This window comes from Microbulbifer thermotolerans, from assembly GCF_001617625.1.
GTDB lineage: Bacteria > Pseudomonadota > Gammaproteobacteria > Pseudomonadales > Cellvibrionaceae > Microbulbifer > Microbulbifer thermotolerans.
Genome location: NZ_CP014864.1, coordinates 3,395,587 through 3,452,809, shown reverse-complemented (window position 1 = coordinate 3,452,809; position 57,223 = coordinate 3,395,587). Strand labels below are relative to the sequence as shown.

55 protein-coding genes and 1 other RNA gene (2 of these 56 running past the window's edge) are annotated in these 57,223 nt (G+C 57.8%); 27 read left to right on the top strand and 29 right to left on the bottom strand.

The window, feature by feature from the left end; all coding sequences use genetic code 11:
• The 7 genes from A3224_RS14250 to A3224_RS14220 all read right to left on the bottom strand — a co-directional run.
• A protein-coding gene (locus tag A3224_RS14250; protein WP_067156041.1) for an efflux RND transporter permease subunit crosses the window boundary here: on the bottom strand, nt 1–1,755 show its 5' portion. It extends 1,371 nt beyond the left edge of the window; 1,755 of the gene's 3,126 nt are visible here — the first part of the coding sequence; its start codon is at nt 1,753–1,755; its stop codon lies off the left edge, out of view.
• Between the two features lie 12 nt (nt 1,756–1,767).
• Nucleotides 1,768–2,943, bottom strand: coding sequence for an efflux RND transporter periplasmic adaptor subunit (locus tag A3224_RS14245; RefSeq protein ID WP_067156037.1), 1,176 nt, complete (start codon nt 2,941–2,943; stop codon nt 1,768–1,770).
• Nucleotides 2,944–3,191: 248 nt separating this feature from the next.
• Complete coding sequence (gene pepN, locus A3224_RS14240; protein ID WP_067156034.1) at nt 3,192–5,873, bottom strand: aminopeptidase N; 2,682 nt, start codon at nt 5,871–5,873, stop codon at nt 3,192–3,194.
• A 498-nt stretch (nt 5,874–6,371) separates the two neighbouring features.
• Entirely contained in the window at nt 6,372–7,400 is a 1,029-nt protein-coding gene (locus A3224_RS14235) for a hypothetical protein (RefSeq protein ID WP_067156031.1), read from the bottom strand.
• 16 nt (nt 7,401–7,416) lie between these two features.
• Nucleotides 7,417–8,376 carry a hypothetical protein gene (locus tag A3224_RS17015; RefSeq protein WP_156481503.1) on the bottom strand — a complete coding sequence of 320 codons (960 nt, stop codon included), beginning with the start codon at nt 8,374–8,376 and terminating at the stop codon, nt 7,417–7,419.
• A 450-nt stretch (nt 8,377–8,826) separates the two neighbouring features.
• Nucleotides 8,827–9,390 carry a phosphoribosyltransferase gene (locus A3224_RS14225; protein WP_067156025.1) on the bottom strand — a complete coding sequence of 188 codons (564 nt, stop codon included), beginning with the start codon at nt 9,388–9,390 and terminating at the stop codon, nt 8,827–8,829.
• A 10-nt stretch (nt 9,391–9,400) separates the two neighbouring features.
• Nucleotides 9,401–10,747 carry an NCS2 family permease gene (locus A3224_RS14220; protein WP_197463001.1) on the bottom strand — a complete coding sequence of 449 codons (1,347 nt, stop codon included), beginning with the start codon at nt 10,745–10,747 and terminating at the stop codon, nt 9,401–9,403.
• Nucleotides 10,748–11,150: 403 nt separating this feature from the next.
• Between A3224_RS14220 and A3224_RS14215 the strand changes: the two genes are divergently transcribed.
• Nucleotides 11,151–11,564: a cupin domain-containing protein gene (locus A3224_RS14215; protein ID WP_197463000.1), complete on the top strand. Its 414-nt coding sequence runs from the start codon at nt 11,151–11,153 to the stop codon at nt 11,562–11,564.
• 33 nt (nt 11,565–11,597) lie between these two features.
• Complete coding sequence (locus tag A3224_RS14210) at nt 11,598–12,287, top strand: glutathione S-transferase (RefSeq protein WP_067156019.1); 690 nt, start codon at nt 11,598–11,600, stop codon at nt 12,285–12,287.
• A 100-nt stretch (nt 12,288–12,387) separates the two neighbouring features.
• On the opposite strand, the gene A3224_RS14205 is transcribed toward A3224_RS14210, so the two are convergent.
• From A3224_RS14205 to A3224_RS14195, 4 genes are all read right to left on the bottom strand, one after another.
• Nucleotides 12,388–13,296 (bottom strand): linear amide C-N hydrolase, encoded by a 909-nt coding sequence (locus A3224_RS14205; RefSeq protein WP_231902402.1) that lies wholly within the window; start codon nt 13,294–13,296, stop codon nt 12,388–12,390.
• Nucleotides 13,297–13,661: 365 nt separating this feature from the next.
• The gene (locus tag A3224_RS14200; protein ID WP_067156014.1) at nt 13,662–14,180 is read right to left on the bottom strand and encodes a DUF1993 family protein; all 519 of its coding nucleotides are present in this window, start codon (nt 14,178–14,180) and stop codon (nt 13,662–13,664) included.
• Nucleotides 14,167–14,298, bottom strand: coding sequence for a hypothetical protein (locus A3224_RS17445; protein ID WP_269454575.1), 132 nt, complete (start codon nt 14,296–14,298; stop codon nt 14,167–14,169). The genes A3224_RS14200 and A3224_RS17445 overlap by 14 nt, the downstream gene beginning before the upstream one ends.
• Nucleotides 14,299–14,315: 17 nt before the next feature.
• The gene (locus A3224_RS14195; protein ID WP_067156009.1) at nt 14,316–15,458 is read right to left on the bottom strand and encodes an acyl-CoA dehydrogenase family protein; all 1,143 of its coding nucleotides are present in this window, start codon (nt 15,456–15,458) and stop codon (nt 14,316–14,318) included.
• A gap of 299 nt (nt 15,459–15,757) precedes the next feature.
• On the opposite strand from A3224_RS14195, the gene A3224_RS14190 reads away from it, so the two are divergent.
• Nucleotides 15,758–16,960, top strand: a complete 1,203-nt coding sequence (locus A3224_RS14190) for an OmpA family protein (RefSeq protein ID WP_067156005.1) — start codon at nt 15,758–15,760, stop codon at nt 16,958–16,960.
• 74 nt (nt 16,961–17,034) lie between these two features.
• Here the strand turns inward: A3224_RS14190 and A3224_RS14185 are convergent, their stop codons facing one another.
• Nucleotides 17,035–18,096 carry an AraC family transcriptional regulator gene (locus tag A3224_RS14185; protein ID WP_067156002.1) on the bottom strand — a complete coding sequence of 354 codons (1,062 nt, stop codon included), beginning with the start codon at nt 18,094–18,096 and terminating at the stop codon, nt 17,035–17,037.
• A 316-nt stretch (nt 18,097–18,412) separates the two neighbouring features.
• Between A3224_RS14185 and A3224_RS14180 the strand changes: the two genes are divergently transcribed.
• The gene (locus tag A3224_RS14180; protein WP_067155999.1) at nt 18,413–18,739 is read left to right on the top strand and encodes a helix-turn-helix domain-containing protein; all 327 of its coding nucleotides are present in this window, start codon (nt 18,413–18,415) and stop codon (nt 18,737–18,739) included.
• Between the two features lie 152 nt (nt 18,740–18,891).
• Here A3224_RS14180 and A3224_RS14175 read toward each other — a convergent pair whose 3' ends face one another.
• From A3224_RS14175 to rpiA, 3 genes are all read right to left on the bottom strand, one after another.
• Nucleotides 18,892–19,260 (bottom strand): DUF4168 domain-containing protein, encoded by a 369-nt coding sequence (locus tag A3224_RS14175; RefSeq protein ID WP_067155996.1) that lies wholly within the window; start codon nt 19,258–19,260, stop codon nt 18,892–18,894.
• Between the two features lie 204 nt (nt 19,261–19,464).
• Nucleotides 19,465–20,094: a transglycosylase SLT domain-containing protein gene (locus tag A3224_RS14170; protein ID WP_067155994.1), complete on the bottom strand. Its 630-nt coding sequence runs from the start codon at nt 20,092–20,094 to the stop codon at nt 19,465–19,467.
• A gap of 8 nt (nt 20,095–20,102) precedes the next feature.
• On the bottom strand, nt 20,103–20,777 hold the full coding sequence (gene rpiA, locus A3224_RS14165; RefSeq protein ID WP_067155991.1) for a ribose-5-phosphate isomerase RpiA: 675 nt from the start codon (nt 20,775–20,777) through the stop codon (nt 20,103–20,105).
• Between the two features lie 203 nt (nt 20,778–20,980).
• On the opposite strand from rpiA, the gene ilvA reads away from it, so the two are divergent.
• Both ilvA and A3224_RS17175 read left to right on the top strand, forming a co-directional pair.
• Nucleotides 20,981–22,495 carry a threonine ammonia-lyase, biosynthetic gene (ilvA, locus tag A3224_RS14160; protein WP_067155988.1) on the top strand — a complete coding sequence of 505 codons (1,515 nt, stop codon included), beginning with the start codon at nt 20,981–20,983 and terminating at the stop codon, nt 22,493–22,495.
• 238 nt (nt 22,496–22,733) lie between these two features.
• Entirely contained in the window at nt 22,734–22,871 is a 138-nt protein-coding gene (locus tag A3224_RS17175; RefSeq protein WP_175487808.1) for a hypothetical protein, read from the top strand.
• Between the two features lie 71 nt (nt 22,872–22,942).
• On the opposite strand, the gene A3224_RS14155 is transcribed toward A3224_RS17175, so the two are convergent.
• From A3224_RS14155 to A3224_RS14140, 4 genes are all read right to left on the bottom strand, one after another.
• Nucleotides 22,943–23,536, bottom strand: coding sequence for a 5-formyltetrahydrofolate cyclo-ligase (locus tag A3224_RS14155; RefSeq protein ID WP_067155985.1), 594 nt, complete (start codon nt 23,534–23,536; stop codon nt 22,943–22,945).
• Between the two features lie 21 nt (nt 23,537–23,557).
• Nucleotides 23,558–23,738, bottom strand: a non-coding RNA gene (ssrS, locus tag A3224_RS14150) — 6S RNA.
• Nucleotides 23,739–24,042: 304 nt separating this feature from the next.
• A complete protein-coding gene (locus A3224_RS14145; RefSeq protein WP_067155981.1) occupies nt 24,043–24,363 on the bottom strand; it encodes a cell division protein ZapA in 321 nt (106 codons plus the stop codon).
• A complete protein-coding gene (locus A3224_RS14140) occupies nt 24,363–24,566 on the bottom strand; it encodes a TIGR02449 family protein (RefSeq protein ID WP_067155979.1) in 204 nt (67 codons plus the stop codon). The genes A3224_RS14145 and A3224_RS14140 overlap by 1 nt, the downstream gene beginning before the upstream one ends.
• A 182-nt stretch (nt 24,567–24,748) precedes the next feature.
• Between A3224_RS14140 and A3224_RS14135 the strand changes: the two genes are divergently transcribed.
• From A3224_RS14135 to gcvH, 9 genes are all read left to right on the top strand, one after another.
• Nucleotides 24,749–25,297: a UPF0149 family protein gene (locus A3224_RS14135; protein WP_067155975.1), complete on the top strand. Its 549-nt coding sequence runs from the start codon at nt 24,749–24,751 to the stop codon at nt 25,295–25,297.
• Nucleotides 25,297–26,658, top strand: a complete 1,362-nt coding sequence (gene pepP, locus A3224_RS14130; protein WP_067155972.1) for a Xaa-Pro aminopeptidase — start codon at nt 25,297–25,299, stop codon at nt 26,656–26,658. Before A3224_RS14135 ends, pepP begins: the two co-directional genes overlap by 1 nt.
• The gene (locus A3224_RS14125; protein WP_067158080.1) at nt 26,655–27,899 is read left to right on the top strand and encodes an FAD-dependent monooxygenase; all 1,245 of its coding nucleotides are present in this window, start codon (nt 26,655–26,657) and stop codon (nt 27,897–27,899) included. The genes pepP and A3224_RS14125 overlap by 4 nt, the downstream gene beginning before the upstream one ends.
• A gap of 36 nt (nt 27,900–27,935) precedes the next feature.
• Complete coding sequence (locus A3224_RS14120) at nt 27,936–29,168, top strand: UbiH/UbiF/VisC/COQ6 family ubiquinone biosynthesis hydroxylase (RefSeq protein WP_067155969.1); 1,233 nt, start codon at nt 27,936–27,938, stop codon at nt 29,166–29,168.
• Nucleotides 29,169–29,339: 171 nt separating this feature from the next.
• Nucleotides 29,340–30,284, top strand: coding sequence for a rhomboid family intramembrane serine protease (locus tag A3224_RS14115; protein WP_067155966.1), 945 nt, complete (start codon nt 29,340–29,342; stop codon nt 30,282–30,284).
• A 5-nt stretch (nt 30,285–30,289) separates the two neighbouring features.
• Nucleotides 30,290–31,417: a hemolysin family protein gene (locus A3224_RS14110; RefSeq protein WP_067155963.1), complete on the top strand. Its 1,128-nt coding sequence runs from the start codon at nt 30,290–30,292 to the stop codon at nt 31,415–31,417.
• Nucleotides 31,418–31,870: 453 nt separating this feature from the next.
• Nucleotides 31,871–32,437: a CBS domain-containing protein gene (locus tag A3224_RS14105; protein WP_067155959.1), complete on the top strand. Its 567-nt coding sequence runs from the start codon at nt 31,871–31,873 to the stop codon at nt 32,435–32,437.
• 310 nt (nt 32,438–32,747) lie between these two features.
• Complete coding sequence (gcvT, locus tag A3224_RS14100) at nt 32,748–33,836, top strand: glycine cleavage system aminomethyltransferase GcvT (protein ID WP_067155956.1); 1,089 nt, start codon at nt 32,748–32,750, stop codon at nt 33,834–33,836.
• Nucleotides 33,837–33,900: 64 nt separating this feature from the next.
• Nucleotides 33,901–34,290: a glycine cleavage system protein GcvH gene (gcvH, locus tag A3224_RS14095; protein WP_067155953.1), complete on the top strand. Its 390-nt coding sequence runs from the start codon at nt 33,901–33,903 to the stop codon at nt 34,288–34,290.
• A gap of 90 nt (nt 34,291–34,380) precedes the next feature.
• Here gcvH and ptsP read toward each other — a convergent pair whose 3' ends face one another.
• A complete protein-coding gene (gene ptsP / locus A3224_RS14090; protein ID WP_067155950.1) occupies nt 34,381–36,675 on the bottom strand; it encodes a phosphoenolpyruvate--protein phosphotransferase in 2,295 nt (764 codons plus the stop codon).
• A gap of 78 nt (nt 36,676–36,753) precedes the next feature.
• Nucleotides 36,754–37,257, bottom strand: coding sequence for an RNA pyrophosphohydrolase (locus A3224_RS14085; protein WP_082817633.1), 504 nt, complete (start codon nt 37,255–37,257; stop codon nt 36,754–36,756).
• A 309-nt stretch (nt 37,258–37,566) separates the two neighbouring features.
• On the opposite strand from A3224_RS14085, the gene A3224_RS14080 reads away from it, so the two are divergent.
• Together A3224_RS14080 and A3224_RS14075 are read left to right on the top strand one after the other, a co-directional pair.
• Complete coding sequence (locus A3224_RS14080) at nt 37,567–38,232, top strand: histidinol-phosphatase (protein WP_067155947.1); 666 nt, start codon at nt 37,567–37,569, stop codon at nt 38,230–38,232.
• A gap of 44 nt (nt 38,233–38,276) precedes the next feature.
• Entirely contained in the window at nt 38,277–39,452 is a 1,176-nt protein-coding gene (locus tag A3224_RS14075) for an imelysin family protein (RefSeq protein WP_231902401.1), read from the top strand.
• Nucleotides 39,453–39,602: 150 nt separating this feature from the next.
• Here A3224_RS14075 and A3224_RS14070 read toward each other — a convergent pair whose 3' ends face one another.
• From A3224_RS14070 to A3224_RS14040, 7 genes are all read right to left on the bottom strand, one after another.
• Complete coding sequence (locus tag A3224_RS14070) at nt 39,603–40,619, bottom strand: GlxA family transcriptional regulator (protein ID WP_074903923.1); 1,017 nt, start codon at nt 40,617–40,619, stop codon at nt 39,603–39,605.
• Nucleotides 40,573–41,124 (bottom strand): isochorismatase family protein, encoded by a 552-nt coding sequence (locus tag A3224_RS14065; protein WP_067155936.1) that lies wholly within the window; start codon nt 41,122–41,124, stop codon nt 40,573–40,575. Before A3224_RS14065 ends, A3224_RS14070 begins: the two co-directional genes overlap by 47 nt.
• Before the next feature lie 164 nt (nt 41,125–41,288).
• Nucleotides 41,289–41,822 (bottom strand): DUF882 domain-containing protein, encoded by a 534-nt coding sequence (locus tag A3224_RS14060; RefSeq protein WP_067155933.1) that lies wholly within the window; start codon nt 41,820–41,822, stop codon nt 41,289–41,291.
• A 384-nt stretch (nt 41,823–42,206) separates the two neighbouring features.
• Entirely contained in the window at nt 42,207–43,379 is a 1,173-nt protein-coding gene (locus A3224_RS14055; protein ID WP_067155929.1) for a L,D-transpeptidase family protein, read from the bottom strand.
• Nucleotides 43,380–43,382: 3 nt separating this feature from the next.
• Nucleotides 43,383–44,636: a L,D-transpeptidase family protein gene (locus A3224_RS14050; RefSeq protein WP_082817549.1), complete on the bottom strand. Its 1,254-nt coding sequence runs from the start codon at nt 44,634–44,636 to the stop codon at nt 43,383–43,385.
• 133 nt (nt 44,637–44,769) lie between these two features.
• Complete coding sequence (locus tag A3224_RS14045; protein WP_067155926.1) at nt 44,770–46,689, bottom strand: L,D-transpeptidase family protein; 1,920 nt, start codon at nt 46,687–46,689, stop codon at nt 44,770–44,772.
• A 260-nt stretch (nt 46,690–46,949) separates the two neighbouring features.
• Nucleotides 46,950–47,774 carry an NRDE family protein gene (locus tag A3224_RS14040; RefSeq protein ID WP_067155924.1) on the bottom strand — a complete coding sequence of 275 codons (825 nt, stop codon included), beginning with the start codon at nt 47,772–47,774 and terminating at the stop codon, nt 46,950–46,952.
• A gap of 193 nt (nt 47,775–47,967) precedes the next feature.
• Between A3224_RS14040 and lgt the strand changes: the two genes are divergently transcribed.
• From lgt to A3224_RS13990, 10 genes are all read left to right on the top strand, one after another.
• Complete coding sequence (lgt, locus tag A3224_RS14035) at nt 47,968–48,807, top strand: prolipoprotein diacylglyceryl transferase (RefSeq protein ID WP_067155923.1); 840 nt, start codon at nt 47,968–47,970, stop codon at nt 48,805–48,807.
• Between the two features lie 3 nt (nt 48,808–48,810).
• A complete protein-coding gene (locus A3224_RS14030; RefSeq protein WP_067155922.1) occupies nt 48,811–49,644 on the top strand; it encodes a thymidylate synthase in 834 nt (277 codons plus the stop codon).
• A 10-nt stretch (nt 49,645–49,654) separates the two neighbouring features.
• Nucleotides 49,655–50,167, top strand: coding sequence for a dihydrofolate reductase (locus A3224_RS14025; protein WP_067155920.1), 513 nt, complete (start codon nt 49,655–49,657; stop codon nt 50,165–50,167).
• A gap of 287 nt (nt 50,168–50,454) precedes the next feature.
• Nucleotides 50,455–51,237 carry a DUF3450 domain-containing protein gene (locus A3224_RS14020; protein ID WP_067155917.1) on the top strand — a complete coding sequence of 261 codons (783 nt, stop codon included), beginning with the start codon at nt 50,455–50,457 and terminating at the stop codon, nt 51,235–51,237.
• Nucleotides 51,234–52,604: a MotA/TolQ/ExbB proton channel family protein gene (locus A3224_RS14015; protein WP_067155915.1), complete on the top strand. Its 1,371-nt coding sequence runs from the start codon at nt 51,234–51,236 to the stop codon at nt 52,602–52,604. Before A3224_RS14020 ends, A3224_RS14015 begins: the two co-directional genes overlap by 4 nt.
• A 14-nt stretch (nt 52,605–52,618) precedes the next feature.
• Nucleotides 52,619–53,146 carry a MotA/TolQ/ExbB proton channel family protein gene (locus A3224_RS14010; RefSeq protein WP_067155914.1) on the top strand — a complete coding sequence of 176 codons (528 nt, stop codon included), beginning with the start codon at nt 52,619–52,621 and terminating at the stop codon, nt 53,144–53,146.
• Between the two features lie 126 nt (nt 53,147–53,272).
• Entirely contained in the window at nt 53,273–53,674 is a 402-nt protein-coding gene (locus A3224_RS14005) for an ExbD/TolR family protein (protein ID WP_067155911.1), read from the top strand.
• A gap of 5 nt (nt 53,675–53,679) precedes the next feature.
• Nucleotides 53,680–54,303: an energy transducer TonB gene (locus A3224_RS14000; protein ID WP_067155908.1), complete on the top strand. Its 624-nt coding sequence runs from the start codon at nt 53,680–53,682 to the stop codon at nt 54,301–54,303.
• Between the two features lie 11 nt (nt 54,304–54,314).
• Nucleotides 54,315–55,652: a tetratricopeptide repeat protein gene (locus tag A3224_RS13995; protein WP_067155905.1), complete on the top strand. Its 1,338-nt coding sequence runs from the start codon at nt 54,315–54,317 to the stop codon at nt 55,650–55,652.
• 415 nt (nt 55,653–56,067) lie between these two features.
• On the top strand, nt 56,068–56,511 hold the full coding sequence (locus A3224_RS13990; RefSeq protein WP_175487812.1) for an energy transducer TonB: 444 nt from the start codon (nt 56,068–56,070) through the stop codon (nt 56,509–56,511).
• Nucleotides 56,512–56,553: 42 nt separating this feature from the next.
• Here the strand turns inward: A3224_RS13990 and ilvD are convergent, their stop codons facing one another.
• A protein-coding gene (gene ilvD, locus A3224_RS13985; RefSeq protein WP_067155899.1) for a dihydroxy-acid dehydratase crosses the window boundary here: on the bottom strand, nt 56,554–57,223 show its 3' portion. Its footprint extends 1,166 nt past the window's final position; 670 of the gene's 1,836 nt are visible here — the last part of the coding sequence; its start codon lies beyond the right edge, outside the window; the stop codon is at nt 56,554–56,556.

Here is a 57,223-nt window from a genome sequence, read left to right as displayed (position 1 = left end):
CGCATCCTGTAACTGTGCCAGTACTTCCAGGGCGCGGCTGTAGGGGGCGCCTTCGGGCATAACCACATTGACAATGATCTCGTCGGATTCGATTTCCGGCATAAAGCTCTTTTTCACCCAGCCACTACTGAACATGCCGAAACCAATCATCAATACCGCGATAAAAATGCTCAGTGTCAGATAGCGGCGCTCCACTGCCCAACTGCCGATGCGGCGGTAGTGGTGCTGCGCAAAATACACGATGCCGTCGGCGATGCGTTTTTGCATGCGTCCAAAGCGCCCCAGTTTTTTCCGTGGTTTCAGGTTGCTGAGGTGTGCCGGCAGTATCAACAGGGATTCAATCAGTGAGAACAGCAGGGCCAGTATCACCACCCAGGTGATATGGCGGGTGAACTCGCTGGTGGAGCCGGAGAGGAACAGCCATGGCAGGAAGGCGAAAATAGTGGTGACCACAGCGAAAATCACCGGCTTGGCCACCAGCTGCGTGCCCAGGACCGCGGCACTGAGTCCGCCACCGCTCTTATGGGACTCGGTGTGAATACTCTCGCCGACGACGATGGCGTCGTCCACCACAATACCCAGTACCAGCAGGAAGGCGAAGGTGGAGAGCATATTCAGGGATACGCCCACACTGGGTAGCAGTACAAAGGCGCCGGCATATGCAGTGGCGATGCCCATCGCCACCCAGAAAGCCACCTTGGGGCGCAGCGTGAACAGCAGTACCAGCAGTACCAGAATCAGACCCTGCACTGCGGAGTTGCCGATGGTATTTAGGCGTCCTTTGAAGTCTTCGGCGTTGTCGGTCCAGAGGGTGAGATTGGCACCGGCGGGCAGCGTCTTGCGGCGCTCGGCAATCCAATTGCGGATCGACTCCGAGGCTGTGACGATGTCCATGGTTTCGGTGGTCATCACCTGAATCAGTACCGCTGGTTCGCCGTTGAGAGTAGCGAGTATCTCGTTGTCCTCGAAGCCATCGACTACGGTGGCCACATCGCCCACGCGGATGGTGCCGCCGTCCGCAGTTTGACGCACGATAATGTCCGCAAATTCCTGCTCGGTGTCCGCCTGGTTGCGTACTTTGAGTTGATAACTGCCCACTTCTGTGCGCACTGTGCCGGCGGATTGATTGAGGGAATTGGCTCGAATGGCGTCGGCCACGTCTTGAAAACTGAGGCCGTAGCGGCGCATAGCCGATTCGCTGACTTCAATGGATACCTCTTCCGGGCGGATGCCGAAGAGTTCCACCACAGAAATGGCCGGCAGACTCGCGGCTTCACGCCGCAGTTGTTCCGCCAGGCGTTTAAGTTTGCGCTCCCCCAAATCGCCGTGTACCGCCACGCGGATAAATTCGTTGCGGTTGACCCACTGTTGCACCCGAGGGGGTTCTATATCCCGCGGCAGAGAGGAAATACTGTCCACACGGATCTTCACGTCGTTCATAAAGCGGGAAAAATCGACGCTCTGCTCTGCGAGGATATACACCTCGCCGACCCCTTCCGCCGACATGGAGCGGACCCATTCGATATTGTCCAGATCGCTGACTGCCTCCTCGATACGGGAGACTATCTGTTCTTCCACTTCCTGGGGGGCGGCGCCGGGCCAGGAAACCACTATTTGCAGACCGGGAAAGCGCACCTGGGGGTCCATTTCCCGCTCCATGGCAGCAAAGCCAAAGAGGCCGGCCACAAAAATCCCCACCATGGCGAGGTTGGCGGCAACGCTGTTGCGGGCCCACCATTCGATTAGTCTGTTCATCGGTGCGCTCCGCTATTTCCGGGCCAATTGGGCAATGGGTTGAACTTCCATACCGTCCACAGCATTGGCAATGGCTGAGGTCACTACCCGCTCACCGTCTGTCAGTCCGGAGGCGATCACCACTCGGTCTTTAGAGGTGGACAGCACTTCCACGGTGCGGATATTCAGGCGATTGCTTTCGTCCACTACATAAACCTTGTCGGCGCTGCGCAGCGCTTCTCTCGGTAGCACCAGGGCGGGGCGCTCACGTACACCCTGCGCCTCGGCGGAAACAAAGAGCCCCACCGCCAGGGGTACACCGTTGCTGGCGCCAGCTCCATAAGGATCGGCAACCTCGGCCACGGCGTAGATCAGTCGGGTTTGCTGATCCACAGCGGCCTGGGTGCGCACTATGCGCCCCTGCCACTGGTGCGCATCCCGCCCCACCTGGGCCGACAGAGTCACCGGTGGGCCGGGGTTTCTCTCTGTGGCTACAAAGCCCATAGGCAGATCCAACTCTTGCAGTTGAGCATCGGTGAGGGGCAAGCGCACCTCGACGCGGTCGGTGGCAAAAACCCGGCCCAGGACTGTACCGGCGGTGACATACTGGCCCACGCCTATATCTCTGCGAATAACGCGACCGCGGAAAGGGAGTTTGATTTGTGTGCGCGCCAGGTTCAGCTGCGCGTCCGCGAGTTCTGCTTTGGCGGAGCGCAGCTGGGCCTCTGCCTCAGCTACCTGGGGCTGATTAACTTGTAGTGGTGTGGGTTCGCGCCCGGGGTTGGCCGTCTCCCACTGCTGGCGTTTAATGGCAGCGGTTGCCCGCGCCTGCAACAGCACCACTTCGGCGGCGGCAACGCCAGCCTCGGCGCGGGCCAGGGCCAGGCGGTAATCGGCGTCGTCCAATTGGACCAGAGTTTCGCCGGGAGTAAACCCGGCGCCTTCGGCGAAGTTTTCAGAGATAGCGATAATACGCCCGGATACCTGTGGTGTAAGATCGATCTCAGTGTGTGGTCGCACCTCCCCCTGGGTGGCTACTGTTAGGCGTACGGCCTCTTCCCGCGCTTCGTTGTAGACCAGCGATATCGGGCGAGGGTTCTCCGCTTTCTTTTCCGGTGCCGGCTTGGCGGCACTCATCAGTTGTACCACTCCATACCCCAATGCCAGCACCAGGATGGGGGCGGTGGCTTTAAAATATTTTTTCTTCATCTTTCTATGCTTTGTGGAATGCGACTCTCGCCAGGGCGGTCCACTGGCGCCTATTGAGATTTATAAAATCACGAAGCCCGGGAATTGCTCATGGTCCGGTAGCTAGACAGAGCGAATTCAGCGGTGAATCTCCAAATTGACGACGTGGGGATAGAGATTAGATGCAGGTGGATAAAAAAAAGGCCCCGCGGGGCCTTGGGAGTATGGTGTGACCACCCCGGTGGCGCTGGGGTGGTGACTGGGCTGGTTTAGCCTTCGTGGCCGTTGCTCAGCATCGCAGCCATATTCAGGCAGCGCTGATTCTCATAGCGGCGGTTCTTCAGTGCTTTTTCCAACAGCGGATTCAGTTGCTTGCCGCTGTGCAAAATCTCACTCAGTTGCTGCACCCCTTTCTCGCTGCAATTCAGTGGGAAGAGTCTTGCGTAGGTGCCGACGAATTCCGGGGCGTCGCTGCGGTTCACTTCGTCCAAGGCGGCGACGATACGCTCCACATTGGCTTCGAAGAATTCGCTCTGCTCGGAGGGGAACAGGGAATAGGCCGCGTATTTCAGCTGGCTCAGCTTGAAGTTATCGCGGTGTTGCAGGATGTTCTCCAGCCACTTGGTTTTGCTCTCTGCCTGAGGCCGCACGGCTTCTGCAGCGATGGCGTTGAGCTGGGAGCGGTCGGAGTTATCTTTGGCCAGTTCCCGGGTTATTGCTTGCTCGTAATCGCCGTACAGGTACTGGTTCTGCAGTGTAATCAGGCTCCAGCGCATATCCGGGTCCAGGGGCAGACCTTCGATGGTCATTTCTCCCTGCAGCAATTGCTTGGCATGGGCCAGGGCCGCATCGGTGTGTGCCACTGCGGTGAAGGTGGAGAACCAAGTCTTCTGCGCGTCGCTGCCGGGGGCCGCCTGCTGGAGTTGCGTCCAGGCAAAATTTTCGATCGCCAGCTGCAGTTCATCCCGTTTGGCGTTGTCGATAGCGACTTGATTCAGGTAGCTGTAGGCGCGGCCCAAATGGCTGGAAACCAAGCGCACTACATTGATATCGCGCTCGCTGCCAGCGTTGGAAAGTGCAAAGCTGATGTACTCATCCAGTGGCAGTTTGGCATCGTAGACACTGTCGTAAAGGCTTTGCCACAGCATCAGACGGGTAAAGGGCTTCTCGATATCGTTGATGTGCTTGGACATATTCTCAACGGATACCGGGTCCAGATTGACCTTGGCGAAGGCCCAATCCCCCTCGTTGGGGTAAACAATCTGCGGGCAGGGTAGGCCGACGGCGTCGGTCACTTGGGTTTTCTCACCCTTATACAGCACCGGGATTGCCTTGTTCAGCACCATGCTGCCGTTTTTCATATTGTAGAAACCGATCTGTGTGCGTTGCTCGCGTAGTGTCGGATATTCTTCCGGCGCAGACTGGGTCAGAGTCAGGCTGGTGACCTTGTTGTTCTCACACTGGAAACTGGCTTGAATGGTGTTAAGACCCGCCTGGTAGAGCCACTGCTGTTGCCACTGGTCCAGGTTCTTGCCGGCAGCTTTGCCCAGGTGCCCCATAAAATCACTCAGGGTGGAGTTTTGGTAGGACAAGTCCTTCAGATAATTACTTACCCCTTTGCGGAACTCTTCCTTACCCAGATAGTAGGGCAGCTGCTTGAGAATGGAGCCGCCCTTACCGTAGGTGATGCCATCGAAGTTGGCGAAGGCTTCATCGGTATTTTTTACCGGCAGCTGGATGGCGTGAGTGGTGGGCAGCTGGTCGGAATGGTAGGCCCATTGCTTGGTACCCAGATAAAAGTTTTCCCAGGCGTTGTCGAATTCACTGTTCTCCGCCAGGGAGAGGTTGGCCATATAAGTGGCGAAACTCTCGTTCAGCCAGAGATCGTCCCACCAGTTCATGGTTACCAGATCGCCGAACCACATATGGGCCATTTCGTGGGCGATCACGTTGGCCAGGCGCATGCGCTGGGCCTGAGTTTTTTTACCCCGGGAGACATATGTCTCGTTAAAGGTAACCGCGGCCACATTTTCCATGGCGCCGGCATTAAAGTCCGGCACGATCACTTGGTCGTACTTTTTGAACGGATAGTCAATTTCAAAATAAGGCTGGAAGAAGGCGAAGGACTGCTTGGTAAAGGTGAACCAGTCTTCCGGCTTCACATATTGCGCCAGTGTCTTGCGGGCCATCAGGCGCAGGGGGATGCCATCGGCGTCATCTTCCCACACATGGAAGGGGCCGGCGTGCAGGGAGAAAATATAGGAGGAGAATTTGGCTGACTGCGGGAAGTGCCAGTGGTTCACCGCGCCGTCCTTCTCGATTTTGTTCTCGCGCACGGAGCTGACGACGATCCAATCCTGCGGCGCGGTCACATTCAGCGTGTAGTGGGCCTTCAGGTTCGGCTGGTCGAAGTGGGGAAAGAGTCGGTTGGCATCGTAGGGTTCGAAGTCGGTGTACATATAGACGTTGCCGTCTTCCGGATCTTCGAAGCGGTGCAGGCCGGAGCCATCAGTGGAATAGGGGTGTTGATAGTTCACCGCAATGGCGTGCTCGCCGCCTTGCAGGTGCTCAGGCTGAATGGTGATGAAGTGGCCATTGTATTTAAATGGTACCTCTGCACCATCCACGCTCACGGATTCCACACTGCCACCGGCAAAATCGATCGTCAGCGGTTGCTTCAGCGCACCGTTAAACTTGGTATTGGCGACGACTAGCCCGGAAAACTGCTTGCCGTTCTTGTCGAGGGTGACTGACAGCTCATAGTCCACCGCGGCAATTTGCTGCTTGCGAAGCTTGGCGTAGGCCTCGGATAATCCCGGCGCATCGGCACGGCTAATGGCCACCGCCGCGGCAGACGACTCGGTGACTGGCTGGTTACTGGACTCCTGACTACAGGCCGTAAGAATGGCGCTGCAAAGCAGCGCCGCGGCGAATTTTCCGGTTTTGATCATGCTTACCCCGCAGGATTGCTAGCTAAAAGATTCGGCGTTAGCCGGGATGAGTTGTGGAAAAATCAATCGTCCCTTATACCACGATGGAAGGGCAGTAGTGGGCGCTTTATCGCACCTGGAAGTCAGGTTATCGAGAACTAGTTGACACTGCTGAAATATAAGGAAAGAAAAAAATTTTTAACTGCTTGTCTTTGCTTGTATGGATACGGATGTTGTTTGTGCTGACGGTATGCGAGACGAAAATTTTCACCGGCCGATGTACTTCTACCATATCGAGCGTAAGTGGGCCCTGATTAATGCACATGAGTGCTGCAGTTGGTTTCGAGGCACTCGGACAATGGGGTGAACATTACGAAAACACACGAGTTTTTCCATAACCCACCGGATAACTCCCTGTATCTGACGATTTCTAAATATTCATCCCATCATCTGAGTTTCTCATCTGGCCTCGAAGCTTCTTTGCTGACAGGAGGTTAATTAGTGGATGCTTACTAATCTCTAGGTCGGCTGTTGTTCCAGCTTTAACAGCTCGCCTGGGGGATAGCTGTTTGGCAGCGGACGGGGTTTGATTCGCTCTTCAATAAAGGCCGCTACATCCTCGGGGTTTGCGCGGTGGTCGTCGTCCCTGCTTTTACCCGGTTCCTCATATCCGCGTCCGCTCCACATATAGAGCACATGCTTGGCCTCTTCCACCTGCTCAGGTGTACAGGTCAATATGGGTTTATCACTGGCGCCCGGCTGGGCCTGGACCTGGGCGCGGCGTGCCGCGGCCTTCGGGTTCAGATCCAGAGTCAGGGAGTCCATAATTTTGTGCATTAGTGCTAGGAAGTTATCTCTTGGTACGCGTTGTTCGATGCGGTAGGCATTGCCTGCATTTCTTGCCGAGCGAGATATGACAAAACTACAGCTCAAATAGTAGTTGTCATCGATGGCAGTGTGCCATGTGACTGTCTCACTATCGCTAATTAGAGGCTGATCTTCAAAATAGAGCCAGTCTCGTTTGTTTTTGGCCAGCCATTGACTGTTTATTGGCCCCAAATAAGTGGGCCATCGGTAAGGAGTAAAATCTAAAGGATCATCGGAGTGTCCTCTATGTAAATCATTTAGTTTGACAAATTCAAACGTACGATATGCCTCCTTTGCCAGTACTCGATTATCGAAAAGGCTCTCATTGATTGGCAAACCTTCCACTTTGACAATATCTATGAGGAAAATTATATGACCGCAGTAGCCTTGTAATATAGGGAGGCCGCGGAATTCCCATATATTGGAATAGGCTCGAGCTACATGGTGAGACGCAAATGTGCGTTTTTCCCCTGTCTTGTCACAAGTTTCTAATATTTGGAATAAATTAGAATCGTAGATATCCAGGAAGTCAGATTCTTTTTCCCAATTTTTTAAGCTGGAGAATGGATCTTTGGTCTTTGGAGCGACAAAAAGTAATTTTGTCTCCGATAAATTTTTTTCAATAATTCTGCCCGTTTTAATTTTAGGGCCTTTGGGTTTTTTTTCTGTTCCAATCAACACAAGTTTGTCCTATTCTTCAAGAACTGACTTTTTTAATTAGCTGTTTAAGTGGTTCAGTCGAGCTCTTGTGGTAACCCTCGTTTAAACTTGGCACACTTGCTAAAATTGTTGATCCCAAGGCTTTAACCAAGGCAGAGGCAAATGCAACGCTTAGTCCATATGTCGATGCTAATGTAATAGCAATACTTCCAGTTGATGCAGCTTTTTTATATGATTTTTTTCCTTTCGCAATTATATCGATAATTTTTTCTATTCGTTGATCGCTTGGTGTATGGTGGATTAGTTCATTTATTGAGCATTTTAATTCTGCACTTCCAAATGCTTTTCCGGCTATTAATTGAGCAGCGCCAGGCGTAGCATTGTGCCACTTGGCATCACTAGTATTCATCTCTACTGCGCGACGTGCAATATCTGCATCAAAATGGCTAGAAGTATGATCACTCAAAAAGATCTTTTGTCTCCCTCCAAGTTTGACTTGACGTTGTGCAAGTAGCTTCATAGCGTGAGTCAGAAATTTAGAGCCACCGCGATGACTTGTCCATTCTACATAGAGGCCTTGTTCGTGAGCTTCTTTCATATGATGGGCAAGTATCCGGGCTGCTTCTAAATTATTGGGGGAAATTGAACGTCCTAGGTCACGTATGAAGCTCCAGCCCGCTTTGATATTGGAACCACTTTGAGGTACGTAGAACAAATGATAACCAGTGTCTTTAAGTTCGGTTAGAGTAGAATTATTTCCTCGAGCGATATGTATTGGCAGCATATTGGCCGCGCGCTCCAGCTTATCGCAGTGTCCATTGATTCCTACTTTTATTGGCTTATCCGAATTGCCAGGAATTTTAGAGCTGGGGGCCAATACCGATTCAGGCTGTTCTTTGGTCCGCCAATCCCCAGCTTTAGTAGCATTGACTTGCCAAAGAGCTGCCCGCCGCTCGTCTTTGGCCCTATCATTGGTAAGGCGGATATCAACAATCACTACGTCGGTTTGCGGGCCCCCGTACTAACTGCCTGTTTCGTATTCAATCTCAAACCCTGAGAAGACAATGCAATGGCGATTGGGTTTGCCATTTTTTATAAAGGAATTTACTGGCGCGGTACATCCCCGCAAGCTTTCAACAGCTTTAGTAATTGACTGGGCGTAATAGCCTTCACTGCTTGGAATTTCCGCTTATTTTTTTAAACCCATCAAGCAGCTGGTGGTGCTGTGCAGTGACAAGCAGTGAAAAAATCGGGTCAGAATACATTTTGTATCGCAGTAATGCCGTAGAAAAATGCTGTTTTGTGCAACAATCATATTCCCCTAATATCGACTTCTGGATGGTTTTGGTGAGATTGCGTTAATGAGGAGGCTTAAAGTGGAGGCGGGGCTAGTGGGTGAGTGTTGTTATTCGGGGGCAATCTAAATTGCCCCCAGCGTGGCAGGAGGTCAGACCGCGGTCGCAATTCGGTCCAGATAGGGTTCAAGCTCGGGCTTGTGTTCGAGGATTTCTTCGCGCGACAGGCCGTCGATCTCGTGCGGAAATACCAGCCACTTATCCGTTATGTGGATGAAATAATCCGGTTCGCGATCGGTTTTGTTGTTGGCGGGTTTATAGTAGGGCGTCGCCACACGGATCTCCGGTGTGTTTTTTTTGCAGGCCGCGCGCAGATCCTTGATTGTTTGGTCGATACTGAGGCCGGAGTCGTGCACGTCATCGACGATCAGTAGACTGTCGTGGGATTCCAGGCGTTTAATCAGATATGTCAGGCCGTGTACGCGCACGTGTTTGTCGCGCTCGCCGATACCCGTGTATGAGGAGGTGCGAATCGCGATATGGTCGGCGTCAACGCCCATTACATGTAGTAATTCCTGCACCGCGATACCCACCGGTGCGCCGCCCCGCCAGACACCGACGATATAGTTGGGGCGGAAACCGCTTTGAAAAACTTTCTCTGCAAGCGCATAGGAGTCGGTTAGAAGCTGCTGTGCACTGATAAAGTGTTTTTTCACGAATGTACCTCTAGAAGAAAACAAACTTGGCGGCGAACATGGCGGCCAGCAGATACACGCTGACGCTGACATCCCGGCGGCGCCCGCTCAGTGTTTTGATTACTGCATACGAGATAAAGCCGAGCGCAATGCCGTTGGCGATGGAAAAGGAAAGCGGCATCATAACCGCCGCGATTACTGCCGGAGCGGCTTCGGTAATGTCATCCCAGTCGATGGATGAAAGCCCGGAAGTCATCAGCACTGCCACATAGAGCAATGCGCCGGCAGTGGCGCAGGCGGGAATCATACTCACCAGTGGCGAGAAGAACAGCGCCAGCAGGAAGAGTCCGGCGCATGTTACTGCGGTCAAGCCGGTGCGGCCACCGGCGGCGACACCCGCCGTACTCTCCACGTAGGTAGTGGTGGTCGAGGACCCTAGTAGAGAACCGAGCGCGGATGCCGAGCTGTCGGCCATCAGCGCTTTGCCCATACCGGACAGTTTGCCGTTTTTGTCCAGCAGTTTCGCGCGGTCCGCGGTGCTGAGCAGGGTACCGGCGGTGTCGAACAGGTCCACGAACAGAAAGGCGAAGATCACGCTGACCATACCCACTTCAAAAGCGCCGGCAATATCCAGCTGCAGAAGTGTGGGGGCCAGGTTCGGCGGCGCGGAGACGAGACCGCTGTACGACACTTTGCCCATCAGCAGCGCGATTGCGGTGACGGCGAGAATGCCGATCATCACCGCGCCCAGCACCTGCCGGAAAGCCAGTGCCGCGATTAGGAAAAAGCCTGATGCGGCGAGGACCGCGTCGCTGGATGTGAGGTCGCCGAGGGTTACCAGTGTGGCCGGACTGGCGGTCACAATTCCCGCACTCTTCAGCGCTATGATCGCAAGGAACAGGCCCACGCCCGCGCCCAGCGCCTGGCGCAGTGATAGGGGAATACTGTCGATAATCCACTCGCGCACGCGGAAAATACTGAGCAGTAAAAACAGCATTCCGGAGATAAACACCGCCCCCAGGGCAATCTGCCAGCTGTAACCCATTTCTCCGACGACCACATAGCTGAAAAAGGCATTCAGCCCCATTCCCGGCGCCAATGCGAAAGGGTAATTGGCGTAGAGCCCCATAATCAGACAACCGGCAGCCGCCGACAGACAGGTTGCCGTGAACACTGCGCCCTTATCCATGCCCGCGGCGGCCATCACGTTCGGGTTGACGAAGATGATGTAGGCCATGGCCAGGAAGGTGGTTACTCCGGCGATCAATTCCCGGCGTACAGTGGTATCGCGCTGCGAAAGCTTAAACAGTCGCTCCAACAGTGGAGGGTACCGAACTTCTACGGTGGTGGCGGTAGTGGAAGGCGAGTTTTCGGTCATGAGGGCCCCGTACAGGCAGCGAGTAAATGAGTTGTCAGCGGTTAAAAAATGAGCGCGAATGTACCGGATTGGCCGATGGTTTTCCACTGTTGCACTGGCGGTGGCCGCCCGTTGTGAAATTTTGATGCGCCAAGGGATGTAATTTTGAAAAAAATGGCTCTTGCGCCGTGACGGGCTGGGGAGGCGAAGCCGCATGTCTATGATTCGAAAGAGCGCACTTTGACCCGTGGGTGCTGTTATCCGGATGTGGAGTCCCGGAAGCTATAGTTGCTTTTTGTAGCGGTTGGATGCCCCGGTATTCAGCTTTTTCCGGCCGACCGATGCTCGATTGAATTCGCGGAATAGATGGGAGGTTAATGTGAGGCTTTGCAACTGGTTCCTGCTTCCTCTGGTCGCGATGACTGTGTCAACAAGTCCGAGTGCGGAGGAAATCAAAGGTAAAGAAGGCTATCTCGTCAATATCGAAGAGCGGACCGTATCGAACTCCAACTTTCGGGAAGTACTGTTCACAGGCCCCCGCAGCCAGCTTGTGGTGATGTCCCTGAAGCCGGGCGAGGAAATAGGGGAAGAAGTCCACGATCACATCGACCAGTTCATTCGTTTTGAGGCGGGCGAAGCGAAATTGATTCTCAATGGCAGGGAGCACAGCATCAAGGCCGACGACGCAGTGGTGATACCGGCGGGTGTGCGGCACAACATAATCAATACTTCCGCGAGCCGGGATTTGAAACTCTACACTATTTACAGTCCGCCGGAACACAAGGATGGAACCATTCACAAGACCAGGGCGGAGGGGATGGCAGACCATCACGAATAATCAGCGACAAAGGCTGCAATCGGGAGGCAGAAAATGTTGGACTATAAGCTGTATTATTGGGATCTGCCCTTTCGGGGTAACTTTATTCAGCTCTTCCTTGAGGAAGTGGGAGCCAGGTACGAAAGGTGTGAAGCTGGGGACTTATATCCCAAGCAGCGCTTAACAATCAGAAATCCCGGCATGGCCCCGCCCTATCTGTACGAGTGTAAAAGTAAAACCTATTACGCCCAAATGCCGGCGATACTGATGCACTTGGCCAGGGAGTACGACTATCTGCCTCAAAAGGCGGAAACGCATACCTTGGCCCTTAAAAGCATTCTCGACTGTAACGATGTGCTGATGGAAATTACCAATTTCTACGGCATGACAATGTGGGATAGGGAAAGTTGGAAACAGTTCCGCAGCTCCCGACTGGCGGATTGGATGCAGATCTTCGAAAAAACCGGATCGAAGCACGGCCTAAAAGGTGACAGCGGTTTTCTGCTCGGCGATACCATTTCTGTGGCGGATATTGCCGTCACCGCACTTTTTGGCACGCTGACACACGCCTTCCCCACATTGGGCCGCGACCTGCGGACGCATGCTCCACAGGTCGCCGGCCTCTGCCAGCGTGTGGAGTCGCGCAAGTCGATAAAGGCCTTTCTAGACAAGCAGAGAAGTACACTGGGAAATACTTATTGCGGAGGGCAGATAGAGGCGTCGCTAAGACAGATGATGGATTAGATAGCCTGGCTAGATAATACCTGAATAGACCGACTGTCAATAGCAGTACACCTCTTCAGCAATCTAGATGTTCCGTAGCTCCCTGTGCAAGGGGCGGCTGTCAAGCAGATAGAAATTGAAATGGTTCCGCTGCGACAAACCTACCGCTGACATCACCAACTAAACTGTCTTGAGAGAGATCAAGTTTTTGACACTGATGTAAGTTAACCCTGTCCAGGTGAATCCAGACGATATCCGGGCTAAATGAAGATTCAAACGCGTATATCCGTCGCTGAAGGTCGATGAGTGTCCGCCATATTGTCATTGAAATATTGGGTCGCGCCGGATCAGCGGTACCAAAAGGCTGGGCGGCATTGCGCATAACGCTCAGCAGTGCGGCATAGGCGATTTTTGGTGAATCTAGCGGAGGCAATTTGGACAGGTAATAGCTTGCCCGTACGAAGCGGTCGGCGGCATCTGTGGTTCCCGGTAGTGGGAGTTGGCCGCCGAAACCCTGGTATTGGGAGAGATGTTTTAGCTGTTCGTCGAATGGGGGCGAATTGGTCATTACAGTGTATTGCCGACCGTGGTGGATATGGGCTTTTCCGTCAATGTATTCGATCACTGCGGAATTTCCCGAAGCATCACTGAGGGCCAGGTGTACAGTGGACCAACGGCCGGATACGGGGTCATTTTGTGGGCAGATCTGAATCTGGTTCGCATGAGAGAAATTTACGCATTCTTCTACACTGGAAAATTGATCGAGGTAAAACTGCGCCCACATAGATACCGACAGGCCGGGCATAGCGGGGTCTCGGGTTCCGTAGTCAGACTCGGCCAGCCAAAGAAGGTGTGCAGCCAAACCATTTGCATTGATGCCATCCACAGTGGCGAGATCATAGGCGGTGGCGACCAGGCTGGCATACTTCGACTTCCACTTTAACGGATTCTTATCGTTGTCGATTCCCTTCCGTTCGATGCCTGCAGGGATGACCCAGAGATTGGTATCGAGGCTCTGTGCCCAATCCATATTACGTCCCGCGATGACACCTTGGCCGCTGTTTAGCCATAGCGCTCTAGTACACATAGGCTCTGCTCGTAAGTTAGTAGTATGTTGAATTCCGGTGAGCTTGTACTGATGAAGTCACACTTAATATTAGGGGATATCCGATTTATTCGCTTCCTGGTGGTAAAGAAACTTTGCGCTATATGAGCCATGATGCTAATGGGGTCGAAGATGCGCCCACCGGAAATAAAGGCGGGCGTTGTGAAGAAAGACTCGCGCGATTTCTTAATGTCCGCTCCATTGCCTGAGGTTCTGTAATCAGCTATCGCGAGGAATTCAGAGAGTGTGAAATATTCCGCGCCCGATCGTGAGTATGGAAGTAAGCCTGTTCAGGTTTCTTTCATCGTGACATAGGGGCTTAGATGGAATGTAAAATCCGCCCTGCCAATGGGTGCACCGAGCTTGCGCAGAATCGCGTAGGCCACGGTGATGTGAAAGTACAGATTGGGAATTAGGAAGTCGTTTACATACCGGTGGGCCGGTAATTCACAGTAAGTGTCAGGCCCCAGATTGATGCACTTGATATCGTCGAGGCGGCTATCGTCCGCGGTAATACTGGCAACAAGATCGCAGGTTTGTGTAATCAGTGCGCGGGCTTTATCCGGCGAGTCCACATCGGTATTGAGATTTTCTATGGGATCGCCCGCGCACCACTGGGCAAAGCCGCGGGGTTGGTTGCAGGCAAGTGCGATCTGGGCACCGAATGGGAACATATCCTCCGCGAGGCGCTCGTGCATAATCGCCCTCATGTCGGAAAAATGCGCCTCTCCTACGGAAAGAATGTGCTCGAGCACTTTGATCCTGGAGGTGAAGATGCGTTTGACTTCACAGATTTCACTGCCGGCCATTACGGTGTATCTCCTTGTCGTTGAACCCCAAGCGCTCAGACAGCGGGTTGGGGTGCTCATCTGGGCGTGAAAAGCCTTTGCCGTCAGGTGGCGGATTCACCAGAAGTTTTCGAGCCATCAATGCCTGCTCCCGGTTTACTGTAAAAGTTCCCTTGAAATGATTAATTTCATGATCTCGTTGGTTCCAGCGTAAATGCGTTGCACGCGCGCGTCTGCCCAGGCGCGGGCAATGGGATATTCCCACATGTAGCCGTAGCCGCCGTGCAATTGCACACACTCGTCCAGCAGCTTGCACTGAAAGTCGGTGGCGAGCAGTTTGGCCTTGGCTGCGGTGGCGACGTCGAGCTTATGCGCATAGTGTAGTTCCAGGCAGCGGTCGACAAAGACGCGCATCGCTGCAAGTTCAGCGGCGAGCTCCGCCAGTTTAAACTGGGTGTTCTGGAAGGCGGAGACGGGCTTACCGAAGGCCTTGCGTTCGCGCACATAGTCGACGGTCCACGAAAGGGCGGCTTCGGCGTTGGCGGTCGCACCGATGGCGACGCTGAGGCGCTCTTGGGGCAGTTCTTGCATTAGGTAGATAAAGCCCTGCCCCTCGGCGCCCAGCAGGTTTTCCGCCGGCACTTTGACATCGTCAAAAAATAATTCGGAAGTGTCTTGGGCCTTCATGCCAACTTTTTCCAGGTTGGTGCCCTTTTTGAATCCCGGACTGTCCGCCTCCACCAGCAACAGGCTGACACCGGAGGCGCCTTCGCCCGGATTGGTTTTGGCAACCACTATCACCAAGTTGGCGTGCTGGCCGTTGGTGATAAAGGTTTTGGAGCCGTTCAGTACATAATGGTCGCCGTTTTTGATCGCGGTGGTGCGCACGCCCTGCAAATCGGAGCCGGCACCCGGTTCGGTCATTGCGATGGCGGTAACCATGTCGCCGCTGATGCATTGGGGCAGATATTTGCGCTTCTGTGCCTCACTGCCGTAGTTGATAATGTAGGGAACGGCGATATCGGAATGCAGGCCCCAACCGATGCCGGTAAGATTGAAGCGGGATATTTCTTCATCGATAACGGCGTTGTAACCAAAATCCAGGTTCAGGCCACCATACTCTTCCGGTACCTGAGGGCAAAGGAAGCCTATTTCTCCGGCTTTTTTCCACAGGCCCCGATCCACCTGACCGTCCTTTTCCCACTGGGCGTGGAAGGGTAGGGCTTCTTTCTCCAGAAATTTACGTACCGTATCGCGGAACTGTTCGTGCTCTTCGTTGAAGACCGTTCTGGGAATCATGGTTGCTCTCCTGTGTTTTTATTGGACGATATCGAGGTGCTTGCTAGTGCCCCGTGGTGAGCGGACACTGCAATCCGATGGAAGCATTGACGGGCGCCTTGTGGTTGTGAGGCTATAAACATAGTTGTACCAGCGGGGGGTGCAATGATGGGAGCGATGTGGATGATGGATCCAGTGACAGTGCTGGACCATAAATACAGCGAATTTAACCCGCCGCCATTTATTCGGAAACAAACTAATCTGCCGGTTTGACTGCCATACACTCAGTGGAGATGTGCAGTGGTATTTAAGGTTTTGTTATGGCGGACAATTTACTGAAAATGGCGCTAGACCATATGGGAGGCGATGGCGTAGGCGCCTTGAGCAATGCGCTCGGTATCCCGGAAGAGAAAGGTGAGTCCGCCGTCGAGACCGGATTGGCCACTGTGATTGCGGGCATGCTTAATAAGGGCAGTAACAAAACGGGGATGGCCGGTCTGTTCAATATGGTGACGGACAGCGCCGGGTTGGATCTTTCCTCCATCACTCGTGTCATCGGTGATCCGGAGCAGATGGAAAGCCTGCAGAAGCGCGGTGGCAATATGCTGGCGGGGCTGTTCGGTGGCAAGGTGGATGAAGTCAGTGACCTGATGTCATCGGCACTGGGCGCCTCCGGCAAGGGAGGCAGCCTGTTGAAGATCGCAGCGCCGGTGATGATGGCATTGCTCGCTCGTCTGGAGAAAAGCAAAGGGTTGGATATTTCCGGGATGGCCGCGTTGCTGGCGGGACAGCGGCAGTTTATCAAGGGCAAGTTGCCCAGTGGCTTGCTGCAGGCGTTGAACTTGGGCAGTTTCGACGAGCTGGGAGAGGCACTGGAGACCCGCGGTCACGCGCAGCCGCAAGAGGCGCGTGCACAGGCGGTACACTCTGCGGGAAAAAAACGCGCTGGCATGGCCAAGTGGTTCTGGCCGCTGTTGATTGCGCTGGCCGCCCTCTATGCGCTGAATATGTGTGCGAAGCGGGAGAAGATGGACGATCAACCCGGCGAAGTAATACTCGACGAGGAGTCGGTATTGATCGAGGAGACGCCGGATGCGACAGCGGTGCCGCCAAGCGGCCAGCCAATGGATTTCGCCGCCAGCTTCCGCGCTTATCTCGCCAGTACCGGTCGCGATCCCAACCGAGAGTTTCCTCTGGATATTCAATTTGCCAAGGGCAGTGCTCAGGTGACCAGTCGGGCGCTGCCCGATTTGGAAGCGCTGGTGAGCATTATGCGGGAAAACCCGGGGCTGACTATCGCCATTGAAGGGCACACATCCGGCGAGGGAGACGAAGCCACCAATCAGCAGCTCTCCCAGGAGCGAGCCGATGTGGTGACGCAGATGCTGGTGGCCCGGGGCATTGATGCCAACCGGGTTACCGCCACCGGTATGGGGTCGGCCAAGCCACTTGCCGGCGAGGACACTGAAAAGGGTAAGCAGCAGAACCGCCGCATCAGTGTGCGGGTGGTGACTTTTGAGTGAAGACTTAATGCGAGGAGCGGGCTGTCGCAACGACAGCCCCCCAAAGGCATCAGTGGACGCTGTGATCCACGGCGCTAGCCCCGATATTTTTCCCGGTAGGCCCCCGGCGCCAGGCCGGTCCACTTCTTGAACGCGCGGTTGAAGGCGCTCGGCTCGGAAAAGCCAAGGCGCTCCGCGATCTCCGCCACCGCCGTCTCGTGCTTTTTCAGCTGGTAGACCGCGATGTCCCGTCGCACCGAATCTTTGATGTCCTGCCAACTGTTACCCTCTTCCTTCAGGCGTCTCCGCAGTGTCTGTGGCGAGGTGTACAGGCGTGCGGCAACATCATCCAGAGAGAGATTCTCAATACCGTTTTGACCGGCGAGCATCCGGCGCACACGACCGGTGTAACTGTTGTCGGATTTGTATTGGGTCAGCAGGCACTCGGGGGCGCGGGCGAGGAATTCGGCCAGCTGTTGTTCATCGCGTACCAGCGGCATTTGCAGGTAGCGGGTGCTAAATACCAGGCAGGTCTCGCGCTGGTGAAAATAGTGCCGGCAGGGAAACATATCGCTGTAATCTTCGTTGTAGTCCGGGGGCGGGAAGGCGAGGTGTACCCGCTCGAGAAGAATGGTGCGGTCGATCAGCCAGCTGAAAAAACGCAGCCAGATGACGGCCAGTGACTCCACGAAGATCTGGTTCGGCAGCTGCTTGAGATTGCCGTGATGGATCAGCAAACGCGCCTCCTCACCGTCTTCCACCAGCTTGATTTGCAGGTCGTCACTGACCATGGACACAAAGCGGCTGGAGCGCAGCAGTGCGCGGCGCAGGTTGGGACAACTCAGGCAGGCGTGGCCCATCATGGCGAAAGTGCCGGGTATCCAGGGGCGGGATAGGAAACCGCCGGACTCATCGCCGAGCAGGTCCCACTCGCGGCGCAGCAGCTTCGCCACCTGTTCACGGCCGACACGGCTGTCGGGAATGTCCAATAGTGTGGGGTCAATGCCGCTGTCTAGTAATAGTTGGTCGCAGTCCAGTCCCGCGGCGCGGGCACCGGCCAGCTGGGCCCGCACCGCGGCGGCGAGCAGGCCTGGATCTGTGTCGAGGAACTCCACTGTTCTGTGTTCCTGGCCGGTTTCCAGATTGTCGCTTTGCACTGTCTCGGCCCTCTGTGTATCCGGAGTTCGGCACTTGAACGGAGCGCCATGGGGTTTGCATCGCGCGCTTATCCCCGCGCACGCCAATGGCGGCGCGCGGCCCGTTCTACCGTCTGTGTGCCGTCATCGAAAGACTCCATTGCGGAAATCGTGGCGCCTCGATCTGTGCCGGTCTGTTTCCGCTGGTGTGAATACGGGATTATGCGGCGGAATCAGCAGTCTGTGCAAAGCTGCCGCGACAGTCAGATCTGGAGGCGTGGGGTGAGCGGCGCGGCGGCTTGTGGTAAAAGGGGGCAACGGGAGAGAGAAGAGTTCAATGACATCGACGCTAGAACAGCAACTGAATCACACCGTGTGCAGGCGGATGTTGATCGCCTACCTAATGGAAACCATGCCCAAACCCAACAACCCCGCTCTGGAAGCGGTCACCGGCTGGCCGCGGCGCACGGTGCAGGACATCATTGCCAAGGGGCTACCGGGCCACGGTGTGCGGGTGGAGTTTGTGCAGGAGGGGGTGCGCAACAACGACGGCTATTACCGTTTGCTGGACTGGGGCTCCTTTGACCGCGCCTGGGTGCGTCAGCACCTGGAGGCAATTTGCACGGTACTCGAGGTTCCCCTGTCGGGCCTGCCGCAGCCTTAGGGGACCCCGATACATCCTCCCCGTTTGCAAACAAGTACTTCGGGACTTGGCAAGAAGCCCAAAGAATTAGATGGCCACTGCCTGACCGCCGAAGCGACAGCAGCGCCTGCGCGATTGAACCAGAGGGGGCTGGCCCGGCAGCGGCCTCTGCGCTATCGCTGATCTTTTTGCAGCATTTTGTTGACCTTCTCCACCAGTGCCGGGTCAGACTTGAGACTGCCCGCTATCTGCTGATATTCCTCCTTGGTCAGCCCCGCGCTTCTGATCGCTTCGATCATCTTTCCCTGGGCTTCCCGGTTGATCGCCTCGGCTTCCTCGATATCCGCCGCGGCCTTGAGCTTGGGCGCGTACTCGCGACTGAGCTCAACGATGGCGCGATAGGCATTGGCAAACTGCTGCAGCTTGGGTTCGCTGTAAGAAACTTCCCGGGCAGCCGGTTGAGCGGTATCGGTTTGCGCCTGTGCCAGCGGCAGGGACAGCAACAGAGCGAGGATTGAGAGACAAATGGCTAGTGTTTTCATCGAGCACCTCGATAGATCGGGGGACGCTTTCGCTTCGGTGGAGGAGGATCCAGCGTCGCATTGGGGCGGTCCGGATTGTGACAAATACCGGGGCTACAACTTCTGACTTTCAGCGCTGCAAAAGTGAGGGGTTGTCCGCTCAGCGTAGACGTTTTGAGCGGCGTGTTGTGTGAATGCACGCCACCCTGTGAATTTTTCCGGTCGTCAAAACAGGCCGAGAAACTTCCTGCGCCTTTTCAGTGAGCTTTCGCAGCTGGCCAGCTGCCGCCGGTAGGTCTGCGCGCGGGCGGAGACCTTGTGTGATACCGACTTGAGCCAGCCTTTGCTGCGAAACGTCCGCCGGTTAAATCCGCCGTGGCCTTCGTGGTAGGCGAGATACAAGTGGTAAGTGTCGTCGGGCCGTATGCTGCACTGGCGGGCACTGGTGTTGTTGTACCAGCCGACGAAGTCGATGGCATCGCCGAAGTCGTCCCGGTCGGCGCCGTAGTTGAAGGTGGCGCGTTGGTAGGTGCGCCAGGTTGAGTTCAGCGCCTGCGGATAGCCGTAGGCGTCGGAGGGGCGGGGGCCGGGAATAAAACCGAGAATCTTGGTGCGCGGCGGCCGGGCGTCGTGCACGAAGCGGGATTCCTGGTACAGGATCGCCATCATCGTGGGCACTGGAGAGTTCCACTTCTCCTCGGCCTCTTTGGCTTCGCGATACCAGCTCTTCTTCTCGCGGAAGATGGAGCAGATATCGTCGGGATTGCTGGGCGGGCTGGTGGCACAACCCGCGGCCAGTAGTGCGTGGAAAGTCAGCACAAGTAACGAGGTGCGTTTGTTATTGTTTTTTCCCATGGCGGTACTTAGTCGGCGGTAAACGTTTTGACTCCGGAAGCGGTGCCGAGCAGAAGCCTATCGGCGGGGCGCAGGGCGAAGATACCGTTGGTGACAACGCCGGTAATATTGTTTATCGCCTCTTCCAGGGCCTTGGGCTCGGTGATCTGCAGATTGTGCACATCGAGGATCACATTGCCATTGTCGGTGGTGACGCCCTGTCGGTAGACGGGATCTCCGCCGAGCTTGACCAGCTCCCGGGCCACCAGAGAGCGCGCCATGGGAATGACCTCCACCGGCAGCGGGAAGTTGCCGAGCACCGGCACCCATTTGCTTTCGTCGGCGATGCAGATGAACTCGTCGGCGCAGGTGGCGACGATTTTTTCCCGCGTCAGCGCCGCACCGCCGCCCTTGATCAGTTGCAGGGCGGGGTTGGTCTCGTCCGCGCCGTCCACATAGAACTGGATTGCATCGACACTGTTGAGATCGTAGACCGGAATACCGTGAGACTTGAGGCGTTCCGCGGAGGCCTCGGAGCTGGCCACGGTGCCGTCGAAGCGGCCGGCGATTTCCGCCAGATAGTCGATAAAAAAGTTGGCTGTGGAGCCGGTGCCCACGCCGACGATGGCGTCGGCCTCCAGTTTGGGGGCGATGTAGTCGATGGCGGCGCGGGCCGTGGCTTTCTTCAGTTCGTCCTGAGTCATGCTGTGGGAAGTTTCCTGTGCAATTTTTTGTTTTCTGCCGCCGTATCGGCGAGAAAATTTCGCGCAAAAACGGCTTTTGGGTGGTAAATATGTTGGCGTAGGATTAGACTTGCGTGCCAGTGTAGCGCGTATCCCAGCCTTGCAATAAGTGCATACTGAAAGCTGCCCGCGCACAGAAATTATGTTCCGCTACTGCCGCCGCTATGCCCAAGTCCTATATCAAGCGCATTTTAGACGCGCGTATTTACGATGTCGCCACCGAGACGCCTCTGGAGCAGATGCGCCAGCTGTCCTACCGCTTCAACAACCGCATCTTGTTGAAGCGCGAGGACCTGCAGCCGGTGTTCTCCTTCAAAGTGCGCGGCGCCTACAACAAGCTGTTGCAGCTGCCCGGTGAGCAGCGCGCCCGCGGTGTTATCGCCGCTTCCGCCGGCAACCACGCCCAGGGGCTGGCACTGGGCGCGGCGCAGCTCGGCGTGCGGGCAACCATCGTAATGCCGAAAACCACACCGCAGATCAAGGTGAACGCTGTGCGCATGCGCGGTGCCGAGGTGGTACTGTACGGCGATACCTTCGATGAAGCGGCGGCTCACGCGAAAATCCTGGTGGAGGAGCGGGGCCTGACCTTTGTGCACCCTTATGATGACCCAGATGTCATTGCCGGTCAGGGCACTGTGGCGATGGAATTGCTGCGCCAGCATCCGGGCAATCTGGATGCGGTGTTCATCCCCGTAGGCGGCGGTGGCCTGGCCGCCGGCATGGCTGCCTACATCAAATATGTGCGGCCCGAGGTGAAAGTCTACGCAGTGGAGCCGGAAGATGCCGCCTGCCTGAATGCGGCGCTGGAAGCGGGCCAGCGGGTGCGCTTGTCGCAGGTAGGGCTGTTTGCGGACGGTGTCGCTGTGGCGCAGATCGGCGAGGAAACTTTTCGCGTGCTGCGAGAGACGGTGGACGGTGTCATTACCGTGACCACTGACGAAATATGCGCGGCCATTAAGGATATCTTTGAGGATACCCGCTCCATCGCCGAGCCCGCCGGTGCCGTGGGTTTGGCGGGGCTGAAAAAGTACGCCGAGGAGACCGGCAGCCGCAATGCCGCGCTGGCAACGGTGTGCAGCGGCGCCAATACCAATTTCGATCGCCTGCGCTATATCAGTGAGCGCACGGAGATCGGTGAAAAGCGCGAGGCGGTGCTGGCGGTAACGATTCCCGAGCGCCCCGGTAGCTATTTGCAGTTCTGCCGCGACCTGGGTGACCGCGCCATTACCGAATTCAATTACCGCTACGCCAACAGCGGTGAGGCGCATATCTTTGTCGGCCTCCAGGTGGCCACCGACACCGATCGGCACCAGCTGGTGGAGCGCTTGCAGGCCAGTGGCTACCGAGTGTCAGACCTGACCGAAAACGAGATGGCCAAATTGCATATTCGCCATTTGGTAGGGGGCCGCGCCCCGGGGTTGACCGACGAGGTGGTCTATCGCTTCGAATTTCCCGAGCGGCCCGGTGCCCTGCGCAAGTTCCTGGAACAGCTGGCCGGGCGCTGGAACATCACGCTCTTCCACTACCGCAACCACGGTGCCGCCTACGGGCGTGTGCTGGCCGGAATGCAGGTGGCGCCGGAGGAGCGCGGGCAGCTGATGGCGCTTCTGAACCAGTTGCAGTTCCCCTTTTGGGACGAGACCGACAACCCCGCCTACCGGTTTTTCCTGGCGAGCTGAAGTGTCCGCGATTGTGGGGCCGGGGCAGGCCGGACCCACTGCGGAGTTCTTGTCTAACTATTTCGCGTGGAAATGCGATACACCTCACAAAAAGTGCCCCGAGGCCGTTTACTATTTCGCCGGTACTCGAGTATCTTCAATTCCCGTTGAACTTTTGCGCCGAGCTGAGTCTAATCCGGGGCAGAACGCTTAAAACAAGGTTCAAAACAAAAACAAGTGATCGTACAGGATGGTTCCCATGAAATCCGATGCACTGACAATCGCCGTGATTGTCTTTGTTGCGGGCGTGTTGCTGAGTAGCACCGGTTTGACCGAGGTTTTCGCCTCGGATCCGGAGCCGCCAGCAGCACTGCAGCAGGGGGTGGTGACTCGCTGAGTGCTCCGCTTCCACGCAAATGAAAAAGGCCGAACGCTTCCGCGTCCGGCCTTTTTCATTTGCGTGTCTTGTTAACGACAGCGGTAAATACGCTTTTCTGTCACCACCGCATCCAGAGGAATATCCCAGCTATCCGTGGGCAGGTCGGGTATACACTGCAGCTGGTGCGCCGCTCCGACCAGTACCGGCCCCGCACCGCGCAGCAGATGTTTGAAGGCAAATGTGCGGTCGTAGAAACCGGCCCCCATGCCGAGCCGGGCGCCGCTGGGGCTGAAGGCCACCAGGGGAACCAACACGAGGTCGAGCCGCCGGGGCGACAGGCTGTGTCCGCGCAGAGGCTCAGGAATGCGGTAGCGGTTGCGGAAGCTCAGGGGGCCGCCGTGCCAACGGCGGAAGCGCAAATGCGGATGCGGTTCCGCGGGTAACACCGGCAGATAGAAATATTTGTGCGGGAAGCGCTCCTGGAGCCAACGGATATCCAGCTCTCCGTCCATGGGCCAGTAAATACCGATATGCCGGGCACATTGCAGCAAGGGGCTGCGGATCAGCCGGTTGACTGCCGCGCGGCCGTGCAGGCGCTGCTGGTAAGGGGAGAGGCTGCGTCTGGCGCTGCGCATGTGGCGGCGCAGCTCGGCCTTTTCAGATCGGGCTTGATTCTCGGACATCTTTGGGAAGTGGAGAAAATAGGGAACCCCGAGTGTGCGGCTGAAGACGTGGCCTTGAACCGTGAAGTTCAAGGTGGTGGTGTCCGGGATACATTAGGCTTTCCGCTACGTGGCGGACCTGCACACCAGCATCCGCTGGAAACCACCTGGGCAAGATTATCGGCTCGAGGACATAGTCAACTGGCCAACACCCCAGGGCAAGGAAATTATAACGCGGCGGGACAGAAAAGGCTAAAGAACCTCTGATGAGATGAGTTCCTGCCAGTAAAAGTACTTTGAGGTCTGAAGAGCGGCTCGCGGGATGGAAATTTGAAACCGTTGGATAGCGGGATGTGTCCGCGGAGATACAGCACTGATACGGAGGCATCCGGGCAATGGCGGGGTGACTGTCACGTTACAGCACGGTCTTCCCGCCCGCTACCGAAGCTTCATTTGGCCCCGGTAGCAGGTTGATCGTTGATAGGCGGTTTATTAACGCGTGAACTGGTATTGGCGATTGGGGGGTGTCAGGAGTCGGTAGTATCCAGTTCGCCCAGTGCCGACTGCACTTTTTCCTGGAGCCGGTCCAGCATTTCCTGCTCCAGCGGCACCCGGGTGAGTTCGGCTTTGGCCTGGATAAGCTCGTGGGCAATATTAAGCGCGGCCATCACGGCGATGCGCTCGAGGCCGATCACCGAGCCGCTGGCGCGAATACGCGCCATGCGTTCGTGCAGGAGGCGTGCGGAAGCCTGCAGCTCCGCGCGTTCCTCTTCGCGGCAGGAAACTCGGTACTCTTTATCGAGTATGGAGACGGTGACCGTTTCGGCGGTCGCAGCTGAATCACCCATCAGGAATCTTGCGCTAGCCCCTTGAGCCGGTTGATCATGGCCTCAACCCGTGAGCGGGCGGCCTCGTTGTTTTTTATCAGACGCTGGCGCTCGCGCTGCCAGTCGGCCTCCTGCCGACGCAGCTCGCGGTTGTCCTTCGCCAGCTGCTGGCAGCGGGCGATCAGGGAATCCACGGTGCTTTCTAATGCTTGCAGCTTGTTCATAATTCCTTGTGTAAACGGCGGCTGGCATCGTTACGGACTGCGTAAGCCGGGCTATTCCGCTACTATATTGCCGGCGTTTGGACGGGTCAATTGTCCCGTCCGGGCAGCGAATCACAAATTTTGTCCCTCCGAATTTCGCTGGGCAAAGTCTGACCACATTGAAACGATATTGAGCGGTAATTATGACGCGTGCAGCGATAGAATTTGAAACCCTCGCCAATGCCATACTCGCCGCCGGCGGCGAAGCCGACCCCAGCGAACTGCACGGATTTGTCTGCGGTGTTCTGGCCGCCGGCACAACACCGGATAAAAGCCGCTGGCAAAAGGAATTGGGCGCGTTGCTCGAACTGGATGCGGTACCCGCCGACTTGAACCGGGATTTCCTGCAATTAGCGCGGGAGAGTGAGCTGCGGCTGCAGGACAGCGATTTCGATTTTCAATTGCTGCTCAGCGAGGACGAAGACATCGGCGCCCGAACTCTGGCGCTGGGCCACTGGTGTCAGGGATTTCTGCATGGATTCGGAGTGGGCGCACACCGAGGCGAGCTGCAGCCCACCAGCAAGGAAGCGCTGCGGGATATAGGCGCCATCGCACAGGTGGACGCCGAGGGCGCCGAGCAGACCGAGGAGGCGGAAAACCAGTTGCTGGAACTGCAGGAATATGTGCGCGTGGCGGTACTGAATATATTCACCGAGGTGCGCGGAAAAAAAACCGGCCCCACAGTGCACTGATGACCGGTGCCAAACACGCTCCATCCGGTATTAGCAGGGCGGAATATGCCCGTCGCCGCGCGCGCCTGGTCGCCGGCATGGCACCGGGCAGTCTGGCGATAGTGCCGGCCGCGCGCGAGCAATTGCGCTCGCGGGATACCTATTTCCCTTTCCGACAGGATAGCGATTTTCTCTATTTGACCGGTTTTAACGAACCGGAGGCGCTGCTGGTTTTGGTCCCTGGCCGCCCTCAGGGAGAGTCCCTGCTCTTCTGCCGCGAGCGCGACGCGGAAAAGGAAATGTGGGACGGCCCGCGCCTGGGGCCCGAGCGCGCAGCCGAGCAGTGCGGCCTTTGCGACGCCTTTCCGATCGGAGACCTGGACGACATACTGCCGGGATTACTGGAGGGCCGCAGCCGCATTTACTACAGCATGGGCCGTTTTCCTCAACTGGATCGCCGTTTGCAGCAATACTTGCAGGTCATAGACGCCGCACCGGGCAACGCGGGCAGCCCGGAAATGGTCAACCTGGACTACCTGTTGCACGACCTGCGCCTTTCAAAGAGCGCCGCCGAGCTGCGCATTATGGCGCGCGCGGCCGAGATCAGCGCCGAGGCGCACCGCCGCGCTATGGCCTGCTGTCGACCCGGGTTGTACGAGTATCATTTGGAAGCGGAAATACTGCACGCCTTTGTCGCCGCTGGAGCCCGTGAGCCGGCCTACCCGACCATCGTTGGCGGCGGCGCCAATGCACTGGTGATGCACTACTGCAGCAACAGTGCGCCACTCAAAAATGGCGACTTGGTGTTGGTGGACGCCGGTTGCGAGTACCGCGACTATGCCGCCGATATCACCCGGACCTATCCGGTCAGCGGCCGATTCAGCGGGGCTCAGAAGGCGCTGTACGAAATCGTGCTGGCGGCACAGTTGGAAGCCATAGAGCAGATCCGCGAGGGCAATCACTGGGATCAACCCCATGCCGCCAGTGTCGAGGTGATTACCCAGGGGCTGATCGATCTGGGATTGCTGCACGGCGATCTCGGAGGGCTGATCGAGTCGGGCGCCTACCGCCGTTTTTACATGCATCGCGTCGGCCACTGGCTGGGAATGGATGTGCATGACGCTGGTGACTACCGGGTGCACGGCCAGTGGCGCCAGCTGGAGGCGGGGATGGTAATGACGGTGGAACCGGGTATCTATATCGCGGCGGACGACGAAGCAGTGCCGGAGAAATTCCGCGGCATCGGCATCCGCATTGAAGATGATGTGGCGCTGACGAAACAAGGTCCGATCGTTTTGTCGGCAGCGGCACCGAAGACGGTCGCGGAAATCGAATACACCATGCGCCAGGGACAAAGCCTGGCACAGGAGGAACTGTGGTGACCGGAGCGAATAAACAAAGGGTCGACGTGGCCATCGTCGGCGGCGGCATGGCCGGTGCCAGCCTGGCCTTGATGCTGGCCCATTTCTGCCCGCACCTTTCGGTAGCGCTATTGGAGCAGCGCGCGCTGCCCGATGCGGACGCCAGCGTGCGGCTGCCCAGCTTCGACACCCGCGCTACGGCGATCGCCGCCGGCAGCCTGCAACTTTTCTCCGAGCTGGGTTTGTGGAATCAGTTGCGGGACTACTGCGCGCCGATCGAGAGAATACAGGTCAGTGACCGCGGCCGCCCCTGTGGCATGTCGATGCGCGCGGCGCAGCAGCCGCGGGCCAGCTTTGCAGGTATGCTCGGCGCGGTGGTCGAAAATGCCGCCCTGGGACCGGTATTGCACCGTGCACTGGCACAGACACAAACGCAGGTGTTGGCCCCTGCGCGGGTTAACAGGGTGCGGATGGTGGCGGACGGGGCCCAGCTGGACTGGAGTGCGGGAGCGGGTTGCCCCGATACCCAGTTGCAGGCGGGGCTTCTGGTGGTGGCGGACGGTGCTGACTCGCCGCTGTGCCGCGGGCTCGGTATCGTCACTGAACGGATTGAGTACCGTCAGCGCGCGCTGGTCACTACCCTGGGGGTGCAAAGGGACCACCGCGGTACGGCTTATGAACGCTTCACCGATGCTGGACCAATGGCTCTGTTGCCGCTGCCGCGGAGGGATGGCAGTCATCGCATGGCGCTGGTTTGGACCTGCTCAGAGGAGGATGCGGCAATTCTGCGCGAACTGCCGGAGCATGAATTCATCGCGCGGTTACAGAAAAGGTTTGGCTGGCGCGCCGGGCGTATTGAGCGTGCGGGCAGGGTGAGCGACTACCCCTTAAGCCTGTCTCTAGCGCGGGAGCAGTGGCGCCGGAATCTGGTATTGCTGGGGAATTGCGCACACTTTTTGCACCCTGTGGCGGGCCAGGGTTTCAATCTGACGCTGCGGGATTGCTACGGTCTGGCGCGTGCCTTGGCGGGTGCTGATTTGGCGCAAAATTCAACTGTAGGTCTAGAATTATTGGAGGCCTATGGACGGGATCGTCGCCTGGACCAGCAATTGACGATCGGATTCAGTGACCGAATACCGCCGCTCTTCGCTTCCCCCGGGCTCTTCGCACGGGGACTGCGCCAAGCCGGCCTGCTGGCGCTGGCGCTGACACCACCCCTGCGCGCCGGCTTTGTCGGCCAGGCCGCGGGATTTGGGCTTTAATTGTCAGCCGGGACTAATAAGCGGGGCAGATACCCTATGAACCGAAAACGTCAGGATATCACGATTGTCGGCGGCGGCATGGTGGGCATGGCACAGGCTGCGCTGCTCGCGGTGCGCCACCCGCAGTTACAGTTGTCCGTGCTGGAGGCGGCCACCGAAGCGCCGCAGGTGCCGGATGAGCACTACGATGCGCGTGTGGTCGCCCTGACACAGGCATCCCGGGATTTGCTGGAAGAGGCCGGTGCCTGGGGAGAGATAGGCCTGCGGGCCTGTCCCTACACGGAGATGCGTGTGTGGGACGCGGAAGGCACTGGCTCCGTCTGTTTCAACAGCAGGGATGTGCAGTTGCCGAATTTGGGTCATATCGTCGAAAACGGTGTTGTGGCGGCGGCGCTGCGCGCGCGCCTGGAGGCGCTGCCCAATGTGGAATTGGTCAGTGGCTTCCGCCTGGAGAGCTGGTGGCGAGACTGCGGCCACTGGCATCTGCAGCCGCGCAGTGGTCGCACCGATATGCCTGAGGGGCTGGAGGAGCGCGCAGAAGTCGTGCGCACTCGCCTGCTGATCGGCGCCGACGGCGCCCGCTCCAAAGTGCGGGACCTGTTGCGCATTCGCTGTCAGGATACCGACTACCACCAGACGGCGCTGGTGTGCGTAGTCCGCTGTGCAAAGCCACACCGCCACACTGCCTGGCAGCGCTTCCTGAAGACCGGCCCTCTGGCTTTTCTGCCGCTCGCCGGACTCGGCGACGACAATCACTGCGCGGTCGTTTGGTCCGCGGACGAGGAGTTGGCGCGGGAATTGGTCATGTTGGATGATGCCGCTTTCGCGCTGAGCCTGGAGAAGGCCTTCGAAAGTGCGCTCGGCAAGGTGGAGTTTGTCGGCGATCGGCTGTCGTTTCCACTGCGTGCGCGCCATGCGGAGTCCTACTTTGGCCCCGGCGCAGTGTTGGTTGGCGATGCCGCCCACAACATTCACCCCCTGGCGGGACAGGGGGTGAATTTGGGGTTGCAGGATGTGCGTGTCCTGAGTGATGAAATAGGCCGCGCCCTGAAACGTGGACTGGGGCTGGCGGACCCTTCGGTGCTGGCCCGTTACCAACGTCGCCGCCGCGGCGACAACGCCATCACCCTGAAGGCCATGAGCACCTTCAAGTCTCTCTTTGGCGCCGGCGATCTGCACTGGCGCTGGTTGCGCAATACGGGCTTGAGTATGGTGGACGCAAGCCCCATGTTGAAAAAGCGAATTATCCTGCGCGCCATGGCTGTGTGATGCACCGGGGAGCTTATCCTGCGATCTCTTCGCACAAAGGGGGAGCGCACAATAGGGGTGGCGTTTGCAAAAACGCTACCCGTTGGGGCTAAGAGCCCCAGAGGCTGAGTCCAATATAGGGGTGGGCCCGGATAACTGCCGCTGGCGCGCTATCAATAAAAGATCATAACCTTGAGCCACTGGATACCGATTTACCAATTTCCCCTCGACAGAGACCTTGCCGATCTGGCGCACTTTATCCGCCGCCACCGGTTGCCCTTGCGTATAACCGAGGAAAACAATTGCCAGGTTTTAAGCGGGCCTGACCCGCAGCTGGCTGAACTCCTGTTGCCGCTGTTGCGGCGTTGGGATGCCGGTGAGATTGATCTCGCCACAGTGCGCCTGGAACCGATCGACGCACAAGATGCGCGGGCGTCCGGCGCAGTGTCTGATGAAGCAGAGGAGCAGGATAGTGAGGAACTCGGGGATCTTCCCTTGGGCGGATGGCCGTTGCGAAAAACGCCACTGAGCCTGGTTTTGATCGCCGTTTGTTTTATCGGCTGGTTACTTCGGCACTACGGTTTGGTGAATGGTCTGTTGATTTATCCAGACCCTCGTGCTGACTTCCAATTGGGTAGTTCGAGCCTTGCCTGGCACTGGGCGCAGGGTGAGTATTGGCGTCTGTGGACGCCGGCGATCGTACACCTTTCTCTGCCCCATGCGCTTTTCAATGCCTTGGGTATCTGGATCCTGGGCCGCCCCTTGGAGGCCCGTGCCGGCACTTTGCTGTTTGCGCTGTTGGTGTTTGTCAGCGCGGCGATCGCGAATTTGGCGCAGTATTGCTGGTCTCCGGAGATTCAGTTTGGCGGTATGTCCGGTGTGGTATACGCCCTGGTGGGCGCTGTATTCCTGTTGCAGCGCTGGGTACCCGGCTGGCGGGAGCTGCCCGCGGGGCTGGTTCCCCTGGCACTGGGCTGGCTGTTGTTGTGCGCCAGTGGCCTGGTGACTTATGTTATTGGCACGGGTATCGCTAACGCCGCGCATATCGGCGGCTTTATCTGCGGTTTGTTGCTGGCTTTGATTTACTGTCTTGCCGGTGGCGCACACCAATTTATCGGTAAGCCGGCTTCCGGCTGATTTTTATGATTCTACTGATCACCTATATTCTCATCGCACTCGGCTTCTCCTTTTTGTGTTCCATTGCCGAGTCGGTCATCCTCAGCGTGACCACGCCCTACGTCAGCCTGCTTGAACGCGAGGGGCACAGGGCTGGACGCATACTGCGAAAGTTGAAAGAAGACATCAATGCGCCCTTGTCGGCGATACTGACTTTGAACACCATTGCCCACACTGCCGGTGCCGCCGGTGCTGGCGCCCAGGCAGCGGCGGTTTTCGGCAGTCAGTACCTGGGCCTGGCGTCGGCGATTCTGACGCTGCTGATTCTGATATTTTCCGAAATCATACCGAAAACCCTGGGGGCCTTTTACTGGCGGCAACTGGCTCCGCTGACCGCCTATGCCTTGCGCGGGCTTGTGTGGATACTCTACCCCTTTGTGAAAATGTCTGAGTGGTTGACCCGCGGGCTGTCTCACGGCCCGATGCTGACCGGATTCAGCCGTGAAGAATTCGCGGTGATGGCGGAGCTGGGCGAAGCGGAAGGGCAATTGGAGCAGCGCGAGTCGAGCATTCTGCGCAACCTGTTTTTTACCCTGCGTGATCACTCGGTGCGCGAAGTGATGACGCCGCGCACCGTTGTTTATTCCCTTTCCCAGGACGATACGGTGGGCGAGGCCTATGAGGATGTTGAAAAGAGCCGCTTTTCCCGTATCCCTGTATACGAGCGCGGCACGCCCGAGTGCGTGGTGGGTTTCGTGCTCAAGCAGGATCTTTTGCTGGCCTATGCCAAGGGCGAGCAGGATAAAAAACTGGCGGAGTACCGTCGCGATATGTTGATGTTGCCGGAGACGGCAACCATCTACCAGGCTTTCCAGAAAATGTTGGCCCGCCGGGTGCAAATCAGTGCGGTGCTGGATGAATACGGCGGTCTCGAAGGTCTGGTGACACTGGAGGATATTCTCGAGACTCTGCTCGGCGAAGAAATTGTTGACGAGGCGGACAAAACCCCGGACCGCCAGGCGCTGGCCAGGCGCTTGTGGCGTTTGCGTTCAAAGCGTCACGGTCTGCGGGTGGATAAGGCGGCCGAGGCAGAAGAGGGAGCAAAGGCCTTGGATGAAGAGAGCAGTGGGGAACAGCATCGCCCCGGTGGTTGAAATCGCGGAACCCCGCCCCGATAGATGTGTCCCAGGTTTAGATAGTTTTCTGGAATCGCCATAGTGCATACTGGGATCTGCATATTCATACTTCAATCTTTGCTGCTATGTGCGGTAGCGCAGGCCGATCCCGGTGCGAATGTTTTCCAGGCCGACGATTCCGCTGTTATCCAGCTTGCGGACAGCGGTATCGATTCTTCGGCGGGTGAAGGGGGCGGCAACGAGGATTTACACAAAGCTGTCGACCCGGCGGCCTTGCCGTGTGCGGCTCTAACAACCCGTGACCTTTCTACCCGGCGTGCGCCGCGAATTCCCTATCGCGCATGTCCCGCCATACGCGCTCCTCCCGTTCCGGCATAACTCCATTTATTTCCCAATTTTTATTGCTGCGCTGCCAAAGCGCATTCGATTTCTGGCATGTCTGTTGGATGTGCCTCACAGAGAGTTATTGCCATGAAAAAACTGAACGTTTCTCAACTGCAGGATCGCGACAGGTTGGTTTTCCCCGAAGAGTTTACAGAGCTTACCCTGGACTCCCCCGCACTGTGTTTTGTCACCGATTTCAAAAGTCATCACCCGGCCCTGGTGACGCCATCGGTATCTGCCATGCAGGCCGCTCAGATGATGGACGCGGGACGTTTGAACGCACTGCTTGTTCTCGACAGAGACGGTGCGTTTGCCGGCCTGCTCACCGCGGAGGATCTCAGCTATCAAAAGGTGATGCAGTGGGTGGCTGCCGGTGTGCCGCGCCACGAACTGACGGTCGGTGATTTCATGCGCCCCCGCAGTGAACTGAAAATACTGAGTTATCCACAGGTGGAAAAAAGCAGTATCCGCGACGTGCTGGAGACGATGCGCCAGCACGGCCAGCGGCACTGTCTGCTGGTGGATCAGCACAATCACCATGTGCGCGGACTGATCAGTGTCGCGGAAGTGGGCAGGCGCCTGCAGGTCGAGATTGATATCGACAGGGTGCCGACCTTCGCGGAAATCCAGCGTGCGGTGGCACGGGCACACTGATGGAACCGGCGATGGCCGCTAGCGGCCATCGCCGGTATGCAGCGCGATTCCAGTCCAGTGCGGGATAACGGGATGGGTAGCCGCGCTGGCGGTGTGCGAGAGATCAATATTTCATATTGTTATATTTATTCGCTCTCATATGCATTTATGGAATTTACTGGGCCGCGCGGAATCTTTGGCGGCAAGCGCGGCCGAAAGCAGTTTATAGTCCCGGTGCCTGCTAGGCTTGCAGCATAGCGCCGTCTGGTATCACTGGCGGTGGGGCCGGTAGAATACGCGGCTTTCTAGGCTTGCAGATTGAGAGCATCAGATGGGTAACAAAACGCCATTGTACGACACGCATGTCGCCATGGGCGGCAAGATGGTGGATTTCGGCGGATGGGACATGCCGCTGCATTACGGATCGCAGCTGGAAGAGCACGAAAAGGTGCGCACTGACGCGGGCATGTTTGATGTGTCCCACATGACAGTGGTCGATATCGATGGCGACGGCGCCCGCGATTATCTGCGTTATCTGCTGGCCAACGATGTGGCAAAACTGGATGGGGTGACGGGCAAGGCACTCTATACCGGTATGCTGAATGAAAAAGGTGGCGTGATCGACGATCTGATCGTCTACCTCAAGGAGTCTGGCTATCGGGTGGTGGTCAACTGCGCGACTCGGGAAAAGGATCTGGAGTGGATGTCCAGGCAGGCTGAGGCCTTCGATGTCTCCCTGAGCGAGCGTCCCGAGCTGGCCATGGTGGCCATTCAAGGTCCCAACGCGATTGACAAAGTCAAGCAAGTGATGGGCATCGAGTGGGTTTCCGCCATCGACAATCTCAAGGTGTTCCAGAGCGTGGCCCGCGGTGACTGGTTTGTCGCCCGCACCGGTTATACCGGTGAAGACGGCCTGGAGATTATGTTGTCCGGTGAGGATGCGCCCGGATTTTGGCGCGCCCTGGCAGATGCGGGTGTGGCACCCTGTGGCCTGGGAGCCCGGGATACCCTGCGCCTGGAAGCGGGAATGAACCTGTACGGTCACGAGATGGATGAAGATACCTCGCCGCTGGTGGCGAATATGGGTTGGACTATCGCCTGGCAGCCGGAGGACCGCGACTTTATCGGCCGGACTGCGCTGGAGGAAGAAAAAGCCCAGGGTGTTAAAGAAAAACTGGTTGGCCTCGTTTTGAAAGAGCGCGGTGTGCTGCGCGCCGGGCAACCGGTAGTGGTGGACGGCAGTGAAGAGCGCGGTATTATCACCAGCGGCACCTTTTCCCCGACTCTGGGCTACTCTATTGCGTTGGCGAGGGTACCGGTTTCTGTGGGAGACACGGCGCAAGTGGAAATGCGCAAGAAACTGGTGTCCGTGAAGGTGGTGAAACCCTGTTTCGTACGCAACGGCAAATCGGTGATTTGACGGGCCGTCTTGAACTGAACTTCGAAGTCTGAATTATAAAATTACTTAATCGAGGGATCACAGAATGAGTGAGATTCGCAGTGAACTGAAATACCTGTCCAGCCACGAGTGGGCGCGGCTGGAAGAGGATGGCACTGTCACCGTGGGTATCAGCGACCACGCCCAGGACGCCCTCGGGGATGTGGTTTATGTGGAAACGCCGGAAGTGGGAACCACTCTGGCGGCTGGTGACGAAGCCGGCGTTGTGGAGTCCGTCAAGGCGGCCAGTGATATCTACTCACCGGTGTCCGGTGAAGTGATTGAAGTCAACGAGGCTTTGGAGGACGCACCGGAAACCGTCAACTCCTCTCCCTACGACGACGGCTGGTTTTTCCGCGTCAAGCCCAGCGATCCGAGCGAGTTGGATAATTTGCTCGATGCCGACGCCTACCAAAGCGAGTGCGAAGAGGGCTGACCCCCGCGCGGAACACCCATGCTGTCAGCAGGTGTTCCGCCTTGCCTGCGCCCGGTCTGTCCGGGCGAGGGTACTGCCCGTTTGTATCCTTTACTCTTTCCGCACAGCTTTTCCGCTATGGTTGCCGTCCTCTGTCGGCTGTAATAGCGCTTTGAGCCCCACCTGCTTCATATAGGCCTGCACGCTTTTTTCGATTTCTTCCGGACTTTCCATGACCATCACTTGCTTTAGCAGCTCGTCGGTGTCTGCCTTGTTCACCGCGCGGAGGGCTGATTTCACCCGCGGCAGGTTGGTCGCATTCATCGACAGCATGTCATAGCCCATAGCCATCAACAGCAGGGCACCACCGGGTTCGCCGGCTAACTCTCCGCAAATTCCCACCTTTGTTCCGGCAGCGTGTCCCGCCTCCACTACTTGGTGCAGGGCGCGCAATACCGCCGGGTGCAGCGGGTGGTAGAAACTGGCTACGCGGCTGTTGTTGCGGTCCACGGCCAGCAGGTATTGGGTCAAATCGTTGCTGCCCACAGAGATAAAGTCCGCGCGTTCGGCCAGCTCGCGGGCCTGGTAGACCGCCGAGGGTACCTCGATCATGATGCCGAGCGGCGGCATGGCGATGTCGTAGCCTTCCTCCTGCAGTTCCCGGTGGGCGCGCTTAACCAATTTGCGGGCCGCTTCCAGTTCGCCGATGCCGGTGACCATGGGGAGCATGATGCGCAGGTTGTCGAGGCCAAGACTGGCCTTCATCATTGCGCGCACCTGGGCGAGGAATATCTCCGGGTGATCCAGGGTAACGCGGATGCCGCGCCAGCCGAGAAAGGGGTTGGTTTCATCGATAGGAAAGTAAACCAACGCTTTGTCACCGCCAATATCCAGGGTGCGCATGGTCACGGTGCGCGGGGCGAAGGCCAGCAACTGCTCGCGGTAGATTTCCCGCTGCTCTTCCTCCGACGGAAAACGATCCCGCAGCAGGAAGGGGACCTCAGTGCGGTAGAGCCCGACCCCTTCGGCACCGCGCTCCAGGGAGCGCACCACATCCGCCATTAAACCGGTATTGACCATCAGGCGCACCCGGTGGCCGTCGGCGGTTTCGGCGGGCTGAGAGGCCAGGTGATCGAGGTTGCGCGCCAGTTCACGCTCTTCCTCGACGATGTTGTCGTAGCGGCGGCGCAGCTCAGCGCCGGGGTGCACATAAAGTTCTCCCCGGTAGCCGTCCACCACTATATCGGCGCCGTCAATCTGTTCGTAGGGCAGGTCCTGCACGCCCATTACGGAAGGCAGCCCCATGGCCCGGGCGATAATGGCCACGTGGCTGTTGGAGGACCCTTTGACAGAGACCAGACCGGCGAGTTTTTCCTGTGGTACCTCCGCCAATACCGCGGCGGTGACCTCTTCGCCGACCAGTATGGTGTTGTCACTGAACTCCCGCCGACTCTGCTGCTCGCTGCGCAGGTGCATCAGGACTCGCGCGCCCAGATCACGCACGTCAGCTGCGCGATCGCGGAAATAGGAGTCGGACATGGCTTCAAAACGGCGCACATGCTCCAGCATCACCTCGGCCCAGGCGCGCGGCGCGCTGATTTGCTGGCGTATGCGGTCGCACACTTCCGCCGTCAGAGAGTTGTCGTCCAGCATGCTGATATAAGCGTCGAACAGGGCGCGCTCCTCACGGCTCAGCTGATCCTTCAGGCGCTCGCCCACGTCGCGGATCTCTTCGCGGGCACTGGCCAGGGCCGTGTGAAAGAGTGCCAGCTCGGCATCCACGTCGATACAGCAGGAGTAGGGGACAGATGCCAGGTTGGTTGGCGGCGCGACAATATGCACCCGGCCGATGGCGACCCCGGGGGAGGCGGCGATACCGCTGAATTTTGCTTCGCGTCGCTGCTGGCCGATGGCGGCAAGGGCGCCGGTGGCCTCTGCGTGGGCGATGACGCCCGCCAGCTGGGCGGCCAGAGTGACCAGGAAGGCCTCTTCCCCCTCGTCGAAGCGACGCATTTCCGCCTGCTGTACCACCAGTACGCCGAGTACTTCGCGGTGGTGAATAATGGGGGTGCCGAGGAAAGCGGAAAAGCGCTCTTCACCGGTGGCGGGGAAATACTGATAGGCGGGGTGAGCCTCGGCCTGTTCCAGGTTGATCGGCTCTTCGCGGGTGACCACATTGCCCACCAGACCCTCGCCAGGCGCCAGGTGCACTTGGCCGACGGCGTCCGGGTTCAGGCCACGGGTGGCCATGAGGACATAGTCGCCGGACTGCTTGTCGCGCAGATACACGGAGCAGACGCGGGTCCGCATCACCTCGCGCACCCGGCGCACGATGATATCGAGCACCGCGGACAGGTCCCGGGCCGCGTTGACTTCCTGAACGATACTGCGCAGAGATCCGAGCAAAGGCCTATCCTCGTCGTCTGGTGGATTTGTAGTTTAGCTGCCGTCTGTTCGGCAGAGGACTCACCGGTCGCGACGATATTACTCGTGCTCTCGCAGCCAGCGTCTCTCCAATTGTATTTGCTGCGGGGCCAATTCGGTCAGCGCGCGCCGGTATACTTCGCGTTTGAAGCTCACCACTTTGCTGAGGGGGTGCCAGTAACTGACCCAGCGCCAGTGGTCGAATTCCGGCTTACAGCCGTTGTCGAAGCCGATGGCGCTGTCCGGCGCCTCCAGCTTGAGCAGGAACCACTTCTGCTTCTGGCCAATGCACAGAGGTTCGGAGCGCTTGCGCTGCAGCCGCTTCGGCAAGCGGTAGCGCAGCCATCCGCGCGTGCAGGCGATGAGGCTGACCTGGTCGCGGGTCAGCCCCACCTCCTCGTAGAGTTCCCGATACAGCGCCTGCTCGGGAGATTCTCCCGGGTTGATTCCGCCCTGGGGGAATTGCCAGGCGTCTTTGCCACCCACCCGCCGTGCCCACAGCACCTGGCCGCGGGTATTGAGCACAATAATGCCGACATTGGGGCGGAAGCCCTCGGCGTCGATATTGTTGCTGCCGTCGCTGCCGCTTCCCCGGCCTTTCCTGTGGTTGCCGGAGTTCTCGATGCGGTTGGACTGCTTGGCGGTTCTGCGGCGGTGATTTCGCCCGGCTTGCGCCGGTTTGCCGTCGCCCAAAATACCGTCCTCAAATTTATTGTGCGCGGTCGTTTGCCGCGCAAGCTTGTTCCACATTGTTCCACAGCGGGAGGGGTTACGGCAATTCGGTGAACTGTGCCGTGTGAAGTGCGGGCCGGCGGGGTAAAATTGCCCGCCGGCCTGGCGCCGGAATATCTATAGTGGAAGAGGGAGTGCGCGGTGCACTTGGCGATTTTCGATCTCGACAACACCTTGATCGGCGGCGATAGCGATCATGCCTGGGGTGAATTCCTGGTGGAGCGGAGACATGTGGACGGTGAGCGCTACCGTGCTCTGAACGATAACTTTTACCGGGACTACCAGCGCGGTGAGCTGGATATCTTCGCCTATCTGGAATTCGCTCTGGAGCCGCTGGCCCAGCTGTCCCGCGGTCAGCTCAACAACTTGCAGCGGGAGTTTATGGAGGAGGTGGTCAGCGAGATCTGGCTACCGCAGGCGGAGGATTTGATTTCCCGTCACCGCCGCCGGGGCCACCACATTATGATTATCACCGCAACCAACCGTTTCGTGGTGGAACCGATCGCCGAGCGCCTGGGAGTGGACACGCTGCTGGCCACTGAGCCCGAGGAAGTGGAGGGCCGCTTTACCGGGCGCGTGGTTGGTGAACCCTGCTACCAGGGCGGCAAGGTTGTGCGGCTGCATCAGTGGTTGGCGCACAATCCGGGGTTCTCCGCCGCAGAAAAGTGGTTTTATAGCGACTCCATCAATGATCTTCCACTGTTGCAGGAAGTCGATCATCCAGTGGCGGTGGACCCGGACGCGCGCCTGAGTGCGGAGGCCGAGCGCCGCGGCTGGCCGATTATCAGTCTCCGCTCTGGTGGATAAAGAGGAGAATCGATGTGCCGCGCAGGGAAATTTTGGGGAATTTTATGGGCGGAAAAATGACAGGGCGTGGAAAATGGGTGTTGTTATTGGCGCTGCTGACGGGACTTTCGGCCTGTGAGTCCCGCCGTGAGGTGCCGGAGCCGGAGATAAGCACGCCGGCTCCGCGGGTGGTTAATGAGCAGGCGGCGCAAGAACTGTCCCGAGCCTTCTGGGAGGCAGGCGAGGCCGCGGTGAGCGACGCTCAGGGCGCGCTGGAATCGCTGGAACGCGCCGTGGTTACGTTGCTCGACAGCCCCAGCGAGGATCATTTGGAAGCGGCTAAACTGGCTTGGCTGGAGGCGCATCGGGGATTTGCCGCCGCGCTGCCATACATGCGCGTGGCTTTCGCGCCGGCACCGCTTCAGAGCGAGGGGCGGGCGTTGCAGCTGGCGCTGGACAGTTGGCCGGTTCAGCCCGGTTATCTGGACACTGTCCCCGGTTATTCGGACAGCGGTATCGTCAATGACACGGCGATTGACTTGACCCTGGCTAACCTGCGTAAACAACACCGGTTGACCGCGCACGAGGAAGCAAGCACCGGCTTTCACGCGATGGAAGTCATGCTCTGGGGGCCCACCGGCGAGCGCACCGCGGGCGAATTCAAGGCCGTCAGCGAGGGGGAGAAGCCCGAGGCTCTGGCGGTCAACCGCCGGCGTGAGCTGACCCGCCTGATCGGCCGCGCCATGGCCGAGGATATGGATGGGCTAGCGCGCCGTTGGCCTGCCACCGCCAACGATCTATCGCGCCACTACCTGGCACTGAGGCCGGCCGAGCGCCTGCAACAGGTCCGTTCCGCCCATATTGCCGTCGTCGACGAGGAATTGCTGCGCCGCCTGCCGGAGAGCTCCGAAAGCGATGTGGAGAGTCCCCGTGCGGCGGATTCCAAACAAGCGATGTTGGCGATGCTGGCTGTGCTCCGGGATAACTGGGTACCCGCCGAAGGTGGGGGATTGGCAGAATTGCTGCTGGACCGCCACCAGGCTGCTGCTCTGACACAGACATTCGCTCAGCTGGAGGCGTTGATGCTGAAAATGGAGGACCCGGTGGAGCTGGCGGAACTGCGACAGCTTGCCCAGGCGCGCCAGCTGATGGAGCAGCTCGCCGGGTTGATGTCGGGCTCGGCCAGTGTGCCGGCGGACGACGATGAGATGACTCCGGTGAGTCTTCCACCCGAAGACTGAAGACTGGGGCCGGATGAATTCGCGCGAGCGCTTCACTGCGCTGTGGGCGCTCAGATAGTGGTGTGAACAGTTCGCAAGTGACGCGCACTTCCCTGTAGCGCCCGGCCCGATACCCAGGGCCGGCAATGCCCGCTCCAACCTCTGAGCCTCTTATCTGTCCGCAGAGTTTCTGTACGTTACGGGAGCTTCCTTGCCGATAGACTGGCTCGGAGGCCCGCCTCGATACCGGTGCCACAGGCGCCGCAGCTGGCGGGCGGACTCATAACCTACCGCCTCCGCCACCTGGTCCACAGTCATGCCGCCCTCACGCAATAACTGTTCCGCATAAGCCAGCCGAACCTGCTGCAGGTAGCTTTTTGGCGATAGCCCCAACTGTTCCTTGAATAGGCGTGACAGGTGTCTCGGGCTCAAGTGTGACTCCTCCGCCAGTGCCTGCACCGTCCAGGGATAACCTGGGTTCTGCAGTATTCGGTCTTGAAGTTGGTGCAGGCGCTGATTGACGTGATTGCGGTGTTGCAGCCTGATATCTAATTGCGGATCGCCACCACTGCGGCGGTGGTAGAGGACCAGGTCTCGGGCTACTGTATTGGCCGCCTCATAACCCCAGTACATGGCTACCAAGTGCAGGCACAGGTCCATACCGGATGCGATGCCGGCGCTGGTCCAGAGGTTGCCGGAATGGGTAAATAGGCAGTTCTCTTTGACCTGTGCATGCGGAGCCATCGCGCGCAGTTCAGTCAGCAGTTGGTGGTGGGTTGTACAACTGCGGCCATCGAGCAAGCCGGCCTGCGCGGCCAGCAGGGCACCGGAACAGATGCAGGCGGTCAGGTCGGATTGGGCCGCTGCCCTCGCCAGCCATTGGGCCAGCCTCCTCCCGTTCGCGCTGCGCAGTAGCTCGGACGATTTTTGACAGCCGATGACTAACAGCCAACTTCGGGGAGGCAGTATCCGGGGCAGCGGCTCCAACTGATACAGCGCCAGCCCCTGGGCCGCGCAGAGCTCTTTCGAACTTCCGATGAAGTGGGGCTGCACGCCGCCGAGCCGCTGATGTGTCAGTACCTGTGCTGGCCCGGCCAGGTCCAGCAGGTGGACGCCGGGCGGTAGCAAAAACCAAAGGTGTTCAGGTCGCGGTCGCGGTGAAGTCTGCCACTCGGGCGATTCGGGCAAATCGGTTCTCCAGTACCAGTTCGGTTTTCAGTTTGATTTCTTCGGCGCCGAAGAGTACACCGCTGCTTGTGTGGCGCATCGGGAAGGTGTGAGTGGCATCGGTGACAAATACCACCTCAAAACCCAGGTCGCTGGCCACCCTGGCGGTGGCCTCGCAGCACTGTTCGGTGCGCAGGCCGGCAATCAACAGCCGGTTTATGTCCCGCTCCTCCAACCATTGGTGCAGCCCGCTGTCCGTCAGTGCGTTGTGTACCCGCTTGCGGAATTCGGTATCGCCCTTGCGCCTGTCTACGCCGTTCATGGATCTGACCAGTGGTCCGGTCGGATCGAAGGGGCTGCCGCTACGTTCGTGGAGTATATGAACCACCTGCCAGCCCTGGTTGCGGGCGTGGCGGATCAGCCGGTTCAGGCGCTCCAGGTAGATGTCGAAGCCTGTGTCGTCCCAGTAGGGCATGTGGCGGAAGGAATCCTGGACATCGATGACCAGAAGGGCCGTTTTTGCCATTGCTGTTCTCCTGTGTCAATTGAGGACATGATCCTACGCGGTCGCAATGGTCGTGAGGCTGGTCGTTAAGGGCTTTCAGCGGGCGGTTTCGGACATTTCGGGGCGCAGCCGTGCAATGAAAAAAGCCGCCGGGTTGCCCGGCGGCTCTGAGGGGTGAGGTGGGATTACCAGCGGCGAACCGGGCCGGTATCCACGTGTACAAAGTTGCTCTTCGGGTAGTAACCCACGCCACCCGCTTTCAGGTCCAGTGCGGCCCTGCGGAGCTTGGACAGCGGCACACCGGGCATGCGGATGTCCAGTGCCATGCCGCGGGTATGATAACTCCGGCGGGCAACCCCGCGCCCCATGGCGCGCAGTTTCTCATTGGTGGCGGGAGACCGGTAACCGGAAATGATTTCGATCTCGCCGTTAAAGTTCAGCTTTTCCTTCAGCTTGTAGACAATGTCAAACAGCTTCGGGTCCATGCGCGTCACCTCATTGGCGCGGTGGTCGCGCAGCAGACGGTTGAATTTCTTCAGGCCGCTGCTCAAGTAGCCACCATCTGCCCAATAGGCTGTGCTCAGCCTCTCTCCGGTGTGCAGGTTGCGCATTTTCAATGTGCGGGATTTACCCACTTTTGCAAAAGTCGGCCCGGCACTGACCGCCGCAACTGTTGCGCAGGTTGCTGCCAGGAATCGACGTCTGGATGGATTTTTCATACCGGTTTCCGCCTCGTCGTGGATCTCTTTTATGGGGTTCCCTTGGCGCGCGTTGCGGCTCTGGGTACGGCGAAAATGTACAAAAAATAACCTGTGGTTACAAACTGATCAGTGCTAATTCGCAAACAGTCCTAGGAAAGTCTTGGGATTTTGTTTCCTCTCAGACTAAGTGGGTTCTTGGGAAATCTGGGTATTTTCGGTGGCTGGAATCCAGAAATGGAGACAGCGTTGTCATTTATTGCGATTGCATTGAAAAAAAATTTTTTTGTGACTGATCAGTGCTAAACCGTGCCCTGCAGTCGTTTTTCGGGGGCTGTGGCATACCCGCCCCAAGGCTTGCTCCACAACCGCTGGAGTTCCCGCGCCGAGGGGGTTGTTGGTGGGCTACGGGGTGTCCAAATGGTAAATATCGCGACGAAACTGCGGGCGTCCTTCGTTATCCACCCAGGCGGTGAGATAGGTGATAAAGAGTCGTGGAGGCTTGTCGACTCTGACGTTGAGTGTCTCGTTGCCGGTGGCGGTCTGGGCGATACGGGTTCTGTCCCACCCCTGAGAATTCAGCAGTGCGTAGGCCAACTCTTCCGGTTTTTCCAGGCGTACGCAGCCGTGACTGAAGGCGCGCTCTTGCATTGCGAACTGGCTGTGGGCCAGGGTGTCGTGCAGAAATATGGCCTGGTTGTTGGGGATCACAAATTTCACTTTTCCCAGGGCATTGTCTGGGCCGCTCAGCTGGCGCAACGTGGCACCTCCCTCCGCGGCGCGGGCGATGCTGGCGTCGGAGATGGGGGCAATATCGCCGCCGCGATAGTTGATTACCCGGTAACCGCGTTTGTGCATGGCCTCGGGATTATTGCGCGCCTTGGGTAGCAGCTCTGTGAGCAGTATATTGCGCGGCACAGTCCAAGTGGGGTTGAAAACCACGTTGGTGATGCGGCTCTTCAGTTCGGGGGTGCGGCTGCTGGTTTTGCCGACCACGATTTTCATACTGAGGGCCACCCGGCCCTTGTCGATCAGCTGCAGCCGGTAGTCCGGCACATTGACCAATACATAGCGTCCGTCGGCTGGCAGAGAAAGCTTGTCCCAGCGTGATGCGTTTAGCTCCAGGCGGCGTGCGCGTTCCTTCGGCGGCACTGCAAGCGCCGCTAGTGTGGCGGGCCCGGCGACACCGGTGACCGCCAGACCGTGGCGCATTTGGTAGTTCTCCACTGCCCGTTGCAGGGCGCTGTCGAAGCGCTGGCGATCCGCTACCCATTCCGGTAGGGGGCCAGGTGTGCCTTTGTAGTCTCCATAGAGTTCGAGCAAGTGGCGCAGTTGAGTTACTCTCTCCCCCCTATCCCCCGGGGCGAGTGGCATTTCTCCGGACAGTGGCCGCCACTGTTGTTGTAACTGGCGGTAGCGATCCGCGGTGCGGCGCAGTGCCGCGCTGACATCGGCGGGAACCAGTGCCGGCGCCCCCTGCGCTGGTGTGTGTGCAAGCAGAGGCGTGGCGGTCGCCGCCAGAATAAGCAGGGTTGCCAGCCAGTGGCCCGGTCGGAAACGGGCTTGTCTCTGTGTCATGGCTTACTCCGGCTGTCGATTTTCCTTGCGCCCTGGATCGTCATCGGCAGTTTCCTCCTTGTCGAGGCCGTAGATATCGGGGCGAAATTGCAGCAGACCTTCCCGGTCAACCCAGGCGGTCCAGTAGGCGATGTAAACCGGTATCGGCTTTTCCAGCGCCACTCCCCGCGTGCGATTGCTCAAGAGGATGCGGTCGATGCGCGCATCGCTCCAGCCGTTTTGTTGCGCCAGTATCAGGCGTGCAAATTCGAGCGGCTTTTCCAGGCGGATACAGCCGTGACTAAAAGCGCGCAGGCTGTGTTTGAACAGGTGTTTGCTGTTGGTGTCGTGGAGAAAAATGGCTTCGCGGTTGGGAATGACAAATTTAACCCGCCCCAGGGCGTTCCCAGGCCCGCCCCGCTGCTGCAGCATCACCTTGCCTTTGCGGATCGCGGCGATATTGCCCCTAGAGAAGGGGAGCGTCCGCCCTCGCTGATTCACCAGCTGGTAACCACTGGCAGAGAGGCTGGCGCCGCCTTTTGGCAATAGTTCGCGCAGGGCGATTTCTCGCGGCACCCGCCAGGTGGGGTTGACCTCCAGCCGCGTCATGCGTGTGGCCAGTTGCGGTGTTTTGTGCTCGGGTTTGCCCACCACCACGCGCATGCGGAACTCTTCCTGTCCGCCGTCGATTAGCCGCAAGCTGAAGTCGGGAATGTTGATCAGGATGTAGCGCGGCCCCAATTCCTTGGGCAGCTCCCTCCAGCGTTTTAGGTTGGCGGCCAATATCCTCGCCACTTTTGCGGGGGGGACATTCAGGCGCGCGCGGGTGCGATTGTCCACCAGGGCATCGGCTTTGAGCCCGTGGCGGCGCTGGAATCGGCGCACGGCTGCCCGCAGTCGTTCGTCGTATTCGTCTGCGGCGTGGCTGTCGCCGGTGTGATCGTTAAGCGGGTAGTCTCCGTACTGCATCAGCAGGCTGCGCAGCTGCTTCACTCGCGGATCGCGCATGCCGGGCGCCAAGGGTTGTCCTGCGTCCAGGGGGACCCAGATTTCGCTATCGGCAAGTGCCAGGTAGCGCGCCAGTGCTTCGCGCAACAGCATGTGCTGGCGGCCGTAGGGTGTAAAGGGGTTGCTGGCACCGCTCTCGGTGGAAGCTGTGGCCTCGGCCGCGTGGACTTGTCCCGGGCCGGGAAGTAGCCACAGCGTCAGGATTGCGGCGATAAAACTGCCGCGTGTGATCAGGTTTTGGAGGAAATGGAGTCGCTTGCCAACACCCATGGGTTACCCCTGTCAACAGGATGCCTTGCCTGCTCACATTGGTAACCTGCGGCGGGAATGGGGCGAAATACCTTTAGGGAATATCGGTGGCGGGTGGTTAGCGGCCGGTGCTCGGAGTCACCGGCCGCCGATCTCACCACTGATTTGCGGAGAGGCCGTCTTTGCCGTAGATGTCGTCGCGGAAGTTGAGATGGCCCCGGCCATCCACCCATGCGGTCCAGTAGGTGATATATACGGGCACCCGCTGCTTCAGTTCGACCTCGGTGGTTTCGTCACCGGTGGTGAGCTGGTCGATGCGCCACTGGTCCCAGTTCCCTTCTGGCCGCAGCAGGGCTTCGGCCAGGTGGCGGGGTTTTTCCAGGCGTATGCAGCCGTGGCTGTAATCGCGGTCGGTTTTGGCGAAGAGGCTGCGGGCCCGGGTGTCGTGCAGATAAATATCGTGCCGGTTGGGGATTTCGAACTTCACCCGCCCGAGGATATTGTCCTCGCCCCCCTTCTGGCGCAACAGGTAGGAGCCTGCGCCGGCCGCGGATAGGTTTTTCGGTGTCAGCGGCAGATATTCACCGCTGCCGCTGACTACCCGGTAACCCATGTTTTCCATGCCCGTGGGGTTGGCGCGGGCCTTGGGGAGTATCTCGTTGACCAGAATGCTGCGCGGCACTGTCCAGGTGGGGTTGAAGATCACTTTGCTGACCCGGGTGGTCATCTCCGGGGTCGCGTGTTTCTTTTTGCCCACCACCACATTCATCGACAGCCTGATGCGATCGTCTTCCACATAGTGCAACTTGTATTCCGGAACATTGACCTGAACGAAGCGGTTGCCAAGGTGTGCAGGCAGCTGTTCGCGGCGGCGGATATTGATTTCCACAATTTGTGCGCGTGCGGCCGGCGACAGATTCAGGCGTTTTCGGGTTTCTCGCCCGACAATGCCATCGGGTTTGAGACCGTGGCGTTCCTGAAAGCGCAGTACCGCTTCGTGCAGTCGCTGGTCAAATCTGTCGCTGTTGGGCTCGCCGCCGTAGCTGTAATAGTCGCCGTAGAGTGCGAGCATATTGCGCAGCAGGGCCACATGAGGGTGGCGCGCGCCAAGAGTCATAGCTGGTCCGGGAGGCAGGGGGCGCCAGCGGCCACTGGCGGAAAGGCCGCGGAGTCGCGCCAGCTCGTTGCGCAGGGCGGCCACATCCCCACCGTAGGGGGTGTTTTCCTCTATGTAGGGACCTTCACTGTTTCCAGACAATGGCTCGGAGGTCGCCAGATTACCAGCCTCTTGCCGGGATTCTTGATAGGGGTAGTTGCGGGCACTGGCACTGTAGTTGCGGGTACTGTAACTGCGGCTGCCCCAGGTGGAATAGTGACGGAAGCGGGTTATGCCGCGCCCGCGATTGTAGTAGTAGCGTTCACGGCTGCGGTCGCGCGCGTAGTTGCCGGGGGTGCTCACGTCGCTGACGGTGCGATAGCCGCTGTCGGTGGCATTGTTCTGGCGTGATGTGTTGAGCTGCGCTAATTGAAATCCGCCCGCCTGGTGATAGACGGGGGTGACGCCTTTCGGTGGGCGGCTTTTCGGTGTGAGCTTGTCTAGCTGAGTATCCCGCGCGTAGGAGACGAACGCATCGGTCAGCAATACGTCCAATACCGCCGCCATCTGCAGGCGTTGGGGTGTGTCGCGGAGAGTGCGGTCGAAGTAGCCCAGGTGGTAGCGGTAGTCCACCATGCTGCTGGGGTTGCCGGAGCTGGCTGCGGTGAGCTGCTTTAACAGATCGTTGGCCGTATCGCTGAGGTTGTAGTTGTCGAACCACAGCAGCCGGTAGTCGGTGCGCCGGTAGATGCGGCGCACCGCAGCCGGATTAAAAATGGGGTCCTGTGCCGGCCAGGCGTCGGGATTTTCCTCCAGCCAGAGCACCAGGTGCGGGCGCACAGCATTGTCCGGTAGCACCGGTTCTGTCTGTTGATTGGCGGCAAATGCGTAGTAGAGGGCAAAGACGCACAGGCTGCCCAGAGTCAGCAACGGCAGAAGCGATTTACGTGTGCGGCGTTTGGGGGTGAAATACGACATGGTACCTCAGCAATACTGCGGGGTCCGGTTTGCTGTCAGCGAGCCGGATGCCAGATCGTTAATACCTTCCCAACCTGCGGTGGACCAATCCCGTTGTTCGTCGATGTATCGACAGCCCACCTTTGTCATGCATCCCGCGCGACCTTCCTTTATATAGGCCGTGGTCCGGGTCACTTTGCGCGTAACTCAACCAAACCTGGCCTGTGCAACTAAGTATGGCAACAAATCCGGGATTTGCTTGGCGTGGGCTTCATTTCGCGTTAATGACAATCTTGGCTGCTGAGCCGAAAATGACGGACTGGTCCGCAGGGTTCGCCGTTGTCGTAATTCTGCTCCCACAACTGGGTGGCGCCGCTGTCGTCGACGGCGACCAATGTACTGGCGCGGGTCCCGTAATCGCCAGTGCCGCCCGCGACGGAGCCACTGTTGCGCGCTTTGATTTGAACGAAGATTGGCGATAGGGCCATTTCCAGCTCCGGACCAACACCTGTGTCGGGCAGTGTCTCCAGACGTGCCTGGGATCTGTCGCGCAGCAGGGTCAGGGCCGGGCGTACGAAGTTGTCGTCGGTAATCTCGGCACTGATGCCGCCCAGGAGTTCTCGCAGTTCAGCCCGCCCTTTCTCAACTTTGGGCCAGGGGGCATCCGGTGTACCGTTGGAAATACCGTGGACTCCCCGGGAAAAATTAAAGGGTTTGTGCCGGTTTCCGGCGCAGACCAGCTCCGCCCCGGCACCGAACTGGAACAACAGGGCGTTGAAACCGCGGTAAGTCCGATTTGCCAGGCCGGCGGCAAATTCACTGGGAGTGGCATGACTGTGCAGGAAGTCTCTCGGTATATCGCCGCGGGACAGAACCGCTTCCGGCTCTGCGCGTCGGGGTTCTCTGATATTGGTCACTGCCGCTACGCGCCCGCGGGCGATGCCGGCCCAGGTGCCGCCCGCTTGTAGATCGCGCCCGGCCACCACGCCTTCTCCCTGCCAGGGCGCTGCCGGTGCCGCGGGCCTGTCGTAGAACTCGTCGCGATTGGCGAGAAGCAGCAGTGGGTATCGGGGGTGGCAGCGATAGGCGAATAGCAGCAGACACATAGTGGTGGCGTGAAAGTGGGACGAACCGGCAGCATAGCCGATTTGCTCAGACCGGGGATGAATTTCGGCTGCAGGCCACTGGGTGTGTGCCGGATGGTCATAAAGGCCGACTACTGGTGAAGATAAAATCGTGATTCATCATTCCTCATCCTTCCTTCATAATGTCGTCCGTTTCGAAAGGTTGTGAACATCGATGATTCCATATCCCGAAATTGATCCGGTGGCCATTGCGATTGGCCCGCTCAAGGTGCACTGGTACGGACTGATGTACCTGGTCGGCTTTATCGCCGCTTGGTTGCTGGCATTGAAGCGCTCCGCCAAACCCTGGTCGCCAGTGATTAAGTCGGAGGTGGAGGATTTGATTCTCTACTGTGCCATTGGCGTGGTCGCCGGAGGGCGACTCGGGTATATGGTTTTCTATAACTTGGGGGAGCTGGTAGAGCATCCCCTGTCCCTGTTTAAAGTGTGGGAGGGGGGCATGAGTTTTCACGGCGGCCTCTTGGGGGTGATTGTGGCCGCGACCCTGTATGCCCGCAAAATTGGTACAACTTTCCCAGCCTTGATCGACTTTGTGGCGCCGCTGGTGCCCATTGGCCTGGGGCTCGGCCGTATCGGAAATTTTATCGGTCAGGAACTCTGGGGGCGACCCACCGATGTGCCCTGGGGAATGGTGTTTCCGCGGGATCCCGAACTGTTGGTACGCCATCCGTCACAGCTTTATCAAGCGCTCCTCGAGGGCGCGGTCCTGTTCGCAATACTTTGGTGGTTTTCCAGTAAGCCGCGCCCGCGTTTGGCGGTTGGCGGTCTCTTCCTGACCCTGTACGGCATCTTCCGCTTCCTCGTGGAGTTCGTGCGCGAACCGGACGCCCATATCGGCTACGAGTGGTTCGGCTGGATGACTCGCGGCCAGGAATTGTGCCTGCCGATGATTGCGATCGGTATAGCGCTGTTGGTGTGGAGCTACCGCACCCAGCCGCTGCCGGAGTCGCGCAGCGATAAGAAAAACGTTGCCCAGGCGAAAGAGGGGGCCTGATCGATGAAGCAGTATCTGGATTTGATGCGCCATGTGCGTGAAAAGGGCACCCGCAAGAGCGATCGCACTGGAACTGGCACTCTGAGTGTGTTCGGCTATCAGATGCGCTTTGATTTGTCCGCGGGTTTTCCGCTGGTCACCACCAAGAAATGCCACCTGCGCTCGATTATTCACGAGTTGCTGTGGTTTTTGCGCGGCGATACCAATATCTCTTATTTGAAAGAACACGGTGTGCGCATCTGGGATGAATGGGCTGCGGATAACGGTGATCTGGGGCCTGTTTATGGCCGTCAGTGGCGTAGCTGGCCGGCCCCGGATGGCCGTTATATTGATCAGATGGCTCAGTTGCTCGAGCAGTTGAAAGCCCGTCCGGATTCCCGTCGCTTGATCGTCAGTGCCTGGAACCCCGCCGACCTTCCGGACGAGGGCGTGCCGCCGAAGGCGAATGTCGCTGAGGGGCGCATGGCGCTGGCCCCCTGCCACGCGTTCTTCCAGTTTTATGTGGCCGACGGCCGCCTGTCTTGCCAGCTGTACCAGCGCAGTGCCGATATCTTTCTCGGTGTGCCGTTCAATATCGCTTCCTACAGCTTGCTGACACTGATGATTGCGCAGGTGTGTGGCCTGAAGCCGGGTGAATTCATCCATACCTTCGGCGATGCCCACCTGTACTTGAATCACCTGGAACAAGTGGAAGAGCAGCTTGCTCGCGAGCCGTTACCGCTGCCGCAGATGCACCTGAATCCCGAGGTGAGCGATCTTTTCGCCTTTTGTTACGAGGATTTTGAGTTGCGCGGCTACCGGGCGCATCCGCATATCCCGGCGCCGGTGGCGGTATAGGTTCCCGGCGATGAGAGATATCCCCGTAGCCTTAATCGCCGCAGTGGCGCGCAATGGTGCCATAGGCCGTGCAAACCAGTTGCCCTGGCGTTTGTCCGGTGATTTGCAGTTCTTCAAGCGCGCCACACTCGGCAAACCGGTGGTGATGGGGCGCAAGACGTTTGAGTCTATCGGCCGGCCGCTACCGGGCCGCGAAAATATTGTGATCAGCAGCAATCCGGAATGGTCCGCTGCAGGAGTAAAATGTGCTCCATCCGTGGAGCAGGGGCTCGAGTTGGCCCGCCGGTCGGCTTTGGAGTCGGGCGCCGCGGAGATTATGGTGATCGGCGGCGGGCAAATTTACCGGCAGGCCATGCCCCGGGCCGTGCGCCTCTACATCACTCATGTGGACGCAGAGGTGGAAGGGGATGCTTTTTTTCCAGCGCTGGGTGACTGCTGGAAGGAGATCAGTCGCGAGTGTTACCCCGCGTCTGACAGGGACGAATATAGCTACTGCTTAGTTCAGTACGACAGGTTAAAATAAAATCATATTGATCAAAAAGCTATCATTCTGGTAGCTTTTGTTACTATCCGCACAGGTCAGATTGCCACAAGTGTGTGCATATCTCCCGGGTTTGTTACCCGGTTGTTACCTTGCTACACACATGGGGCAATACTGTCAATCGGCATTTGAATAATCAATTCTGCTGTTTACAATGTGCGGCTCTTAGCTGTCTTGACACTACTGTTTTTAAAACAAAAGGACACCGCGTTGTGGCAGCTAACTCATCGCGACCATGTTGTGAAATATTGAACCCACTGGGGGGTCTAATGAAAACCAAGCGATTCATGGCTGTGGCGCTGACCACTGCGCTCTCTGCCGGCGCGCTCTACGGCAGCGTAGCCAATGCGGATACTCTCGATAATGTGCTCGCCGTCGGTCAACAGAAGACCGCAGCGGCCCAGGCCTCACAAAAGCGCATCGACAAGATTGCCGAAGAGACCAGCAGCCTGCTGCAGGATTTCAAGGTGGTCAACAAGGAAATCGACGGTCTGCGAGTCTACAACCGCCAGCTTGAGAAGCAGCTGGCCAACCAGCTGGAAGTCATTAAAGAGCTGGACGAATCCATTGAAAACGTTACCGTGATCGAGCGCCAGATCCAGCCGCTGATTCTGCGTATGCTGGAAGGTCTGGAGCAGTTCATCGAGTTGGATATGCCCTTCAAGCTGGATGAGCGCCTCGCCAACCTTGAAGGTGTCAAGAACAACATGGACCGCTCGGATATCACTGTCGCGGAGAAATTCCGCCAGGTTCTGGAGCTGTACAACTTCGAAGCCGAATACGCGCGCAAGATCGACAGCTATAGCGATACCTTGAATGTGGCTGGCCAAGATCGCGAAGTAAAAGTGCTGCAGATCGGCCGCATCGCCCTGTTGGCTCAGACTACCGATTCCAAAATCTCTCTGGCCTACGACAAAGACCAGAAGGCCTGGGTTGAGATCGACTCCGGCGAATACCGCCGTGCAGTCATGAACGGCCTGAAGATCGCCAAGAAACAGGCCACTATCGATATTATGACCATGCCGATCCCGGCTCCGGAGGCAGCGCAATGAAAACCTCTATCGCCAAACGCGTAATAGTAGCAGCAGCGGCTGGCCTGATCAGTTTCTCCGCCGTTGCCCAGGATAAAGCCACTTCCCTGGATCAGCTGTTGAAGATGGTTCAGCAATCAAAAATTGCCGAATCCAAAGAACACAAGCAGCGTGAAGCCGAATTCCGTCGCCAGAAAGCCAATCAACAGGCCCTGTTGACGAAAGCCAAGAACACCCGAGCTGCCGAAGAGGCCCGTTCCGAGCGCTTGGAACAGAAGTACCAGGAGCAGGAAGTGATGGTTCAGCAGAAGCGTCAGCAGCTGGACGAACGCCTCGGTTCTCTGAAAGAACTTTTCGGCCACCTGACCTCCACCGCCGGCGACCTGCGCGCCAACCTCGACAACTCCATCGTATCCGCTCAATACCCCGGCCGCACCGAGTTCATCGATACGCTGATCGACAAAATGAACTCCGCTACCAAGCTGCCGACTATCGAGGAAATCGAGCGCCTGTGGTACGAGCTGCAGCGTGAGACTGTTGAGTCCGGCAAAGTGGTCAAGTTTACAGCCACCGTTATCAAGCCCGACGGTGAGCAGGTTGAACAGGAAGTTGTACGTGTTGGTAACTTCAACCTGGTCTCCAACGGTAAATATCTGGAAATGCTGGAAGGCTACAAGCTGGCCGAGCTGGTGCGCCAGCCCGATGGCAAGTACCTGAGCATGGCTCAGAACCTGCAAAACGCTTCCGCTGGCTTTACCGCTTTTGGCGTTGACCCGACCGGTCCTACTGGCGGTTCCTACCTGAAAGCCATGATCAACAGCCCGAGCCTGGTTGAACGTTGGCATCAGGGCGGCATTGTTGGCTACATCATCACCGGCGTCGGTGCGGTTGCGATGCTGCTGGCGATCTGGCGCCTGATCGTACTGTCCGGTGTCAGTGCCCGGGTTAATGCACAGCTGCGTTCTTCCTCCGCCAATACCAACAACCCCTTGGGTCGTGTACTGGCCGTAGCGGAAGAGAACAAGGGCGTGGACGGCGAAACTCTGGAACTGAAGATGGAAGAGGCGGTGCTGAAAGAGCGCCCGGCCATCGAGTCCGGTCTGAACCTGTTGAAGATCATCGCCATGGTGGCGCCGCTGCTGGGTCTGCTGGGTACCGTAACCGGTATGATCATCACCTTCCAGGCGATCACCATCTTCGGCGCTGGCGATCCGAAAGCTATGGCCGGCGGTATCTCCTCTGCGCTGGTAACCACCGTGCTGGGTCTGTGTGTTGCTATCCCGACAGTTCTGATGCACACCATCGTAAACGGCCGGGCCAAGCGCATCCTGCACATCCTTGAAGAGCAGAGTGCAGGCATCGTGGCGGAAAACGCCGAGCGTAACTAAGAGGAGGCGGCAACATGCACGCATTGTCTGACGCATGGGCCGCCGTCAACGCCTTTATGGCGTCGGGCGGGCCAGTACTGTTTCTGATCGCCGGCCTGACCTTCTTTATGTGGACGCTGATTTTTGAGCGCGTCTTCTACTTCCACAAATCGTTGAAGGAAGACGTAAAGGGAGCGGTGGAGCAGTGGGAAGAGCGCGCTGAGCGCAAGTCCTGGAATGCCCATCGCATTCGTGAAGCGCTGATATCCCGGGTATCCGAGAAAATTCAAGACAACATGGACATGATCCAGACCTGTGTGGCTCTGGCCCCTCTGTTTGGGCTGCTGGGCACCGTTTGGGGCATGATCAATGTGTTTGAGGTTCTCGCGATCACCGGTGGCGGTGATGCCAAGCAGATGGCCAGTGGTGTTTCCATGGCAACTATCCCGACAATGGCGGGGATGGTTGCGGCACTGTCAGGCGTATTTGCCAACACCTACATCACCCGCAAGGCGGAGCGCGAAACCCAGCTTCTGGAAGATCATCTGACGATGGATCACTAAGGCGCCACAGGCGGCAGATACAGCCCGGCTTTATTTGCCGTGAAGGTTTAGCCAAGCCAGAAACTTTCGCCGGGGCATCTCTTATTGTGGAGAGCCCCGCCGAGAAAGTTTGCTAAGAGAGTTGCTATGAGCAGAAATCAAAATACGGCAGAAGAAGAAGCAGGCGCGATTGACCTCACTCCCATGCTGGACGTGGTGTTCATCATGCTGATCTTCTTTATCGTCACCGCTACCTTTATCAAGGAGCCGGGTGTCGATGTGTTGAAGCCGGAAGCGACACAGGCTGAACTCAAAGCCACCTCGATTTTGGTAGCGATCAAAGATAACGACGAAATCTGGATTGCCAAGGAAAAAGTAGACGAGCGCCAAGTGAAACTTACTCTGGAGCGCCTCTATGCGGAAAACCCGAAAGGGTGGTTGGTAATTCAGCCCGATAAAAAAGCGAGTATCGAGAAGATAGCCCTGATTGCAGACGCCGCCAGGAAAATCGGTATCGAGAAAGTTTCGGTCGCGACAGAAAAGAGTTAACAGCTATGAATCCGGTAAGACTATTAGGGGCGGGTGTACTGGCGGTTGCCACCACCTTTGCCCTGATCTTCACCATGCACGCGCTGATCGAGGCAAACCTCGGTGCTCCCAAAGAGGAGCAACAGATCAAGGTTGCCGATGTGGTGATGCCTGAGCAGAAGATCGAAACCCAGTACGATACCAGCAAGCCGGACAAGCCCGACGAGCCGGAAACGCCGCCGCCGGAAATGCCGGAGCCTGAGTTTGATCAGCCCGACCTGGATGACTCCATCAGCATGTCTGCACCGCGTGCGCAGGCTGACTTAAAGATCGGTGGTCTCGGCGGCGCATTCAGTGAGGGGGATTACCTGCCGATCGTGAAGGTGCAGCCGCAGTATCCGCGCCGGGCGTTGCAGCGGGGCATTGAAGGCTGGGTGATTGTGGAATATACGGTGACCAAAAATGGTTCCGTGCGCGATCCGCATGTGGTGGAGGCTTATACCGTAGACGGCAATCCCACTACCATCTTCAATCGGGCTGCGATCAAATCCGCGCTGAAGTACAAATATAAGCCGCGGGTAGTCGATGGAGAGCCGGTCGAAGTCCCTGGTGTACAAACCAAGATCAGCTTTAACCTGGCCAAGAACTAAAGGGGAAGCATATGAAGTTGACGACAGTGACGAGAGCTTTCACTAGGCTCGCCCTGCACACGTCGGTAGCGCTGCCCCTCGTACTGGCTCCGGCGGTGAGTGTCACCGTGCTGGAAAGCGCGGGTATGAAAGTCTCTTTTGCTCAGGCTCAGGCCCAGCAGAAGACACGCAAAGTGCCCGCGATGCGCGAGAATGTGTTTAAGAAGCTGGGCAAGGTGCAGGAGGCAGCTGACGCTGAAAATTGGAACGAAGCGTTGGCAGCACTGCGGGAGATGGAAGCCGGCAAAGCCAAGTACAATGGGTACGAAACCGCGCAGATGTACTACTTCTACGGTTTCGTTTACTACAGCATGGAGCGCTACAAGGAAGCTATCACTTACTACAAAAAAGTGTTGGCGCAGGGGGCTGAAAACCTGCCGGTGGCACTGGAAGTGGGTACCCTGCTGACCATTGCTCAGTTGTACTTTGTCACCGAGAACTATGACCAAGCCCTGAATTACCTGAACAAGTGGTTTGCTGCGGCGGAGAAAGACCAGATTACCGCGGATTCCTACGCTCTGCGTGCTCAGGCCTATTACCAGAAAGGTGATAACGGCAAGGCGCTTTCGGATATCAACACTGCCGTGTCGATGTACGAAAAAGAGGGCAAAGTGCCGAAAGAGAACTGGTTTGGCCTACAGCGTTTTCTCTACTACGAGAAGAATGATTACAAGAAAGTAACCTCGATTCTCGAGAAACTGGTCAAGCACTATCCGAAAGCCGAGTACTACAAGCAGCTTGCAGGTATGTACGGAGAGCTGAAGCGGGATAAGGATCAGCTGCATATGATGGAGGCGGCCTATATCGCTGGCGCTCTGCAGAAAGAGAAAGAGCTATTGAATATGGCCTATCTCTTTATGGGGAACGAGATGCCCTACAAAGGGGCCAAGGTCATCAAAAAAGGGCTCGCGGAGAAAAAGATCAAGCGCACTTCGAAGAATCTGGAAACCCTTGCACAGGCTTACCAGATGGCGCAGGAGTTGCAAAAATCTATCCCCGAGCTGGAGGCCGCGGCTCAGCTGTCCGACAAGGGTGACATTTATTCGCGTCTGGCCGGTATCTATCTGGATCTGGACAAGAATCAGAAAGCCGTTGAAATGGGTGCCAAAGCGCTCAAGAAAGGGGGCATCAAGCGCCCGGACCAGCTGTACATCGTTCTGGGTATGGCCAATGCCAACCTTAAAAAGTATGACACTGCATTGAAGCATTTGAAGGAAGCGAAAAAATACGATCGCTCCAAAAAATTTGCCGAGCAGTGGATTGCCTTTGTTGAGAGCGAGAAGAAACGCGAGGAGCAACTGGCGATCTGATTGCCATACACTCTTCCCATTGAAAAGGCCGCGCAGTGATGCGCGGCCTTTTTTTGTGGTGTTTGTTTTACAAGCGGTTGAAAAATGCACAGTTAATTGCGAATTATTTACAAATGCATGTAAATCGGCTATTAAATAACAGTAGCTGATCAGCTCCTTCCAACACTGGTGATGTTTACCGATTTAACACCCAAATAATAAAAGGAGAGGTGTTATGGGTAGAGCTTATCTGCTAATTTCCAATCTCCCGCTTGTTTCCCACCAACTGGCCCACTACGGGCGAAGTTTCGCAATGGCAGCTGTAGCCACCACGCTGCTAGTCGTGGCGATGAGTCGGTTGATTGCCACAGATTTTTCGGAGCCGCCTGCTGAAGAATATTCACCAATAAAGTCGGTTCATATGCCGGAAATGAAAGTGACAACGATCAGGGAGGAGCCGCCTCAACCGCCACAGCCGGTGCCCTCGCAGCCTACCTTTGATCCGCCAGCAGTGGACCCGACCATACCGAAAATCCCCACCGTAATGGCGCCGCCTACTGTCAGTAATGAGGCTAATCAGATAGTAGTTTCCAGGGATCCGGTACCGGTATTCAAACCCTCGCCCCGCTATCCCAGCGCCGCGTTGCGTAAAGGCATAGAGGGCTATGTTGTGGTGGAATTTACAATCACCAAGACGGGTAGCGTAAAGGATGTACGTGTAGTAGCGGGCTATGACAGCGCCGGCAATCCGACGAATGTTTTTAACCGCTCAGCGATCGCAGCTGCGGCGAGATTTAAATATCAGCCGCAGCTGAGGGATGGAGTGCCAGTGGAGCAATACGGTGTACGTAACCGTATCCGCTACAAGCTGGGGGATTAAAACAGGTGCAGGCGCGGCCTCAGGCCGCGCTTGTGGACTCGTTCAGTCTATTTCACGCACTGCACCCCTGTCTGCGCTGGTAGCCAGCAATGCATAGGCTTTCAGTGCTTTGCTTACTTTGCGCGGGCGCACCTCGGTAGGCTTCCAGGCATTCGCGCCTTTGGCTTCCATCGCGGAGCGCCTGCGCTCTAGTTCTTCATCACTGATCAGTATTTCAATACTGCGCGCCGGGATATCGATACGGATAGTGTCCCCATTTTCCACCAGTCCAATAGCGCCACCAGAGGCAGCCTCGGGTGATACGTGGCCGATGGAAAGTCCGGAGGTGCCGCCGGAGAAACGGCCGTCGGTAATCAATGCGCAAGATTTGCCCAGCCCCTTGGATTTCAAATAGCTGGTGGGATAGAGCATTTCCTGCATGCCGGGTCCGCCCTTGGGCCCCTCGTAACGCACAATGACAGCCTCGCCGGCCTCAACTTTGCCGCCGAGTATGTGCTCCACCGCAGCTTCTTGGCTTTCGACGATATGTGCTGGGCCCTCGAACCGCCACAGCGCCTCGTCAACGCCGGAGGTTTTCACCACACAGCCATTTGGGGCCAGGTTACCGAACAGCACCGCCAAACCACCCTCTGAGGTGTAGGCGTGTTGCACCGAGCGGATACAGCCGTTCTGCCGGTCATCGTCCAGACTGGGCCAGCGGGTGTCCTGGTGG

Excerpts from the sequence above, each read along its gene's own strand:
- A3224_RS14050 (WP_082817549.1), bottom strand. The coding sequence starts at position 44,636 with ATGGGTGTTGGCAAGCGACTCCATTTCCTCCAAAACCTGATCACACGC.
- A3224_RS14025 (WP_067155920.1), top strand. The coding sequence starts at position 49,655 with ATGAGAGATATCCCCGTAGCCTTAATCGCCGCAGTGGCGCGCAATGGT.
- A3224_RS13995 (WP_067155905.1), top strand. The coding sequence starts at position 54,315 with ATGAAGTTGACGACAGTGACGAGAGCTTTCACTAGGCTCGCCCTGCAC.
- A3224_RS14065 (WP_067155936.1), bottom strand. The coding sequence starts at position 41,124 with ATGGCAAAAACGGCCCTTCTGGTCATCGATGTCCAGGATTCCTTCCGC.
- A3224_RS14000 (WP_067155908.1), top strand. The coding sequence starts at position 53,680 with ATGAATCCGGTAAGACTATTAGGGGCGGGTGTACTGGCGGTTGCCACC.
- A3224_RS14075 (WP_231902401.1), top strand. The coding sequence starts at position 38,277 with ATGGGCGGAAAAATGACAGGGCGTGGAAAATGGGTGTTGTTATTGGCG.
- A3224_RS14120 (WP_067155969.1), top strand. The coding sequence starts at position 27,936 with ATGAACCGAAAACGTCAGGATATCACGATTGTCGGCGGCGGCATGGTG.
- A3224_RS14140 (WP_067155979.1), bottom strand. The coding sequence starts at position 24,566 with ATGAACAAGCTGCAAGCATTAGAAAGCACCGTGGATTCCCTGATCGCC.
- pepN (WP_067156034.1), bottom strand. The coding sequence starts at position 5,873 with ATGATCAAAACCGGAAAATTCGCCGCGGCGCTGCTTTGCAGCGCCATT.
- A3224_RS14010 (WP_067155914.1), top strand. The coding sequence starts at position 52,619 with ATGCACGCATTGTCTGACGCATGGGCCGCCGTCAACGCCTTTATGGCG.
- A3224_RS14015 (WP_067155915.1), top strand. The coding sequence starts at position 51,234 with ATGAAAACCTCTATCGCCAAACGCGTAATAGTAGCAGCAGCGGCTGGC.
- rpiA (WP_067155991.1), bottom strand. The coding sequence starts at position 20,777 with ATGACTCAGGACGAACTGAAGAAAGCCACGGCCCGCGCCGCCATCGAC.
- A3224_RS17175 (WP_175487808.1), top strand. The coding sequence starts at position 22,734 with ATGAAATCCGATGCACTGACAATCGCCGTGATTGTCTTTGTTGCGGGC.
- A3224_RS14105 (WP_067155959.1), top strand. The coding sequence starts at position 31,871 with ATGAAAAAACTGAACGTTTCTCAACTGCAGGATCGCGACAGGTTGGTT.
- A3224_RS14055 (WP_067155929.1), bottom strand. The coding sequence starts at position 43,379 with ATGACACAGAGACAAGCCCGTTTCCGACCGGGCCACTGGCTGGCAACC.
- A3224_RS14040 (WP_067155924.1), bottom strand. The coding sequence starts at position 47,774 with ATGTGTCTGCTGCTATTCGCCTATCGCTGCCACCCCCGATACCCACTG.
- A3224_RS14030 (WP_067155922.1), top strand. The coding sequence starts at position 48,811 with ATGAAGCAGTATCTGGATTTGATGCGCCATGTGCGTGAAAAGGGCACC.
- ilvA (WP_067155988.1), top strand. The coding sequence starts at position 20,981 with ATGCCCAAGTCCTATATCAAGCGCATTTTAGACGCGCGTATTTACGAT.
- A3224_RS14110 (WP_067155963.1), top strand. The coding sequence starts at position 30,290 with ATGATTCTACTGATCACCTATATTCTCATCGCACTCGGCTTCTCCTTT.
- A3224_RS14060 (WP_067155933.1), bottom strand. The coding sequence starts at position 41,822 with ATGAAAAATCCATCCAGACGTCGATTCCTGGCAGCAACCTGCGCAACA.
- gcvT (WP_067155956.1), top strand. The coding sequence starts at position 32,748 with ATGGGTAACAAAACGCCATTGTACGACACGCATGTCGCCATGGGCGGC.
- A3224_RS14210 (WP_067156019.1), top strand. The coding sequence starts at position 11,598 with ATGTTGGACTATAAGCTGTATTATTGGGATCTGCCCTTTCGGGGTAAC.
- A3224_RS14195 (WP_067156009.1), bottom strand. The coding sequence starts at position 15,458 with ATGATTCCCAGAACGGTCTTCAACGAAGAGCACGAACAGTTCCGCGAT.
- A3224_RS14155 (WP_067155985.1), bottom strand. The coding sequence starts at position 23,536 with ATGTCCGAGAATCAAGCCCGATCTGAAAAGGCCGAGCTGCGCCGCCAC.
- A3224_RS14145 (WP_067155981.1), bottom strand. The coding sequence starts at position 24,363 with ATGGGTGATTCAGCTGCGACCGCCGAAACGGTCACCGTCTCCATACTC.
- A3224_RS14045 (WP_067155926.1), bottom strand. The coding sequence starts at position 46,689 with ATGTCGTATTTCACCCCCAAACGCCGCACACGTAAATCGCTTCTGCCG.
- A3224_RS14180 (WP_067155999.1), top strand. The coding sequence starts at position 18,413 with ATGACATCGACGCTAGAACAGCAACTGAATCACACCGTGTGCAGGCGG.
- gcvH (WP_067155953.1), top strand. The coding sequence starts at position 33,901 with ATGAGTGAGATTCGCAGTGAACTGAAATACCTGTCCAGCCACGAGTGG.
- pepP (WP_067155972.1), top strand. The coding sequence starts at position 25,297 with ATGACCGGTGCCAAACACGCTCCATCCGGTATTAGCAGGGCGGAATAT.
- lgt (WP_067155923.1), top strand. The coding sequence starts at position 47,968 with ATGATTCCATATCCCGAAATTGATCCGGTGGCCATTGCGATTGGCCCG.
- A3224_RS14190 (WP_067156005.1), top strand. The coding sequence starts at position 15,758 with ATGGCGGACAATTTACTGAAAATGGCGCTAGACCATATGGGAGGCGAT.
- A3224_RS14020 (WP_067155917.1), top strand. The coding sequence starts at position 50,455 with ATGAAAACCAAGCGATTCATGGCTGTGGCGCTGACCACTGCGCTCTCT.
- A3224_RS14005 (WP_067155911.1), top strand. The coding sequence starts at position 53,273 with ATGAGCAGAAATCAAAATACGGCAGAAGAAGAAGCAGGCGCGATTGAC.
- A3224_RS14245 (WP_067156037.1), bottom strand. The coding sequence starts at position 2,943 with ATGAAGAAAAAATATTTTAAAGCCACCGCCCCCATCCTGGTGCTGGCA.
- A3224_RS14170 (WP_067155994.1), bottom strand. The coding sequence starts at position 20,094 with ATGGGAAAAAACAATAACAAACGCACCTCGTTACTTGTGCTGACTTTC.
- A3224_RS17445 (WP_269454575.1), bottom strand. The coding sequence starts at position 14,298 with ATGGCTCGAAAACTTCTGGTGAATCCGCCACCTGACGGCAAAGGCTTT.
- A3224_RS14200 (WP_067156014.1), bottom strand. The coding sequence starts at position 14,180 with ATGGCCGGCAGTGAAATCTGTGAAGTCAAACGCATCTTCACCTCCAGG.
- A3224_RS14205 (WP_231902402.1), bottom strand. The coding sequence starts at position 13,296 with ATGGATTGGGCACAGAGCCTCGATACCAATCTCTGGGTCATCCCTGCA.
- A3224_RS14220 (WP_197463001.1), bottom strand. The coding sequence starts at position 10,747 with ATGACCGAAAACTCGCCTTCCACTACCGCCACCACCGTAGAAGTTCGG.
- A3224_RS14135 (WP_067155975.1), top strand. The coding sequence starts at position 24,749 with ATGACGCGTGCAGCGATAGAATTTGAAACCCTCGCCAATGCCATACTC.
- A3224_RS14175 (WP_067155996.1), bottom strand. The coding sequence starts at position 19,260 with ATGAAAACACTAGCCATTTGTCTCTCAATCCTCGCTCTGTTGCTGTCC.